We start from the raw sequence: 55,811 nt of genomic DNA on the forward strand, positions 1-55,811 counted from the left end.
CGCAAAGTCGCGCCCTTCACGGGCGCGTGGATCGAAACCTCACCGACATCAAGATGGCCGACTACCGCGGGATGTCGCGCCCTTCACGGGCGCGTGGATCGAAACATCGACTGGCTCTACGCGTTCGGCGCCGAGCAGAACGTCGCGCCCTTCACGGGCGCGTGGATCGAAACTTGAACAGGCCGATGGCGGCCAGCGCGAACGTCACAGTCGCGCCCTTCACGGGCGCGTGGATCGAAACGTCGCCGGCTACTGGGTCGGCAGCGGCAACGCGCCGGTCGCGCCCATCACGGGCGTGTGAATCGAAACAAGGATATCTCGCCCGGCAAGCGCGGCGTCAATGAAGGTGCGCCCCTACGGTTCGAACGAACGGGCTGTTGATCGATATTGAACCTGCGGCGGCGAATTGCATCCCGCGTAGTCCCGTGTCGGGGGGCAGAAATTAGTAATGCGTCAATAAAAAACCGCGCGAGGCCACAGGCGCTCGCGCGGTTTGCATGAAGCGGCCGTCTTACTTGCCGCGCAGTTCCTTGCGCAGCACCTTGCCGACGTTCGATTTCGGCAGTTCAGTCAGGAAGGTGATGTACTTCGGCATCTTGTAGCCGGTCAGGTTCTCGTGGCAGTAGGCGCGCAGTTCGGCTTCCGTGAGGGCGGGGTCCTTCTTCACGACGAAGACCTTCGGCACTTCGCCGGATTTCTCGTCGGGCACGCCGATGCATGCGACTTCGAGTACGCCCGGGTGCTGGGCAACCACGCCTTCGATCTCGTTCGGGTATACGTTGAAACCGGACACCAGGATCATGTCCTTCTTGCGGTCGACGATGCGCAGGTAGCCGTTCGGTTCGAACACGGCGACGTCGCCGGTCTTCAGCCAGCCGTCCTTGGTGAAGACCTTGGCCGACTCTTCCGGCTTCTGCCAGTAGCCCTGCATGACCTGCGGACCCTTCACGCAGAGCTCGCCGGGCTGGCCGGGCAGGACTTCGTTTTCTTCCTCGTCGCGCAGCGAGACCAGCGTCGACGGCAGCGGCACGCCGATCGTGCCGTTCCACTGCGGGACGCTGAGCGGCGAGAAGCTGACCACCGGCGAGCATTCGGTCAGGCCGTAGCCTTCGGTGAGGCCGACGCCAGTGACCTTCTGCCACTTCTCGGCGACCGCCTGCTGCACGGCGGTGCCTCCGCCGACGGCGAGCTTGAACCTGGAGAAGTCGAGTTCGGCGAATCCGGGCGCGTGCAGCAGGCCGTTGAACAGCGTGTTGACGCCGGTGATCGCGGTGAAGCCGCTGCGCTTGAGTTCCACGCAGAAGGCGGCCATGTCGCGCGGGTTGGTGATCAGCACGTTGCGACAGCCGTGGCGCAGGAACAGCAGGCAGTTCACGACCAGCGCGAAGATGTGGTACAGCGGCAGCGCGGTGATGATGACTTCCTTGCCTTCGTCGAGGAACGGCCCGATCCAGGCGCTGACCTGCTGCACGTTGGCGGTGACGTTGCCGTGCGTCAGCACTGCGCCTTTCGAAAGGCCGGTGGTGCCGCCGGTGTACTGCAGGAAGGCGATGTCATCGGGGCCGAGCTGGATGCGCGCGTACGGCTGCGCCCGGCCCTTGGCCAGCGCTTCGCGGAAGCTCGTAGTGCCGGGAATGCTCCAGGCCGGGACCATCTTCTTGACGCGCTTGACGACGAAATTGACGATCGCGCGCTTCGGGAACGGCGCCAGGTCGCCGATCTGCGTGGTGATGACGTGCTGGACCGGTGTGTTGGCGATGACCTGCTGCAGCGTCGTGCAGAAGTTCTCGACGATGACGATCGCCTTGGCGCCGCTGTCGCGCAGCTGGTGCTCGAGCTCGCGCGGGGTGTAGAGCGGGTTGACGTTGACGACGACCAGCCCGGCGCGCAACACGCCGAACAGCGAGACCGGGTACTGCAGCAGATTCGGCATCATCAGCGCGACGCGGTCGCCACGCTGCAGGCCGAGCACGTTCTGCAGGTATGACGCGAAGTCCTGCGTCAGGCGGTCGAGTTCGGCGAAGCTGAGCGTCTGGCCCATGCATTCGTAGGCGATCTGGTCGCCGAAACGCGCGCAGCTCTGCTCGAACATGGCGACCAGCGACGGTACCGCGCCGGTGTCGATCGTGCGCGGCACGGTCGGCGGGTATTCCTGAAACCAGACAAATTCGCCCGCCGCTGTCGACGTCGCCATGGGTCGTCCTCTGAAGTTGTGTGCGTGCGGCTGGGGCCGCCTTGTGTATGTATCTGTCAGGCCGCCGCGAACGGTCGCGGCGAAGCCGCGCGGATTATAGGCAGGACGTTCAATCCCGGCTTTGGCTCTTCAGCCAGCCCTTGACCGAGGTTCCGGCGTGGCGTTCGGCGAAGTCGGCCTCGGCCTCGTCGAGCAGCTTGCGCGCCGCGGTGGCCAGCGGATCGCTGGACGGCGGCAGGCCGTCGCCGGTGCGGGCCAGGGCCCAGAGACGGGCGAGCGGCACCGCATCGAGGTCGATCGCGGGCGTCAGCAGCGTGCGCGTGCGGCCGCTTTCGGTCAGCAGGCCCTTGTAGATCAGCTGTTCGACGACGCGGGCCACGTGCTCGGGCTCGGCGCCGAGTTCCAGCGCCAGTTCTTCCTGGGTGTAGCCGGACTCGCCGGCGACGAAGCGGCGGCCGCTGACGCCCATGATCATCAGCGCCAGGTATTCCATCTGCCGGCCGCTCAGCAGCGGCGGCATGCGCCGTGGCTTGAGGTGCTCCGGATGCTGGACGTAGAACGCCAGCTGGCAACCGAGCAGCAGGATCATCCAGCCGACATAGATCCAGATCAGCAGGAAGATCAGGATCGCGAAGCTCGAATAGATGGCGTTGTAGTTGGTCGCGCCGGCGACGAACGAGGCGAACACCACGCTGCCGGTCTGCCACAGCACGCCGGCGAAGGTGCCGCCGACCAGCGCCGCCAGCGGCTTGACGCGCGTGTTCGGCACGAAGCTGTAGACGAAGGTGAACAGGCCGATGATCAGCAGGTACGGCACCAGTTTGCCGAGCAGGTAGATCAGATAGCCGAAGGGCTCGTACTCGCCGAGCAGGGCGATCACCGAGGAATTGAAGATCGACGCGGTGATGCCGAGCGCCAGAAACACGAACAGCGGGCCGACCATCAGCACCGCGAAGTAGTCGCCGAGCCGCTGTGCCAGCGGCCGCGGCCGCTCGATGCGCCAGACGTAGTTGAAGCTGCTTTCCACTTTCTGGATCAGCGACAGCGCCGACCACAGCAGCGCGAGCACGCCGACGAAGCCGAGCACGCCGACCTTGATGTGCTCGATGAATTCGAGAAGCTGCTGGGTCAGCTCCGCGGCCTGCGGGCCGAGCGGCTCGAAGAACTGGGTGAGCAGGGGCTCGATCGCGTCGCGCGCGCCGAAGGCCTTGAGCACCGAGAACGCCAGCGCCAGCAGCGGCACGATCGACAGCAGCGTGGTGTAGACCAGGCTCATCGCGCGCATCGTCAGCTGGCCTTCGGCGATGTCGCGGGCGAGCACGAAGGCGTAGCGGCCGATGCGGATCGAGCGCCGGGGCTGCTCGCCGTGCCCCGCGTGCCAGAGACGGTCGCGCAGGCGCTGGAGGTGGCGTTTCATGCGCGGAGGATACACAAAGGCCGGTGCCGCTCCGGGCCGCGCCCGCCGTCGGCGCGGGCCTGCCGGGCGCCGTCGGAAGCGGCGGTCCGGGCCGGCCCCCGCCGTTGGTCGGATCGCCCTGTCAGGCCATTGACATCAAAAGCGGCGCGGATATGCTGTGCTGCAGCATTTGTTGCATTGCAACAAGGGCGGGGCGGAGCTCCTCGGGGCCGTTATCTTTGAGAACAGATTGGAGTGCAGCAGCAATGAGCGTTGAAGCGATCGTGAACGATGTGAAGACCCGTGCCGACGTCGTCGTCACCCGTGGCCAGGAAGCGCTTGAGGCCGGTGTGAAGACGCTGAAGACCGCGAACGGCATCGTCGTCGAGGGCGTGCAGGAGCTGGTGCAGACCAACGTCAGCGCCGGCAAGGAACTGTCGACGCTCGTGCAGGCCAGCGTGAGCAAGGCCAAGACCGACGGACTCAAGGCCGTTGCCAGCAATCCAGTCGCCTACCTGCCGGAAGGCAAGTCCACGGTGCTCGGCGCCTACAACGATTCGCTGAAGATCGTCAGCAAGACCGGCGACGAGCTGGCCAAGACGCTGAAGAGCGGCGTCGAGACGATCAGCGCCAAGATCCAGGGCCAGGCGCCGGTTGTCGCCAAGGCCAAGAAGACGGCGACCAAGACGGTCGCCAAGGCCAAGAAGGCGACCAAGAAGGTCGCTGCGGCCTGATGCACGGGCGGCGCCTGCGGGCGCCGCCGCCACGACTGCCGCGATCAGCGGCGGCGGGCTACGGAGGGGTCGGGGCAACCCGGCCCCTTTTGCGTTTCCGGCCGGCGCCGATGCCGGCCGCCCATCCAGCCTCACGGAGATCGAGCATGCATGCCTTCCTTGATCTCGACCGCGTGCTCGGCGGCGTCGCGCTGCTGGCGCTGCACGAGACCGACGCGCTGCACGGACACGCCAGCGCGCTGTGCGAGCGCGTGATCATCGCCCGGCAGGCGCGCAGCTGGCGGCAGCTGCTGCGCGAGCAGCGCGCGCTGCAGGCCCGCACGCGCCGCCGCTTCCGCGACGATCACGCGATCCGCATCGAGCTGTGGCAGGGCCTGCTGCGCGATCTGCAGCCGCGCCGTCGCCGCTGAGCCCTCAGGATGCCGCGCGGCGATCGAGCTGCGCCGGCGCGATGTGCTCCAGCAGGTATTCGGCGTCGCGGCCGACGTCGGCGAAGCGGCCCGAGCCCCAGGTGTTCTGCCACGGCAAGCCGAGGAAATAGAGGCCGTCGACGCCGGTCACGCCGCGCCGTTGCACCGGCCGGCCGCGGCCGTCGAACAGCGGCGCCTCGATCCAGCGATAGTCGGCGGCGAAGCCGATCGCCCAGATCACCGTCGTGATGCCGGCGGCCTGCAGGTCCAGCGATGTCGGCTCCGTGTCCGGCTCCCAGACCGGCACGTACGGCGCTTCGGCCGGCGCCTCGATGCCGCGCGCGGCGATGTACTGGTCGATGCTGGCGCGGATCGCCAGGTAGCTGGCGTCGGCCTGGTCGAGGTTGTGCTTGAGGTCGGCGATGAAGCGGACCTCGATCCGCTCGCCGTCGCGGTGGATCTCGTCGAAGCGGCCGTACAGCTGCATGCCCTCGCGCGCGAAGCGGCGCAGGTCGATCTCGCGGCCGCCGTCGCGGCCGGTGAGATAGTGATTGGTCTTCTCGCGCACCGTTTCCTTCTGCGGGTGCTGCTCGTAGGCGATGTCGTAGTAGCCGGACTCGGTCAGCCAGTCGGTGACTTCCTTGCCGCGGTAGACGCGCGGCGAGCGCGGTGCGGTGCCGACCGCCAGATGCACCTGGCGGCCGGCGAGGTGCAGGTCCTCGGCGATCTGGCAGCCCGACTGCCCGGTGCCGACGACCAGCACCGCGCCCGCGGGCAGCGAATGCGGATTGCGGTAGTTCGACGAATGCAGCTGCAGCACCGGGGCCGGCAGGCGCTCGGCGCTGCGCGGCACGATCGGCGTGTGATAGCCGCCGGTCGCGATCACGACCTGGCCGGCGATCCAGTCGCCGCTCGTGGTCTTCAGCTCGAAGCCGCCGTCGTCGAGCGGCCGCAGCCGCGTGACGCTGGTGCCCTCGCACAGCGGCGGCGCGAACGAGGCGGCGTAGCCTTCGAGGTAGGCGACGATCTCGTCCTTGAGCATGAAGCCGTGCGGATCGCGGCCGGCGTACGGCCAGCCGGGCAGGCGGCACTGCCAGTTCGGCGTCACCAGGCAGAACGAATCCCAGCGTGCCTCGCGCCATTCGTGCGCGACGCGATGGCGCTCGAAGACGATGTGCTCGATGCCGCGCCGCTGGAGCAGCCAGCTCATGGCGAGTCCGGCCTGGCCGCCGCCGACGATGGCGACCGGCACGCGGCGGGCGGTGACGGGATGCAGCGGGGTGGTCTTGCTCGGGATCATTCGTAGGACTCGACGGTGACGGTGGCGTGCGGGTCGCCGGCGTAGCGCGCGGCGGCCTGTTCGATTTCGCGGATCTGCAGCGCGGCGTGCGCGCAGCCGAAGCCGTACTTCTGCGCGACGCGCAGGCTGGCGTGTTCGAGTGCGGCGCGACTGCGCGCGACGAACTCCTGCAGCGGATAGGCGTGGCCGAGCACGAAGGCCTCGCGGATCGTGCTCGACGGCGAGTAGCAGAGCGTCGACGAGGCGTCGGGCCAGCGCACGCGGAACTGCACTTCAGGCATGAACGGTCTCCGGAACGGGGGATACGGCGGCGGCCGGGCCGCAGCCGGTCAGCGGCTGCGCGGCGAAGTCCCAGGCCAGGCGCGTCTCGCCGTACGCGCGCAGCTGCAGGCGGCGCGTGCCGTCGCAGGCGCCGACGGCGGCGCAGGCCAGATCGCGCGCGTGAAAGCGGGCGCTCACCGCGGCGACGTGTTCGGGCGCGACCGCGAGCACGTAGCCGTAGCTGGGAAAGGTCTGCAGCAGCCAGCGCGCGAGCGGCGCCTGCGGCGGTCGCGGTACGCGGCGCACGTCGAGCGTCGCGCCGACGCCGGAGCATTCGAGCAGCATCAGCAGCGTGCCGATCACGCCGGCCTGGCTGATGTCCTTGGCGGCGTGGCACAGGCCGTCCTCGGCGAGCGCGGGCAGCAGTTCGAGATCGGCGCGCAGCCGCGCCGGCGGCGCGGTGGTGGCCGCGTTCCAGTGCGGGAACGGCTCGCGGTACGCGCCGCGCAGGTCGACGGCGACCAGCAGGGCGTCGCCGGGCCGCGCGTCGAAGCTGGTCAGCAGCCGGTTCGCGCGACCGATGATGGCGACCGACAGCTGCTCCTGTGCGGCGCTCGCGCTGCTGTGGCCGCCGACTACCGGCACGCCGAACGCGCGCGCGGCCGCGGCCATGCCGTCGAGGATCTCGCGCAGATGGCCGCTGTCGCGGCCCCAGACGGCGTCGACGACGGCGAGCGGGCGGCCGCCCATCGCGGCGATGTCGGCGACGTTGACCATCACGCCGCACCAGCCGGCGAACCACGGATCGCGGGCGACGAAATCGTTGAGGAAGCCTTCGATCGCGAACAGCAGATGGCCGTCGCCGTCGGGCAGGGCCGCGCAGTCGTCGCCGACCGGCACCGCGGCGCGCGGATCGGCGATGCCGAGCGCGGCGACCGCGCCGGCGATGTCGCGCTTGGCGGCGACGCCGCGGCTCGCGTGCAGGCCGGCGACCAGCGCGTCGAGTGCGCTTTGCGGACGGGTGTCGTCGATCATGCCGCCGCCCTCGTCGCCGTGTAGAACGCCAGCTCGTCGCTATGGCGCGGCGGGTAGTGCGCGAGCTGGGCCTGCATCAGCACGTGCGGCCGGCCCTGTACTTCGATCGCTGCCAGCGCCGTCCAGTGCAGACGCTCGAACAGCCTGACGTTCTGAACCTGCACCTGGGCGAGAAAGCGCGTGCAGCCGCGCGCGTGCGCGGTGCCGACCGCGTGCGCGATCAGCTCGCTGCCGAGCCAGGCGCTGCGCCGGTACTCGGGCAGCACGGCGAGCCGCGAGCCCTGCCAGAGGCCGGGTTCGGCCTGCGCCGCCGGCTGGTGGATGCGCACCGTGCCGACCACGCATTCGCCGATGCCGGCGATGCAGGTGATCGCCGCGATCGGCAGCGCGCGCGCGTCGATCGCATCGCGGTCGTCGCCGTCGAAAAGACCCTGCTCGACGCAGAACACCTGGCGGCGCAGCGCCGCGCAGGCCTGCTGTTCCCACGACGCCTGCGCGTGCTTGAGGCGGAATTCGCCGGGCACGAAGGCACTGGCGACGGCGCCGGCCTCGCCGCTCTCCAGGGCGGTGCGCATGACGCGGCTCACGCGGCGCGCGCGGCCGGCGCCGCGTCCGTTTCGTAGGCGGCGAGCGAGGAGCAGGCGCCGCATTTGCCGCAGCCCGCCTTGATGTCGCGCGAGCGCAGGCCGGCGTCGACCAGCAGGCGGCCGAGCGGCGCCAGCAGCTCGCGCATGAACGCCGGATCGGGTGCCGGGTGACGTTCGAGCGGCGTGCCGGAGATCGGCACGAACGGCACCACGAACGGATAGACGCCGAGGCCGACCAGCGTCTCGCACATCGCCAGGATCGCCTCGCGCGTGTCGCCGAGGCCGGCGAGGATGTAGGTGCTGACCTGGCCGCGGCCGAACACGCGCACGGCTGCGGCGAAGGCTTCGAGGTACTGCGCGATGCCGACCTCGGTCTTGCCCGGCATGATGCGCGCGCGCACCGCCGGCGTGACCGCTTCGAGATGCATGCCGAGGCTGTCGACGCCGGCGTCGCGGAGCCGCGCGAACCAGGCCGGATCGTCCGGCGGCTCGCATTGCGCCTGGATCGGCAGCGTCGGCAGCGCCGCCCTGACGGCGCGCGCGCTGTCGACCAGCAGCGCGGCGCCGCGGTCGGTGAAGTTCGGCGTGCCGGTCGTCATCACCATGTGGCGGACGCCGTCGAGCGCCACCGCGGCGCGCGCGACTTCGGCGAGCTGTTCCGGCGTCTTGCGATTGATCGTGCGGCCGTGCGCGAGCGATTCGCCGATCGCGCAGAACTGGCACGAGGTCTCGCGCCGGCCGTAGCGGATGCAGGTCTGCAGCACGGTCGTCGCCAGCACGTCGCTGCCGTGCAGCTGCGCGATCTTCCAGTACGGCGTGCCGTCGGCGGTCTGCTGCTGATAGAAGCGCGGCTGTTTCGGAAAGCTGATCGTCGCCACGGCCAGGCCGTCGCGGCGCAGCGCGGCGGCGCCGTCGCCGGACGGGGCCTCGGCGACGTAGGGCGAGGCCGCGGCGCCGCCGGTATGCACCGGCACCATGAAGGTCCGGCCGTCGATCGTCACCGCTTTGTGGTCCGAGGGGCCGGCGCCGCCGCGGCGGCTCGGCGCGCCGGCCGATTCGTCAACCAGCCGCAAGCCGCGCGACTGCAGGTCGGTGATCAGCTGCTGGTTCGTCTGGGCGGGCGTCATCGCAGGCACTCCGGGACAGGTGCGGGAAGAGGGGCAGTGCGTCGCCGCGCGCGTGCAGCGGCTGCGCGGCGCGGTCGTCGAGTTGCAGCGACAGCAGTTCCGGTCGCGCGTAGTGGCCGACCGAATCCATCATGCGTTTGCGCTTGGTGATCAGCGCGAAATCGAGATCGGCGTAGACCAGGCCTTCGCCGTCGCGCAGCGGCTCGCACAGGTGCTTGCCTTCCGGCGAGACGATGGCGGTGTAGCAGCCGCCGCGCAGCGCCTTCTGCAGTGCCGGATCGGATGTGATCGACGCCACCTGCTCCTCGCTGAGCCAGGCCGTGGCGTTGATGCCGAAGCAGCCGGATTCGAGGGCGTGGTGACGCACCGTCAGCTCCATCTGCTCGGCGAAGATCGGGCCGACCAGCGAGCCCGGAAACTGGCTGCAGTGGATCTGTTCGTGCTGCGCCATCAGGCTGTAGCGCGCCAGCGGGTTGTAGTGCTCCCAGCAGGCCAGCGCGCCGATGCGGCCGACGGCGGAGTCGACCGCTTTCAGGCCGCTGCCGTCGCCCTGGCCCCAGACCATGCGCTCGTGATACGTCGGCGTGATCTTGCGGCGCTTGAGCAGCAGCGTGCCGTCGGCGTCGAAGATCAGCTGCGCGTTGTAGAGCGTGCCGTGGTCGCGCTCGTTGACGCCGAGCACGACCACGATCGCGTGCCGGCGCGCGGCGGCGGCGACCGCGTCGGTCGCCGCGCCCGGCACCGTCACCGCCTGCTCGTACAGCGCCAGGTGCGCGGGGCCCATCGCCACCGCCGGGGTGATGAACGAGAAGTAGGGGTAGTACGGCACCACCGTCTCGGGAAAGACGATCAGCCGCGCGCCCGCGCGCGCGGCGGCGGCGATCGCGTCGATCACCTTGGCGATCGTGCCGTCGCGGCTGCCCAGCACCGGCGAGAGCTGGGCGGCCGCGACTTTCACAAGGGTGTGGTTCATGGGGACTCTGTCGTCCGGATCGTCGATCCCGCGCGGGCGCGCGGGGCCCTCGGCGAATCGCTCAGACCGTCCAGGTGTGGATCATGAAGGCGTTCTCGTTGCGGTGGATCAGGATCAGGTCGAGCACGTCGAGCGGATTGATCGGCCGGATGCCCGGCTGCAGCGACGGCTCGCCGTGGCCGTACAGCGCCTGCAGCGCGAAGCGGCAGGCGTAGACCTTGCCGCCTTCGTCCATGAAGGCCTTGAGCTGGCCGTTGAAGTTCTGATGGCCCGGAAAGGCCTCGTCGCCGAGCGTCGGGAAGCCGCGCTGGATGCCGAGCGTGACGCCCGGCCCGTAGAGCAGGATCGAAGTCTCGAAGCCCTTGCGCAGCAGGCGCTTGGCCTGCAGCAGGTTGACCAGGCCGATCGAGCCCTCGAAGGCGACGGTGTGGAAGGTGACCAGCGCTTTCTCGCCGGGCTTGGCTTTGACGTCCTCGAATACCTTTTCTTCGTAGTCGACGAAGAAGTCGCCTTTCTTGTGCGCGGGCGTCGTGACTGCGGGCATAGCGGATCTCCTGAAGCGGCGGTTGGAACGATTCGTGGCGCCGCGCCGGTGCGGCGGGGCGTGCCGGGTTCAGCGCAACCGACGTGCCAGAAAGCGACATTGATCGACAATCACGATGCAATCAATGTGAGACATTTTTGTGCCGCCGCGAAATTTTTCCGGCGCCCGTGCGTCGCTGCGGGCCGGCCGCGGACAGCAGGACTTTCCGCGAGATGCCCGCGTGACTTATGATGGCGCTCGATGTGGCGCGACATGGTGCATCGCGCCTCCTTCTGGATCGGGTGATGGGCTCTAAAAACCAATCAAGTCGCTGGGTTCATGCAATCAATGCGAGCAGCCGGCCGGCGTACATCGCCATTGCCGACGCCATCGCCGACGACATCCAGGCCGGACACCTGACCGCCCATCAGCGCCTGCCGACGCTGCGCCAGCTGGCGCAGGACCTGAAGCTGAATTTCACGACCGTGGCGCGCGGCTATGCCGAAGCGCAGCGGCGCGGCCTGATCGACGCGCGGCCCGGCCACGGCACGGTGGTGCGCGAGATGGTCGGCAGCGGTCCGGTGCGCCGCCCGGTGACGGCCGGCCACCTCATCGACATGACCATGAACATGCCGCCGGAGCCGCGCGATCCGGCGCTGCTGGCGCGCTTCGCCGAGGGCTACGCGAGCCTGCGCGAGCATGATCCGTATGCGCTGCTGCGCTATCAGGAATTCGGCGGCACGCCGGAGGACCGCGAGGCCGGCGCGCGCTGGCTGAAGCTGCACGGCGTCGGCGGCCAGCGCGTGCTGGTCTGTCCGGGCGTGCAGAGCGCGCTGCTGGCGCTGTTCACGGTGCTGGCGCGGCCCGGCGACACGATCGCCTGCGAGGCGGTCACCTATCCGGGCATCAAGGGGCTCGCCGCGCAGCTCGGCATCCGCCTCGTCGGCCTGCCGGCCGACGGCCAGGGGCTCGATCCCGACGCCTTCGGCGCGCTGTGCGCCGCCGACCTGCCGAAGGCCCTGTACGTGAATCCGACGCTGCTCAACCCGACCACGGCGACGCTGCCGCTGGCGCGGCGCGAGGCGATCGCCGAGATCGCGCGCCGCTACGGCGTGCCGATCATCGAGGACGACGCCTACGCCTGTCTGCCGGAGCGGCCGCCGCCGGCGATCGCGACGCTGGCGCCGGAGCTGACGTTCTATCTGTCCGGCTTCTCGAAATGCCTCGGCGCCGGTTTGCGCGTCGCCTACATGACGACGCCGAACGTGCGCTACACCGCGCGCCTGTCGGCGGTGCTGCGCACGACAGCGGTGATGGCCTCGCCGATCCTCACGGCGCTGGCCACGCGCTGGATCGACGACGGCACCGCCGCGCTCGCCGCGCAGGCGGTGCGCGCCGAGTCGCGCGCGCGCCAGAAGCTCGCCGCCAGCATCCTGCGCCGCGCCGAGTTCGTCACCGATCCGGACGCGTTCCATCTCTGGCTGAAGACGCCGGAGCCGTGGACGCGCATCGAGTTCGCGACCCATCTGCGCGCGCACGGCGTCGGCGTGGTGGTCGCCGATACCTTCACCGTCAGCGGACCGGCGCCGGAGGCGGTGCGCGTCTGTCTCGGCGGCGCCGCCAGCCGCGACGAATGCGGCCATACACTGGAAATGATCGAAGACGCGATCGAGCAGCTGCCGGCGCTCGCGTCGCGCGTGATGTAGTCACGAGGAGAACCGTCGATGGAAAACCGTACGCTCAAGGTGCCGTCCGCCGCCAACGATGACGGGACGCCGCGCAAGCTCGGCCTGTTCGCCACCCTCGGCAGCGTGCTGATGGCGATGCTCGGTGTGCAGAGCTCGAAGGCGCGCGAGCGCGATTTCGCGCGCGGCAGTCCGGCGGCGTTCATCGCCATCGGCGTGCTGCTGACGATCGGCTTCATCGTCACGCTGGTGCTGATCGTGCGCCTGCTGCTGCGCAACGCGGGGCTTTGAGCGTGCGCGCCGCGGTCTGGCTGCGCGGCCTGCTGCCGCTGCTGCTGGCGTGGCCGGCGTTCGCCGCGCCCGCGGCGCAAACCCCGCCGCTCGACTCGATCGACCAGCGCGTGCAGCCGTGCATGGCCTGTCACGGCCGCGAGGGGCGGGCGACCAGCGACGGCTACTACCCGCGCATCGCCGGCAAGCCGGCCGGCTATCTCTACAACCAGCTGCTGAACTTCCGCGAGGCCCGCCGCGACTACGCGATGATGACCTACATGGTCGAGCGGCAGGGCGACGCCTACCTCGCCGAAATGGCGCAGTACTTCGCCGATCAGCATCTGCCGTATCCGCCGCCGCAGGCGCCGGCGGTCGGCACCGCAGTGCTCGAACGCGGCCGCCGGCTCGTCAACGACGGCGACGCGCCGCAGCGCATCCCGGCCTGCGTCGCCTGCCACGGCGCGCGCCTGACCGGCGCCCTGCCGGCGACGCCGGGCCTGCTCGGCCTGTCGCACGATTACCTGATGGCGCAGCTCGGCGCCTGGCGCGAGGGCAACCGCCGCGCGCACGCGCCGGACTGCATGGCCGAAGTCGCGCGCCGCCTGACGCCGGCCGACCTGTATGCCGCGAGCGCCTGGCTGGCGACCCAGCCGGTGCCGGACGACGCGTCGCCGGCCGCGCCGATCGCCGAACTGCCGCTCGAATGCGGCAGCGCCATGGTGCCGACGGAGGCGAAGCGATGAGCGCCGCGATCATGAAGCGCCGCGCGCTCGGCGCGCTGCTCGGGCTCGGCACGCTGGCGCTGCTGGCGGCGGCGGGCCTGTGGCTGTTCGGTCCGGTTGATCGCCAGGACGGCGACGCGCCGCCGCTGCCGGCCGGAACGCTGACGACCGATGCGCGCGCGCGCGGCGAACAGCTCGTGCGGCTCGGCGACTGCCGGGCCTGCCACACCGCGCGCGGCGGCGCCGCCTACGCCGGCGGTCGCGCCGTGCCGACGCCGTTCGGCACCTTCTATGCGCCGAACATCACGCCCGACGCCGAGACCGGCATCGGCCAGTGGAGCGCCGACGACTTCTGGCGCGCGCTGCACGAGGGCAAGGGCCGCGACGGCCGGCCGCTGTATCCGACCTTCCCGTACACCAACTTCACGCGCGTCAGCCGCGCCGACGCCGACGCGATGTACGCCTATCTGCGCGCGCAGCCGGCGGTGCGCCAGGCGAACCGACCGCACGAGCTGAAGTTCCCGTACCGCTTCCGGCCGCTGCTGCGCGGCTGGCGCCTGCTGTTCTTCCGGCCCGGCGTCTACCAGCCGGATCCGGCGCAAAGCGCCGAGTGGAATCGCGGCGCCTATCTGGTGCAGGGCCTCGGCCATTGCAGCGCCTGCCACGAGGCGCGCAATGCGCTCGGCGCGATTCGCGCACAGGACAACCCGTCCGGCGGTCTGGTGCTGAACTGGTACGCGCCGGCGCTGGCGAGCCGTGCCGAGGCCGGCGTGCAGGACTGGTCCGAGGACGAGATCGTCGCGCTGCTGAAGACCGGCGTCAGCGCCCGCGCCACGACGATGGGGCCGATGGCCGAGGTCGTCTACGAAAGCCTGCAGCATGTCGATCCGGCCGAGCTGCGCGCGATCGCCGTCTACCTGAAGTCGCTGCACGACATCGGCGCGCCGCCGGCATCCGGCCGGCAGGCCCCGCCGCCGAAGGTCGTCGCGGCGATGAAGCCGCGCGGCGAGCGCCTGTATCGCGAGCATTGCGCGCAGTGCCACGGCGACGACGGCGAAGGCCGCGCGCCGGCGGCGCCGGCGCTGGCCGGCAATCGCGCGGTGCTGATGAACTCGGCGGTCGATCCGATCCGCATCGTGCTGTTCGGCGGCTACGCGCCGGGCACCGCCGGCAATCCGCGCCCGTACGGCATGCCGCCGTTCGCGCCCACGCTCGGCGACGAGCAGATCGCCGAAGTGCTGAGCTATGTGCGCAGCGCCTGGGGCAACGACGCGCGGCCGATCGGCGGCGCCGAGGTGCGCGACAACCGCGGCGGGCCGCTGTGGTGAGCCGCGCCTGAGCGGCGCGGCCGCGGCCGTCAGTCTTCGCCGCCGCGATCCGTCGCCGCCGCGGCCGCCGGCTTTGCCGCGGCGCGCTTGCGGGCGCGCGGCTTGCGCTTGCGCGGCGGACGCGGTGGCTCGGGCGCGACGTCGTCGACTTCCGGCTCGCCGTCCTCGTTGATGCGCAGGCGCGCCGCGAACTTCTGCCAGGCCGGCGTGCGCCGCAGCGTGTCGAAATTGCTGCGCACGAATTGCGAGGCGTCGAAGCCGCTGGCGGCGCCGATCTTGTCGCGCAGGAAGGCGACGATGTCCTCCTGCAGGCCGGACACGTCGGGCAGGCCGAGGAAGCGGCGCAGTTCCTCGGGGCGGACGTCGATCTCGATCTTGATCTGCATCGGGCAGCTCCTTTACGACGCGCGCGCGGCGACGACGAAGAGGCCGATCACGCAGGCGATGGCGCCGAGCCAGACCAGCGAGCGCAGCGTCGCGCGGTTGGCGATGTAGCACAGGCCGTACGCGATGCGCAGCGCGACGAAGGCCAGCGCCAGCAGGTCGGCGGCGGCGCTCGGGCCGGCGACGACGTGGGCGATGAGCACCGCGGCGGCGAACGGCGGGAACGCTTCGAAGCTGTTGAGCTGCGCCCAGTGCGCGCGCTTGCGCCAGCCGGCTGCCTGTTCGAGATACTCGCGCGGCGCGGCATTGTCGAAGCGGCGGCTCCACTTGGCGGCCAGCGCGAACGGAAACGGCAACAGGGCCGCGGCCAGCACGCACCACAGGGCGATCGTCATCTTCGGTGTCCCCCGACGTTGTTGTGATGGGCCGAGCATAACAGCCGGCTCGCCGCCGGCTGAGCGGCCGCAGCGCGGCGCGCCTCTGGCGCAACGGCGGCGGTCGCCTTGCCGCCGAGAAGGCGCCGGCCACGCCCGGGCGGGCAGGTTCCGGGGAACACGGCCGGCGCGGGGCAGCCATCATGCCGCGCGGCAAGCGCCAGCCTGGCCGCTCCGGAAAGCCGTTTTCTGCGCTTCAGTTTCACGATGTCGCTCCGTGTTCGGCCCGCTTCGGGCCGGGAGCGAAATTCTGGCGGGGAGGGTGAAGGCTTTCCTCTGGCGGGGCGCTCAGACCCGATACGCGCCGAACTTCATCAGCCTGGCGACCTGGCGCATCAGGCCGCGCACCGGCGCCGGCAGCGGCTGGCCGCCGGCCTGTTCGGCTTCGTGGCCGTGGCGCTCTTCGTCGCGGCGCATGGTTTCGAGGATGGCGCGGCCGCGCGCGTCGGTTTCCGGCAGCTGCCGCAGGTGCTCGCCGAGGTGCTCGGACACCTGGCGCTCGGTCTCGTGGACGAAGCCGAGGCTCCAGGCGTCGCCGCGCAGGCCGGCGAGCGCGCCGATCGCGAACGAGCCGGCGTACCACAGCGGCTGCAGCTTGCTCGGCGCGTCGCCGAGCTCGTCGAGGCGTTCCTCGCACCAGCGCAGATGATCGTGTTCCTCGCGCGCCGCTTCGAGCAGGTGGCGGCGGGTTTGCGGATTGCGCGCGGTCAGCGCCTGGCCGTGGTACAGCGCCTGCGCGGCGATCTCGCCGGCGTGATTGACGCGCATCAGGCCGGCGACGTGGCGGCGCTCGGCTTCCGGCAGTTCGGCGTCGCGCTGGCGCGCCGCCGGGTTGGCGCGGCCGGCGCCGCGCTCGCGCTCGGCGAGCAGCGCCAGGCCGCGGCCGAGCAGCGACAGCAGCGGATCGACGGGACGTAACTCGCGGTCGGCGTGAACGGCAGGGGCTGCGGCGCTCGGTTTCATGGCGGCGATTCTAGGGCCTGCGTGCGGCGCCTGCGCAAGCCGGCCGGACCGGCGCGCGGCAGGCGGCGGCGCCGGTCTCGTAGAATGGGCGCTTTCCGACGCAGGACGCCTCGTCCTTCCACGCCGTGCAGCTCAAAGCCAGCCAGCTCGCCTCGCATCTCGCCAAGGGCCTCGCGCCGATCTACTTCGTCGCCGGCGAGGAGCCGCTGCTGATGCAGGAGGCGCTCGACGCGATCCGCGCCGCGGCGCGCAAGGCCGGCTACAGCGAGCGCGAGGTGTTCGACGTCGAGCGCGGCTTCGCCTGGCAGCGCGTGATCGAGGCCGGCGCCAGCCTGTCGCTGTTCGCCTCAAGGCGCATCGTCGAGGTGCGCATGGCCGCGGGGCCCGACGACGAGGGGCGCAAGACCCTGCAGGCGCTGGCCCAGCGGCCGCCGCAGGACGTGCTGCTGATCGTCGTCTGCGGCGCGCTCGACAAGCGCCAGCGCGAGGCGCCGTGGGCGCGGGCGCTCGACACCGCCGGCGCCAGTCTCTACCTGTGGCCGGTCAAGCCCGAGGAATTCGTGCCCTGGCTCGACGCGCGCCTCAAGGCGGCGGGCGTGCAGGCCGACGCCGAAGCGGTGAAGCTGCTCGCCGAGCGCACCGAGGGCAATCTGCTGGCCGCCGCGCAGGACGTCGAAAAGCTCAAGCTGCTGTTCCCGGGCGAGCGGATCGGCGTCGAGGCGCTGGCGCAGGCGGTCGCCGACAGCGCGCGCTTCGAAGCCTTCGATCTCAACGACCGCATCCTCGACGGCGACGCCGTCGGCAGCGTGCGCAGCCTGCAGCGCCTGCGCGAGGAAGGCCTCGGGCCGCTGGAAATCCTCGGCGCGCTGTCCTGGTGCCTGCGCTCGCTGGCCAAGGCTTCGATCCAGTACGCGCGCCTGCGCGATGCCGGCGCCGCCTGCGAGGCGGCCGGCATCTTCCGCGCGCAGCAGGCCAAGTACCTGCGCGCACTGCCGCGCGTGCGGCCGGCCGAGGCGCTGACCTGGATGCGCCGCGCCGCCAACGTCGACCAGATGGTCAAGTCCGGTCAGGAGGCGGCGGCCTGGGAAGAATTGCTAACATTGATCCTCGCCGCCAGTGGGGCGGCCCCGCGTCCACAACGTTCATGACTTCCGCTGCAAAACCGGTTCGGGCGAAGGCCGACAACATCGCCGCCTACATGCACGAGCGCGGCGCCAAGGCGCGCGCCGCCGCGCGCCTGCTGGCGCGTGCCGACACCGGCACCAAGAACGCGGCGCTGTTCGCGCTCGCGCAGGCCCTGCTCGACGACGCCGAGCGCATCCTCGAAGCCAACGCGCAGGACATGCGCGAAGGCCGCAACGCCAAGCTCGACGCGGCGCTGCTCGACCGTCTCGAACTGAACCCGAAGCGCATCGAGGCGATGGCCGACGGCGTGCGCCAGGTCGCCGCGCTGCCCGATCCGATCGGCGAGATCAGCGACATGAAGCTGCGCCCGTCCGGCATCCAGGTCGGCCACATGCGCGTGCCGCTCGGTGTGGTCGGCATCATTTACGAATCGCGGCCGAACGTGACGGCCGACGCCGCGGCGCTGTGCCTGAAGTCGGGCAACGCCGCGATCCTGCGCGGCGGCTCGGAAGCGCTGCGCTCGAATCTCGCGATCGGCCGCTGCATCGAGCGCGCGATGATCGAGGCCGGCCTGCCGAAGGACGCCGTGCAGATCCTCGACATCACCGACCGCCGTGCGGTCGGCGAGATGGTGGCGATGCCGCAGTACGTCGACGTCATCATTCCGCGCGGCGGCAAGGGCCTGGTCGCGGCGGTGTCGGAGTCGGCGCGCGTGCCGGTCATCAAACACCTCGACGGCATCTGCCACGTCTACATCGACGCCGACGCCGATCTCGAGAAAGCGGTCGCCGTCGCCGTCAACGCCAAGACGCAGCGCTACGGCACTTGCAACACGATGGAAACGCTGCTGGTCGACGTGCCGCTCGCCGCGCGCGTGCTGCCGACGCTCGCCGAGATCTACGTCGAGGCCGGCGTCGAGCTGCGCGGCTGTGAGCGCACGCGCGGCATCCTGGCCGAAGCCAAGGCGGCGACCGAGGAGGACTGGCGCACCGAGTATCTGGCGCCGATCCTGGCGATCCGCGTCGTCGACGGCCTCGACGCCGCGATCGAGCACATCAACACCTACGGCTCGCAGCACACCGACAGCATCGTCACCGAGAACCTGAGCAAGGCGCGCCGCTTCCTGCGCGAAGTCGATTCGAGCTCGGTGATGGTCAATGCCTCGACGCGCTTCGCCGACGGCTACGAGTACGGTCTCGGCGCCGAGATCGGCATCAGCACCGACAAGTTCCACGCCCGCGGTCCGGTCGGCCTCGAAGGCCTGACCTCGCTGAAGTGGATCGTGCTCGGCGACGGTTCGGTCCGCTAGTGCTCGATCACGTCGGCCTGGTCGTCGCGGACTACGAACGCAGCAAGGCGTTCTACCGCGCGGCGCTGGCGCCGCTCGGCTTCGAGCTGCTGATGGAGCTGGCGCCGCCGGTGGTCGATCACGCGCACGGCGGCTTCGGTGAAGCGCCGAAGCCGGAATTCTGGATCAGCGCCGGCGGCGGCGATGCGCGGCCGAACACGCCGCCGGTGCACGTCGCGTTTCGCGTGCGCACGCGCGCCGAGGTCGACGCTTTCCATCGCGCGGCGCTCGCCGCCGGCGGCCGCGACAACGGCGCGCCGGGCCTGCGCCCGCACTATCACCCGAACTACTACGGCGCCTTCGTGCTCGATCCCGACGGGCACAACATCGAGGCGGTCTGCCATGCGCCGGCCTGAGTGCTCCGCGTGAAGGCGATCGGCGTTTTCGGCGGCGCGTTCGCGCCGTTCCACAACGGCCATCTGCGCGTCGCGATCGAGGCGCGCGAGCGGCTCGATCTCAGCCAGGTGCGGCTGATCCCGACCGCGCACGCGCCGCATCGCCCGGATTCGCGCGTCTCGCCGCAGCGCCGGCTCGAATGGGTCCGCGCCGCGGTGCGCCGCGAAAAAGGGCTGATACCGGACGAGCGCGAGATCATGCGGGCCGGGCCGTCGTACACGGTCGACACGCTCGAGGAACTGCGCCGCGATTTCCCGCGCGCCTCGCTGATCCTGCTGATGGGCGGCGATGCCTTCCAGCACTTCCATCTGTGGCGGCACTGGCAGCGCATCGTCGAGCTCGCCCATGTCGCCGTCATCACGCGGCCCGGCAGCGAGCCGCAGCCGAGCATCGAATGCGCGGCGCTGCTCGGCGCGCGCCGCGCCGACGGCGCCGAGGCGCTGCACGCGCGCGAGGCGGGCCTGTGGCTGCCGCTCGAAATGCCGCCGCTCGATATTTCGTCGACCCGCATCCGGCGCCTGCTGGCGCAGCACCGCTCCGTGCGCGGCCTGGTCCCGGATGCGATACTGAACGCCATGACCGCCGCCGATCTCAAGGCGCTGACGCAGGACAACGATGCGACCCAACATTAAAAAACTCGACCCGCTGGCCCGCCTCGCCTACGAGGCGCTCGACGACCTCAAGGGGCAGGACATCACCGTGCTCGACGTGACCAAGCTGACGACGGTCACCGACACCATGATCATCTGCACCGGCACCTCGAACCGGCACGTGAAGTCGCTGGCGCAGAACGTCGCCGAGGAGGCCAAGCACGCCGGCTACCAGCCGCTCGGGCTCGAAGGCACCGAGCAGGGCGAGTGGGTGCTCGTCGATCTCGGCGGCGTGGTCGTGCACGTGATGCAGGTGCAGGCGCGCGCGTTCTACCAGCTCGAAAAGCTCTGGGCGGTCGCCGACGAGGCCGAGGCGCCGGTCGAGGCCAAGCCGAAGAAGAAGCCGGCCGCGAAGAAGGCGGCGACCGGGAAGTCGAAGCCGGCGGCCAAGCCGGCGACGAAGAAGGCGCCGGCCAGGACGGCGGCGAAGAAGCCGGCCGTCAGGAAGGCGGCGGTCAAGAAGGCCGCCAAGCCGGCCGCGAAGAAGGCGCCGGCCCGCAAGGCGACGCGCAAGTAGGCCGGACGCCGCTGGCGCGCCGATGCGCATCTGGCTGATCGCGGTCGGCACGCGCATGCCGGATTGGGTGCAGACCGCCTACGCCGACTACGCGGCGCGCCTGCCGCACGAGTGCCGGCTGGAGCTGGTCGAGATCGCCCCGGCGCAGCGCGGCAAGAACGCCGACATCGCCCGCGCCAAGCAGCAGGAAGGCGAGAAGATCCTCAAGGCTCTGCCGCGCGACGCGCTGGTGGTCGCGCTCGACGAGCACGGCCAGCAGCTGAGCAGCACCGACTGGTCGCGCGAGCTCCAGCAGTGGATGCAGTCCGGCCGCGACACCGCGCTGCTGATCGGCGGGCCCGACGGCCACGCCCCGGAGGTGCTGGCGCGCGCCGACCGCAAGTGGGGGCTGTCAAAGCTGACGCTGCCGCATGCGCTGGTTCGCGTGTTCGTCGCCGAGCAGCTGTTTCGGGCCTGGAGCCTGCTCGCCAACCACCCGTATCACCGCGGCTGAAGTCGGCGCGGCGAGCTCGCGCCCGGTCTCACGCCCGGTCTCAAGCCCAGTCGCCGCGCAAGGCACGCACGCGCTGTTCCAGATCGGCGGCGCTGACCTGCTCCGGCGCGACCGGCGCCTCGGCGACCAGCTCGACGCGCGACCAGAAGCGGCTCGGCAGGCGCATGCGGGCGAGGAAGTTGTTGCGGCTGAAGAAGCTGCCCCAGAGCCCGCGCAAGGCCATCGGCACGACCGGCGCCGGCGTGCGCGCGACGATCTTTTCGATGCCGCTGCGGAATTCGCCGATCGCGCCGTCGCGCGTCAGCTGGCCCTCCGGGAAGATGCCGATCACTTCGCCGGCCTGTAGCGCTGCGGCGATTTCGTCGAAGGCCTGGTGCATCAGCGCTTCGTCTTCGCGGGCCGGCGCGATCGGGATCGCGCGCGCGGTGCGGAAGATGAAGCTGAGCACCGGGATGCGGAAGATCTTGTGGTACATCACGAAGCGGATCGGCCGGCGCACGTTGCCGCCGATGATCAGCGCGTCGACGTAGCTGACGTGATTGGCGACGACGATCGCCGGCCCTTCGTCTGGGATGTGCTCGAGGCCGGTCTTGCGGATGCGGTAGAGCGTGTTGATCAGCAGCCACACCAGCAGCCGCATCAGGAACTCGGGCGCCAGCGTGTAGATGAAGACGGCGACGGCGGCGTTCATCAGCGCCGTGGTCAGCAGCAGCTGCGGAATCGTCAGGCCGAGCTTGAGGTAGACGATCGCCAGCAGCGCGGCGATGACCATGAACAGCGCATTGAGGATGTTGTTGCCGGCGATCACGCGCGAGCGGTGCGAGGCCTCGGTGCGCAACTGGATCAGCGCATACAGCGGCACGATGTAGAAACCGCCGAACACGCCGGTCAGCAGCAGATCCCAGGCGACGCGGTGGTTGGCGGCGGACGACAGGAACTGCAGCGCACTCTGGCCCGCGACCGCCGCCGGGCCCGGCGCCGCGAAGAACAGGTCGATGCCGAAGATCGTCAGGCCGATCGAGCCGAGCGGCACCAGGCCGATCTCGACCTTGCGACCGGACAGGCGCTCGCAGAGCAGCGAGCCGATGCCGACGCCGAGCGAGAAGATCGTCAGCAGCAGGGTGACGACCGATTCGTCGCCGCCGAGATACTGCTTGCTGTAGTTCGGCAGCTGCGACAGGAACATCGCGCCGTAGAACCAGAACCACGAGATGCCGAGCACCGACAGCAGCACGACGCGGTTGCCGCGCAGGAAGCGCAGGTTGTCGCGCGTCTCGGTGTACGGGTTCCAGTTGATGCGCAGCCCCGGGGCGGCCGGCGGCGCCGGCGGGATCGCGCGCGCGGCGAGGTAGCCGGCGACCGCGATCGCGACGATCGTCGCGCTGACCCAGGTGCTGCCGTGTCGCGCGATCAGCCAGCCGCCGGCCATGGTGCCGAGCAGGATCGCGAGAAAGGTCGCCGCCTCGATCATGGCGTTGCCGCCGACCAGCTCTTCGTCGCGCAGGTGCTGCGGCAGGATCGAGTACTTGACCGGCCCGAACAGCGCCGACTGCGTGCCCATCAGGAACAGCACCGCCAGCAGGAACGGCAGGGACTGCAGCGCGAAGCCGGCCGCGGCGAACAGCATGACGGCGATCTCGAACAGCTTGGTGAAGCGGATCAGGCGCGCCTTGTCATACTTCTCGGCGATCTGGCCGGCGCTCGCCGAGAACAGGAAGAACGGCAGGATGAACAGCCCGGCGGCGAGATTGACGTAGAAGTCGATCTGCGCGGGCGACAGGCCGACGATGCCGAAGCCGACCAGGATCACCAGCGCGTTCTTGTAGACGTTGTCGTTGAACGCGCCGAGCGCCTGCGTGACGAACAGCGGCGCGTAGCGCCGCCTGCCGAGCAGCGCGAACTGCGAACCGTTGTGGTCCGATGCCGGCATCGATACTCCCCGTTATCCTTGTCTGCGATGCGACAGCATATCGGTTCGTCCGCGCGCGTTTGTTAGGCTGTTCAACCATCACGAGCATGAAAGAGGAGCGTGAAAGCGGCATGGCGAAGAACGCGGCCTGGCTGCTCGGCGAACTGCCGGAACTCGAGCGCGCCGGCGTCATCGACGCGCCGACCGCGGCCCGGCTGCGCGCGCGCTATGCCGACGCGGCGCAGGGCGGCGGCGCGCTGGGCCTGTCGGCGATCCTCGGTGCGCTGCTGGTCGGGCTCGGCCTGATCCTGCTGGTCGCGCACAACTGGGATCAGTGGAGTCGCGGCCTGCGCCTGTTCATCACCGCGCTGCCGCTCGCCGGCGGACAGGCGGCCTGCGTCTACGCGCTGTGGCGGCGGCCGCTGTCGCAGGCCTGGCGCGAGGGCGCGGCCGCGTTCACGGCGCTGGCCTTCGCCGCGGCGCTGGCGCTGGTGGCGCAGATCTTCCAGTTCGGCGGCGATCTCGATCGTTACCTGCTGAGCTGCGCGCTGGTCGCGCTGCCGCTGGTCTACGCGCTCGACGCCAGCCTGCTCGCGGTGCTGGTCGGCGCCGCGCTGCTCGGCTGGGTCGGCGCGCAGGACGGCGCCGCGCGCGCGCCGCTGCTGGTACTGCTCGCCTACGCGACGCTGCTGCCGCACGCGATATCGGTGTGGCGTCGCGACCGCGGCTCGCTGCGCAGTGTGCTGCTGATCGGCTGGCTGGTGCCGCTATTGTTCGCGGCGCTGACGGTGGCGATGCCCTGGGTCCGCCACTACGGCTGGCTGTGGATCGGCGCGTGCGCGCTGCTGCTGATCCTGCTCGACGACGGCCTCGGCGGCGAACGGTCGCTGGTGCGCCGGCCGCTGCGCGCCTATGGCGAACTCGGCTGGGCATTGGTGGCGCTGGCCACGACGTTCCCGGAGTTCTGGCGCGAGCACTGGCTCGCGCGCTACGCCGATGGCGCGCTGCTGCAGGCCGGCGTCGTGCTCGGGCTGGTGCTCGCGGCGGCGGGCCTGCTCGCGCTGCATGCGCTGTGGCGGCGGCAGTGGCTGCTGGCGGCGCTGGCGGTGCCGGTCGCGGCACTGGCGCTGACGCAGGGGCACGCGCCGCCGGCGGTGCCGCTCGCGGTGTTCTTCAACGCGTATGTGCTGGCGATCGGCGTCGCCGTGATCCAGGCCGGTCTGCACACGCGCCTGCTGCGCCTGGTCAGCAGCGGTCTGACGCTGATCGCGGTGCTGGTCCTGCTGCGCTTCTTCGGCGGCGAGTGGTCGTTCGTGGCACGCGGCGTCGCCTTCGTCGCCACCGGCCTCGGCTTTCTGGCGGCGCATGCCTGGCTGCGCCGCAAGGTGCGTCCGTGAAGCGCCCGGCGTTCGCGTTCGCGCTGCTGGCGGCGGCTGCCGTGCTGCAGTGGGCGGGGCCGGTCTCGCTCGCCGTGCAGAGCGAGCGCACGCTGCGCGAGGGCACGCGCTATTACCTGCGGACCGCGCCGGTCGATCCGGTCGACGCCTTCCGTGGCCGCTACGTGGCGCTGTCGTTCGAGGGTCTGCGCGTCGCCGTGCCGGCCGGCGCCGGTCTGCAGGCCGGCGATCGCGTCTGCGTGCCGCTGACGACCGGTCCCGACCGTTTCGTCCGCTTCGGCCCGCCGCGGCGCGAGCCGCCGGCGCAGGGCGATTATCTGGTCGCCCGCATCGCCTGGATCGATGCCGCGCAGGTCGCGACGCTGCGCCTGCCGTTCGACCGTTACTACCTCGAGGAGCGCGCCGCGCCGGCGGCCGAGCGCGCCTATCGCGACGCCCATCGCGCCGGCGCGGAACGCGGCGACGCTTACGTGTCCGTGCGCGTGCGCGACGGTCACGCGGTGCTCGAAGAGCTGTTCATCGGCAACGTGCCGGTGCGCCGCCTGCTGGCGGCCGGCGGCGGCTGAAGGCCGACGCCGCAAAAAGCCGCGGGCCGGATCGCGGCGCCGCGGCTTGATCCGGGGGCGGACCCCGGAGCCTAGTACGCGAGTGCCGGCCAGGCGCCGACGTCGACGATGGTGACGTTGATCTCGCCCGGCGGCGAATGCACCTGGATCCAGCGCGTGCCGCTGCCGGCCGGCAGGCGCGCGACGGTATAACGCCAGTCGAGATAGACCATCTCGGCGCCGAGCGCCTGCAGGCCGCGGCGGTAGAACCAGTGGATTTCAGTGACCGGACGCGAAGCGTCCGCGCGCGCCGGCGTCCAGGTCTGGCGGCAGACCGCGCCGTGGACGCGTACGTCCTGCCAGCCGTCGTCCTCGGCGACGCGGATCTCGGCGATGCCGCTTGCGGACGGCGGCTGTGGCCGCGGCACGGCGACGTAGTGGGACGGTGCCGCCAGGCCGCAGTCCTGCGGGGTCGTCGCCGCCGGGCGGCCGACGGCGGCGAGCAGGGCGAACGCGATCAAACTCTTCATGTCCGGCTCGGGTCGGGACTTCAGAAGTCGTATTCGAACTGCAGCGTGTAGAGCTTCAGCGCGCCGGCGCTGCTCGAACGCAGCAGCTCGCCGTTGAGGCCGACGTGGAAGCGTTCGGCGAAGCGCAGGTCGAAGCCGAGCCCGGCGTCGAGGCCGAGACCGCTGTCGCGCGAGCGATAGCTGCGCTGCGCGGTGTGCAGCTCGGTCTCGCTCGTCCACCAGTAGCCGCCGAGGCGCGGCGTGAACGACAGCGGTCCGGCGATCGGAAAGCGCAGGCGCAGCGCGGCGAGCACGGCGTCGCCGCCGGCCGGCAGCTCGTCGGCGAGATCGTCGACCAGCGTGTGGCCGTTGCCGAGATCGCCGCTGACGTGCGCTTCGGTCTGGCCGAGGCGCAGGTAGCCGAGTTCGAGGTCGACGCTCGGCGTCCAGTGGTAGCCGCCATAGAGCACGCCGCCGAGATCGCGGCGGTCGTCGACATGGGCGGTGACGGCGTGGCCGTCGTTGCGCAGCGCGCGCGTCAGGCTGGCGCTGTCGATCCCGGCGTCGCTGAGACCGACGCGGGTGCCGAGGTACCAGTCGCCGGCCGCGGCGGCGCCCGGCAGCATCGCGGCGGCAAGGCCGAGCGCGGCCAGCCACGCGGTGCAACGCTGCGCCTTGCGGCGCAGCGTTGCGAACAGCCCGAGCACGGCGAGTAGCGGCAGGCCCAGCGCGCCACCGCCGCGCTCGACCTTGCCTTCCTCGCCCGGCAGCGACTGGCCGTCGTTGTCGACGATCGTCACCGTGGCGGTCGTGCGCTCGCCGAGCGTGGCGCCGCCGGTCGCGGCGCTGAGCTGCACCGAGAAGGTCTCGTTGTTCTCGTCGAGGCTGTCGTCGGTGATCGCGACCGTGAAGGTCTTGACCGCGGCGTCGCCGTCGGCCCAGGTGAGCGTGCCGTCGGTGGCGCCGTAGTCGCTGCCGGCCTGCGCCGTGCCGTTCGCCGTCGCGTAGCGGACGCTGACCGCGCCGCTGCTGCCGCCGTTGCGGGCGACACTGATCGTCACGGTGCCGGCGCCTTCGTTGACCGTGTAGGTCGCGGCGTTGAGCTGCAGGCTGCCGCTCGGCGGGGTTTCCGAGGCGAGCACGGTGAAGCCGTTCTGCAGCGTCGCGAACGGACCTTCGGCGGTCTGGCCGCCGCTGACGTCGCGCGCGCCCGGCGTCGCTGTCGCGTCGATCGTCACGCGCGCGGTGGCGCTGGTGGCGCTGGTGACCTGGATGTTCGACAGCGTCACGCCGTTGCCGATCTCGAAGCGGGAATCGAAGCTCATGAAGCCGATACCGGTCAGGGTGACGTCGAAGCTCTCGCCCTGGCGGCCGCTGTTCGGCTGGATGTCGGTGATGTTGAACTGCGCGATGTCGGGTACCTCGCCGAACGAGGTGCCGGTCTGCAGCACGGTGCTGGCGCCCGGCGCCAGCGTGCGGTTCCACTGCAGCGCCGCGCCGTTGTCGATGCACTCGTCGAGCACGACGTTGTCGAGCTGCCCCTGGCCGATCAGCTGCCAGATCTCGCTGTAGCCCTTCGCCGAGTAGGCGTCGGCCGGCGTCTGCGGGATCAGCAGGATGTAATAGTCCGAACCGCCGGCCGCCGCGGCGCCGAGCGTCTGCGCGGGCGGGCAGTTCTTGCCGCCGGGGCTCGACGAGTTGGTGTCGAAGTACGGGATGCCGCTGTCGTCGTTGGCGAGATAGATGTCGCCGCCGAGGAAGACCTTGAGGTCGCGGCTGACGGTGCCGGTGTTGCGGACCGTCCAGTTCATCGAATAGTAGTTGCGGCCGTTGACGTAGCTGAGCTGTACGGTCGCGCGCAGGCCGGTGGCGCCGACGTCGTTGACGACGGTGACGCGGTAGGGATCGTTGGCGCTGCCGGTGCCGGTGACGCCGCTCAGCGAGACCGGCGTCAGCACCTGGTACGGCTTGCCGAGCCCGCCGGCGAGGCTGCCGGTCGCCGTGCCGTTCGGATGCTCGCCGAAGTTCGGCGCATACAGCTCGCCGCCGGTGGCCAGGAACCAGCCGAAGTCGGCGGTATCTTCGCTCGTCTCCTCGCTGTCGCTCGGATAGAACTGCCCGACGCCGGGAACTTCGGCATTGAGGATCTGGAACGAGGCGTCGTCGCCGACGCGGATCGTCAGCGGGTTGCCGTTGATCGTCGTGACCTGCGGGGCGGCGGCGCGCGCGCCGAGCGCGAGCGAGGCCAGCAGGCCGAAAACACAGAATCGCCAGAACTGGCGCAAGACTACCGTGAACATTTGCATCATCCTCCTAACAAGGCCGTGAAGCCTTCGCGAAGCGCCGCGTCCGCGGAGAACGCGGCGGGTCCGGAAAGCCTCCCCAAACAGGGCCGCGAGGTTGACGGGCGGGGTCGCGGAAGTCCTGACAAAATCCTCACGCGGCGCTCACAGTGCGAAACAAGTCGCGGTTTTCAGAGCGATCGGGCGGCTTTCGCGTGATCGGGATCGCAGTGCAGCAGGCTGACCGGCGCCGGGGTCGCTGCCATACTCGCGACCCGCGCAAGGGGGATGGAGACGGTGACGGAGCTGGACAAGCCGATGGTCGAGCGCGTCGCGCTGCGCCGCTGGCGTTTCGGCGACTGGCTGCTCGACGAGCGCAGCCTGGAACTGCGTCACGGCGGTGAACCGGTGCGCCTGCACCGCAAGCCGATGCAGGTCCTGATGCATCTGCTGCAGCACGCGGGCGAAGTCGTCACCAAGGACGAACTGGCGGCCGCCTGCTGGCCCGGCCGCATCCTGTCCGACACGGTCCTGACGACGACCATCAACCGCCTGCGCGCCGTGCTCGGCGACGGCGGCGAGCTGGTCAGGACCGTCCACGGCTTCGGCTACCGGCTGACGGCGAACGTGACGGTCGAATGGGTCGGTGACGAGCTGCCGTCCGCCTTTGCGTTCGAACCGGGCGGCCGTCCGCCGCTGCGGCCGAACTGGACGCTGGTCGAGCGCCTCGGCGCCGGCGGCAGCGGCGAGGTCTGGCGGACGCGGCACGACAAGACCGGCGAGGAGCGCGTCTGCAAGTTCGCGCTCGACGGCGCCGCGCTGCGCGCGATCAAGCGCGAGATCACCCTGTTCCGGGTCCTGAAGGAAGGCCTCGGCGAGCGGCCGGATCTGGCCCGCCTGCTCGACTGGAATCTGCAGCAGGCGCCGTTCTTCCTCGAACTCGAATACGTGCCGGCCGGCAGCCTGCTGCAGTGGACCGAGGCGCGTGGCGGCGTGGCGGCGGTGCCGATCGCGCAGCGCCTGGCACTGATCGCGCAATGCGCCGACGCGCTCGCTGCCGCGCACGGCGTCGGCGTGCTGCACAAGGACCTCAAGCCATCGAACGTGCTGATCGCCGAAAGCGAGGGCGGGCCGCAGATCAAGCTGGTCGATTTCGGCAGCGGCGGGGTCGTCGATGCCGCGCGGCTGGCGGCGATCGGCATCACTCGTCTCGGCTTCACGGCGACGGTGGCGGCGGCCGACAGCACCAGCGGCACGCCGCTGTACCTCGCGCCGGAGGTGCAGGCCGGCCAGCCGGCGACCGTGCAGGGCGATCTCTACGCGCTCGGCGTGATGCTCTATCAGGCCGCGGTCGGCGACTGGCGCCGGCCGCTGGCGCCGGGCTGGGAGCGCGAGATCGACGATGAGGTGCTGCGCGACGACATCGCCGCGGCGGTCGACGGCGATCCGGCGCGGCGCCTGGCCGACGCCGCCGAACTGGCGCGGCGCCTGCGCCAGCTGCCCGGCCGGCGCGCGCAGCGCCAGGCCGAGCGGGCCGCCGCGGCGCGCGGGGCGGCACTGCAGCAGCGTCTGGCGCGCGTCGAGATCCACCGCCGCTGGATGGTCGCGCTGGCCGCCGTGCTGGTGCTCGGTCTGGCCTCGACGCTGCTGCTCTACTTCAAGCTGCTCGGCGCCAACGCCGGGCGCGAGCTGGCGCGCGACCGTGCCGAGCGCGAAGCCCTGGTCGCGCAGCAGGTCACCGGCTACATCGCCTCGCTGTTCGACGCCGCCGCGCCGGGCGAGAACGGCGGCAAGCCGATCGCGCCGCGTGCGCTGGTCGACCGCGGCCGCGACCGGCTCGGCGCGCGCTTCGCCGAGCAGCCGCTGGTGCGTGCCCGCGTGCAGGCGGCGCTCGGCGACCTGTACTGCAAGCTCGGCCTGCCGCTCGACTGCCGGCAGCAGGCCGAGCAGGCGCTGGCGCTGCAGCGTCAGACGCCGGGCGCCGATCCGCTGGTGACGGCGCAGCTGCTGCGCCAGCTCGCGCAAGCGCAGATCGACCAGGGGCTCTATGCCGAGGCCGAGCGCAGCCTGCGCGAGGCGGTCGCGCTGCTGGCGTCCGCTCTGCCGGCACGCGACGCGCAGCTCGCCGACGCACGGCGCGCGCTCGGCCAGGCGCTGTACTGGCAGCAGAAGCCGGCCGAGAGCGTCGCCGTGCTGAGCGCCGCGCGCGACGCGCTGCGCGACGCGCAGGGCCGCGACGGCGTCGAATCGGCCGCCGTGCTCGGCGCGTTGGCGACGAGCCTGTTCGACGCCGGCCGTCAGGACGAGGCGCTGGCGCTCGCCGCCCGGCAGCGGCACTTGCTGCAGCAGGCCTACGGCGCCGGCGATCTGCGCAGCGTCGAGGCGCTCGACGGCTACGCGAGCCTGCTCTGGCAGGCCGGGCGCAACGCCGAGGCCGAGGCCGCGCAGCGCGAGGTGCTCGGCGCCTACCAGCGCTACTACGGCGACGACAGCCAGCCGGTCATCACCGCCAAGAACAATCTCGGCGCGACGCTGAATTCGATGGGCCGCGTGCGCGAAGCGGCGCGCTGGATGGGCGAGGCGGTCGCCGCCGTGCGTGCGCGCGGCGACGACGACAGTCCGGACTTCGCCGTCGCGCTCGGCAATCTCGCGCAGATCCAGGAGCAGTCCGGCGACTACACCGCCGCGCTCGCCAACAGCCGCGAAGCCTATCGCCTGGTGCTGGCGCATTACGGCGAGGACCACCTGCAGACCCATCTGCAGCGCATCAATCTCGCCCGCACGCTGAGCTATGCCGGCCAGAGCGCGGCAGCGATCGCCCTGCTGCGGCGCGAGATCCCGGCCGGCCTGCAGGGCGAACAGGTGCAGTTCACGCGCGGCCGGCGCCTCAAGCAGCTCGCCGACGCCTACGTCGCGGCCGGCGACTTCGCGCGCGCCGAGGCCGCGCTGGCGCAGGCCGAGACGCAGTTCCGCAGCTACCTGCCGGCCGAGCACTGGATCTTCGACGTGCTCGCCGCCAGCCGCGCGCGCCTGCGGCTCGCGCAGCATCGCTATGCCGAGGCGCTGACGCTGCTGCAGAAGGTGGTGCCGGCCTACGAGCGGGACGAAAACCCGGAATCACCGGCGGTGCTGGTCGCCAAGATCGATCTGGCATCGGCGCTCGCCGGCGACGGACGCGGCGCCGAGGCGCGTGCGCTGCTCGAGATGATCCGCGTGCCGGTCGAGCGCGAACTGCTGCCCGTGCACCCCGCGCGCGTCGAGTTCGCGCGCCTGGCCGGCGCCGTTTCCTAGTTCATGTGGCGGTGTTTGCCGCGTGCGCCGCGGCGCACGCGAGGCTGGCGCGCCGCGACGGGCCGTCGGCGCGCCATGAGATCAGGCGTCGTCGTCGCCCGTCTGACCGCCGCCGAGCTGCAGCGCCAGCGCGTAAAGGTCCTTGCGCCGTGCGCCGCTGATTTCGGCGGCCAGGCGCGCGGCGCGCGAGGCCGGCAACTCGCCGAGCAGCAGTTTCAGCACGCGTTCGCCTTCACTCTGGCGACGGTCCGAGGCTTCGGCGGCGCCGCCGATGACGAGCACGAATTCGCCGCGCGTACGGTTGGCGTCGGCCGCGAGCCAGGCGGCGATGCCGGCCGCGCTGTCGCGGCGGCTTTCCTCGTAGAGCTTGGTCAGTTCGCGCGCCAGGCACAGCGGGCGTTCGGCGCCGAGCACGGCGACGATGTCGGCGAGCGCTTCGGCGATGCGGTGGCTCGATTCGTAGACGATCAGCGTGCGCGTCTCGGTGGCCAGCTCGGCGAGGCGTTCGCGGCGCGCGCCGGCCTTGGCCGGCAGAAAGCCCTCGAACACGAAACGGTCGCTGGCGATGCCCGACACCGACAGCGCCGCGATCGCGGCGCAGGGGCCGGGCACCGCCAGCACCGGCAGGTTCGCGTTGCGCGCCGCGCGCACGACGGCGAAGCCAGGATCGGAAATCAGCGGGGTGCCGGCGTCGGACACCAGCGCCAGCGCGTCGCCGGCCTGCAGGCGGGCGACGAGCCGGGCGCAGACCTCGTCCTCGTTGTGCTCGTGCACGGCGATCAGCGGCTTCTTGATGCCGAAGTGCGTGAGCAGATGGGCAGTGTTGCGCGTGTCCTCGGCGCAGATCGCGGCGACGCCGCCGAGCACTTCCTGGGCGCGCGGCGAGAAGTCGTCGAGATTGCCGATCGGCGTGGCGACCACGTAGAGATGGCCGGCGGCGATTCTCGCGGGAGCGCTCATGCGGTAGCAGCGTAGGGGCGTGTCATACTTCGCATTATGGTGCTGAAAGCTCTATTGCCCAAAACCCTCGCGGCGCTGTTGCCGGCGCTGATGTTCGCCTGCTCGGAGATCCCGGAGCGGCCGCCGAGCCCCGCGCCGCGCGCGCAGGTCTCTGTGCCACCGCCGTCCGCGCCGCGCCTGCCCGCGGCCAGTGCCGCGCCGGCGCCGCTGGCATCGCGTGGCGAGCCGGGTCTGGCCCTGCTGCTGCCGCTCAGCGGCAATTTTTCGGTGACCGCCGAGGCGGTACGAGACGGTTTCCTGAGCGCCTCGTTCGATGACGCCGCGCATCCGCGCGTGCGGATCTACGACATCGGCGCGACGTCCGACAGCCTGCGCGCCGCCTACCAGAAAGCGCTCGCCGACGGTGCGACCTTCCTGGTCGGGCCGCTGCGCAAGGAAGACGTCGCCGCCGTCGCCGGCTTCGTGCCGCCGGTGCCGGTGCTCGGCCTCAACTATCTCGACGCCGGCGTCAGCGCGCCGTTCAATTTCTTCCAGCTTGGTCTTGCGCCGGAAGACGAGGCACGTGCCGTCGCCCGGCAGGCCCAGGCGCTCGGCCAGCGCCGGGCGCTGGCGCTGGTGCCGGACGCGGACTGGGGGGCGCGCGCGCTCGACGCGCTCGACGAGACGCTGCGCGCCGGCGGCGGGCAGGTCGTGCGCGCGCAGCGCTATGCGCAGGGCACCATCGACCAGTCGAAGGCAATCGCCGAGCTGATGGGCATCAGCGCCAGCGAGGAACGCCATCGCGCGCTGACCGCAGTACTCGGCAGGAAGAGCGAGTTCGAGCCGCAGCGCCGCGGTGACGTCGATCTGATTTTCCTCGGCGCGCGAAGCCAGGACGCGCGGCTGCTGATTCCGCAGCTGCGCTTCAACCGCGCCGGCGACCTGCCGGTCTACGCGACCGCGCTGGTCTACGACGGCAAGCCGGCCGCCGATCTGAACGGTCTGCGTTTCTGCGACACGCCGTGGTGGATCGGCGAAGGTGAGGCGCTGGCCGCGCAGAAAGCCGCGGCGGCGTCGCTGCCATCCGGCGGCACGCGGCTGTTCGCGCTGGGCCGTGACGCCTACGCGCTGTCATCCGGTCTGGCGCGCGGCAGCCTGCACGTCGGCGACGTCGTCGACGGCGTCAGCGGCCGTCTCGAATGGCGCGGCGCGAGCGTGATCGGTCGCGAGCTCGCCTGCGTGCAGATCAGCGGCGACGGCCTGCGTCCGCTGACGCCGTGAACGGCGCCGCCGCCGAGGATGCCGCGCTGCGGCTGCTTGAGCGGCGGGGCCTGAAGCTGATCGCGCGCAACGCGCGCTTTCGCGGCGGCGAACTCGATCTGGTGATGCGCGAGGACGAGACGCTGGTCATCGTCGAAGTGCGCGCGCGTTCGGCGAGCCGCTACGCGAGCGCCGCCGAGTCGGTCGACGCACGCAAGCGTGCGAAGATCGTGCTCGCCGCACAACTGTTCCTTGCCGCCCATCCCGAACATGCCGAGCGCGCGGTGCGCTTCGACGTGGTCACGTTCGACGACGGCCGGCCGCAGTGGATCGCCGGCGCTTTCGAAGCCTGATGTTCCCGGCCACGCAGCCCTGGGGGCTTGCCTCGGATTGGAGCCGGCGCGCCGGCGCGCCACAATACGCGCCTTCACCATCGGAACGACCATGACCGAATCGGCTATCGAGCAGCGCCTGCGCGGACATTTCGAGGCCAGCATCGCGGCCCAGCAGGCGACGCTGGCGCGCGAGATGCCGGCGCTGCTGCGTGCCGCCGCAGCGCTGGCCGACGCGCTGCGTGCGGACCGCAAGATCCTGGCCTGCGGCAACGGCGGCTCGGCGGCGGACGCACAGCATTTCGCCGCCGAGCTGACCGGCCGTTTCGAGCGCGAGCGCCGCGGCCTGCCCGGCATCTCGCTGACGGTCGATACCTCGGCGCTGACTGCGATCGGCAACGACTACGGTTTCGAGCGCGTGTTTGCCAAGCAGGTCGAGGCGCTGGGCCGCGAAGGCGACTGGCTGCTCGCGATTTCGACCTCCGGCCATTCGCCGAACGTGGTGCGCGCGATCGAGGCCGCGCACGCGCAGGGGCTGCATGTGCTGGCGATGACCGGCAAGGACGGCGGGGCGATGGCGCAGATGCTCAAAGCCGGCGACGTCGAGCTGCGCGCGGCGGCGAACGTCACGGCGCGCATTCAGGAGGTGCACATCGTGCTGCTGCACTGCCTCTGCGATGCGATCGACGAACTGCTGTTTCCGACGCGCTGAGGAGCCATGAGCACGGCCGCCGCAGTTCCCGTTGCGCCGCCTGCGCTGCCGGCCGCGGCGATCGAGCGCCTGCGCGCGGCGCTGTCGCCCGAGCGGCTGCTGACCGATCCGGGCGAGTGCCTGGCGTACGGCTACGACAACTCCAAGCGCGTCGCGCTGCCGCAGGCGGTGGCGTTCGCGCTGACGCATGACGAAGTTCTTGCTGTCGTGCAGGCCTGCAATGCGTTCGGCGTCCCGCTCGTGGTGCGCGGCCGCGGCACCAACACGACCGGCGCGACGGTGCCGATCGCCGGCGGGGTGGTGCTGTCGCTGGAGCGCATGAACCGCATCCTGCGCGTGTCGCCGGGCGATCGCCTGCTCGAATGCGAGGCCGGTGCGCTCAACGGCGAGGTGCAGAAGGCGGCGGGCGAGCACGGCCTGTTCTGGGCGCCCGATCCGACCAGCCTCGCGTACTCGACGGTCGGCGGCAATCTCGGTTGCTGCGCCGGCGGCCCGCGCGCGGTGAAGTACGGGACCGCCCGCGACAACGTGCTCGGCCTGCGCGCGGTGACCGGCGCCGGCATCTCGATCAAGACCGGCTGCACGACGACCAAGGGCGTCGTCGGCTATGACCTCACGCGCCTGCTGGTCGGCAGCGAGGGCACGCTGGCGATCATCACCGAAGCGACGCTCAAGCTGCTGCCGAAGCCGCGGGCCGCCAAGACCTTGCGTGCCTGCTATGCCGACGTGAAGGCCGCCGCCGAGGCGGTGGCGCGCGTGATGAATCAGCCGGAAACGCCGAGCGCGCTGGAGTTCATGGATGGCGACGCGGTGCAGCTCGCCGAGGCGTATCAGCGTACCGGCGTGCCGGCCGGCACCGGCGCGCTGCTGCTGATGGAAGTCGACGGCAATCCGGAGTCGATCGACGTGGCGCTGCGCGCCGTCGTCGCCGCGGCCCAAGGGCCCGGCCTCGTCGAGCTGAAGACGGCCGCGAACGAGGCCGAGACCGAGGCTTTGTGGGCCTGTCGCAAGGCGCTGTCGCCGAGCTTGCGCAAGATCGCCCCGAAGAAGGTCAACGAGGATGTCGTCGTGCCGGTGACGCGTATCCCCGAGCTGGTCACGGGGCTCGCGGCGCTGTCATCGAGGCACGGCATCCGCATCGTCAACTTCGGCCATGCCGGCAACGGCAATATGCACACCAACCTGCTCGCCGATCCGGAGGATCCGCAGCAGATGCAGGCGGTGCAGGCCTGTCTGCACGAGGTCTTCCGCCTGGTGCTCGATCTCGAAGGCACGCTGTCCGGCGAGCATGGCGTCGGCATCGAGAAGCGCGACTTCGTGGGCTGGGAGATCGCCAGCGACACGCTCGACGTCATGCGCGCGCTGAAGAAAACGCTCGACCCGAACGGCATCCTCAATCCGGGCAAGGCGCTGCCGGGGATCTGAGTGCGGGTCGTTTGCCGCTGGGGCGTCGCGGTGTGCGCCGCGCGCGGCGTGCGTCGGCCGCCGCCGCTTCCGCGGTACAGGGCTTACTTCACCACGCGCAGATTCGGCCGGCCGGGCTTGGTCGGTTTCGGCGGCTCGGGTTCGGTATCCGGGGCGGCGCCGGAGGCTGCGCTCTTCGCATCGCCCGGCTCCGTCTCGCCGAAGATCACGCCTTCGCCGTTTTCCCGCGCGAAGATGGCGAGCACGGCGCCGCTCGGCACCTGCACGTCGAACGGACGTCCGCCGAAGCGGGCCGAGAACCACAGCGGTTCGCTGCTGAGGTCGAGGCTCTGCACGGCGATCGGGCTGATGTTGAGCGTGATGCGGCCGTCCTGCACGAACTCGCGCGGTACGACGACGCCAGGATAATCGGCAGCGACGAGCAGGTGCGGCGTGTAGCCGTTGTCGCTGGCCCATTCGTGAATGGCGCGGATCAGGTAAGGGCGGCGGGACTTGGACATCGTGGCGAACCGTGCACCGTGGTTTAGCGAAACGCCGATTGTACGGCGGGACGCGACAACAGTCGTTCCGCGTAGCGCTGGAATCCGGCGTCGGGCAGCTTGAGGCCGAGCGCCGGTAGCGTGCCGATCAGTGCGGCCCAGGCGCAGTCGGCGAGGTTGTAATCCATGCCGAGACACCAGCCTCGCGTCGAGAACAGCCGCGAAGCGCCGGCCAGCGCTTCCTGCAACTGCTTGCGCGCCGCCTTCGACTCGACGGCCTTCGGCGCAATGCGAATCGCTTCGGCGAGCGGCAACAGCTCATGGTCGAGGCGCAGCAGCAGCATGCGCACGAGTGCACGCGCCGACGGGTCGGGCGGCAGCAGGCGCGGGTGCGGATAGCGCTCGTCGAGGTACTCGACGACGATGCTGGCCGGATACAGCACGGCGTCGCGGTCGACCAGCGTCGGCAACTGTCCGGAAGGATTGAGCACGAGCAGATCATGGTGTGGTTTGCCGGCTTCGATCCACTCGATACGCGCGCCGTCGACATCCTTTTCGGCCAGCACGATGCGCGTCCAGCGGCTGTGCAGTTGCTCGCGCGAGCAGAACAGCGTCAGCCCCGCCCGCGGCGCCGGACGCGCATCCATGACGTAGCGGCTCTTGCCGGGAATGGCCATCAGCGCTGTGGCATCGGGTTCATGGGCAAAGATTAACCGCTAAAGCCCGCGCTCCCCAAATGCCGGCCGAGGCCGAAACGAAAACGGCGCCGCGCGGAAGAGCTTCCGGGCGGCGCCGCAAGGCCGGCGATGCGGACGGCTAGTGCACGTCCTTCCACCACTCGCGCTTCATGAAGTACGCGAGCACCGAGAACAGGATCAGGAACAGCACCACCTTGATGCCGACGCTGATGCGGTGCTCGCGCCCGGGTTCGGCGGCGTAGGTCATGAAGTTCACCGTATCGGCAACGAACTTCTCGTACTCCTTCGGCGCGAGCTTGCCCTTGGCGACGAGCTCGAACTGCGGGCCATGCGCCTCGCCGTGTGCCGCGGCGGCCTCGCCCTCGGCGGCGTGCGCCTCGGACTTGACCTGCAGGCCCTGCAACTCCCAGAGCACATGCGGCATCGAGGCGCCGGGCAGCACGAGGTTGTTGGTGCCGAGCGGACGGGTCGGATCGACGTAGAACGTCATCAGGTAGCTGTAAACCCAGTCCGGGCCGCGGTAACGCGATTCGAGCGTCAGATCCGGCGGCTGCTGGCCGAACCAGGTCTTCGCCGCTTCCGCCGGCATCGCCGACAGGATGTGGTCGCCGACCTTGTCCGACGTGAACATCAGGTTCGCCTTGAGCAGGTTCTCGGGAATGCCGAGATCCTGGCCGAGGCGGCTGTAGCGCAGGTGCCGCATCGAGTGGCAACCGGAGCAGTAGTTCATGAAGTTGGCGGCGCCGCGCCGCACCGAAGCCGTGTTGCCGGTGTCGGGCTCGAAGGCGTACGGCAGGGCGTGGCCGCCGGCGGCAAAAGCCTGGCCCGCGACCGCGAGCGTGGCGGCGGCCAGCAGCGAGTGCAGGCTGATCTTCAGCATGGCCTTAGTGAGCTTCATAGGTCACGCGCTCCGGGACGGGCTTGGTCTTGTCGATCTTCGTGTAGAACGGCATCAGCAGGAAGAACAGGAAGTACACGACGGTGCCGATCTGCGAAATCGTCGTGCCGAGGGCGCTCGGCGGCTGCATGCCGAAGTAGTTCAGCAGCACGAAGCTGACCGTGAACAGCGCCAGGGCGATCTTGAAGATCGGCCCCTTGTAGCGGATCGACTTCACCGGCGAGCGATCGAGCCAGGGCAGGAAGAAGATCAGCGCGACCGCGCCGAACATCACCAGCACGCCCCAGATCTGCGTGCCCGCGAACGACGGCGTTGCACGCAACATCGCGTAGAACGCGCCGAAGTACCAGGCCGGCGTGATGTGTTCCGGCGTCGACATCGGATTGGCGGGCGTGAAGTTGGGCTTCTCCAGCAGATAGCCGCCGCCGTCCGGCGCGAAGAACACGACGCCGAGGAAGATGATCAGGAACACGCCGACGCCGGCGATGTCCTTCACGGTGTAGTACGGGTGGAACGGAATGCCGTCGAGCGGAATGCCGGTGTTCGGATCCTTGTGCTTCTTGATCTCGACGCCGTCCGGATTGTTCGAGCCGACTTCGTGCAGCGCGATCAGATGCGCGACAACCAGGCCGACGAGCACGAACGGCAGCGCGACGACGTGTAGCGAGAACAGGCGGTTGAGCGTCGCGTCCGAGGGGATGTAGTCGCCCTGGATCCAGATCACGAGGTCAGGGCCGACGAACGGCACCGTGCCGAACAGGTTGATGATGACCTGCGCGCCCCAGTAGCTCATGTTGCCCCACGGCAGCACGTAGCCGCAGAACGCTTCGGCCATCAGCACCAGGAAGATCAGGCTGCCGAAGATCCAGATCAGCTCGCGCGGCTTGCGGTGCGAGCCGTAGAGGATGCCGCGGTACATGTGCAGGTAGACGACGATGAAGAACGCCGAGGCGCCCGTCGAATGCAGGTAACGCAGCACGTTGCCCCAAGGCACGTCGCGCATGATGTACTCGACCGAGTCCCAGGCCTGCGCCGCGTCCGGCTTGTAGTGCATCGCCAGCCAGATGCCGGTCAGCAGCTGGTTAACCAGCACCAGCAGCGCCAGCGAGCCGAAGAAGTACCAGAAGTTGAAGTTCTTCGGCGCGTAGTACTCGGAGAGGTGATCCTTCCACAGCTTGGTCAGCGGGAAGCGATCGTCGATCCAGCCGAGCAGGCCGGTCGTCTTGTACGGGTTCGGTGTGATCGCCATTTACGCCACTCCCTTCGGGTCTTCGCCAATGACGATCCGGGTGTCGCTCGCGAAGCGGTAGGGCGGCACGACCAGATTCAGCGGCGCGGGCACGCCCTTGTAGACGCGGCCCGAGAGATCGAACTTGGAGCCGTGGCACGGGCAGTAGAAGCCGCCCTGCCAGTTCGAGTCGATTTCCGGCGCCGGGTGGTCCGGGCGGAAGGTCGGCGAGCAGCCGAGGTGCGTGCACGAGCCGATCAGCACGAGCAGTTCGGGCTTGATCGCGCGGGCTTCGCCCTTGATGTAGTCGGGCTGCTGCTTCTGCTTGGATTCGGGATCGAGCAGGCTGCTGTCGACCTTCTTGAGCCCGTCGAGCATTTCGGACGTGCGGCGTACCACCCAGACCGGCTTGCCGCGCCACGCGACGGTGACGCGCTGGCCGGATTCAAGCGTGCTGATGTCGATTTCGACCGGCGCGCCGAGCGCCTTGGCTCGCTCGCTGGGCTTCCACGATGCGAGAAACGGCACGGTGGCTGCCACGACGCCTGCGCCACCGACGACGGCGGTGGAGAGCGTCAGGAACCGGCGCCGGCCGGGATCCACGCCTTGATTGCTCATTCCTTAGGGCCTCTCTACGTGTTCTAGTCAATAGCCGCAGGCTTGGGTCGGGCCCGCGCGAGACGCAGCGCCCGCCAAACCATCGCAGTATAGCGGCCGTTTGTCATCGAACGTAAGCATGGCCGCGCCCCAATCCGGGGCGTCTGTCGCAGGGCCTGAGAATCCGCTGAAGGCAAGCTCCGAACGCATGAGGAGCAACGCCGGACGCGCCGGCGATGGGCCTTCACGGGGCGTGCGTTTGCGCGCTTGCGGTGCGCGCGCGGCTTCAGGTCAACAGGCCTCGCAGCGCGGCGAAACGGACGACCTCGGCGGTGTTGCGCAGGCCCAGTTTCTCCATCATGCGGGCGCGATGGTTCTCGGCCGTCTTCACGCCGATATCGAGAATCTGCGCGATTTCCTTGGTCGTCTTGCCCTGGATGACGAGATGGAAGGCCTCGCGCTCGCGAGCGGTGAGGCTCGCATAGGGATCATCGCCATGATCGCGCGAGCGGTGCTGGCGCTCGGCCAGTGCCTTGGTCGCGCGCGGGCCGAAATAGGGCTTGCCGGCGTGAATCGACTTGATCGCCGTCATCAGTTCGGACACCGAGGTGTCCTTGTTGAGGAAGCCGTTGGCGCCGGCGCGCAGGATCGGCAGGATGTATTCGTCTTCCTCGTGCACGGTCAGCACCAGCGTACGGGTGCCGGGCAGCTCGGCGCGCACGCGCTTGACGACTTCAAGGCCGGACATGCGCGGCATCGAAATGTCGGTGACGACGATGTCGGGCTTGGTCTTGCCGGCCAGCGACACCGCTTCATAGCCATCGGCGGCTTGCGCGACGACCTGGCACTCCCCGGTTTCCTCGAGCATCGAGACCAGGCCCTCACGAACGATGGTGTGGTCGTCGGCGACCAGCAGGCGGATCGGATTCATAGCGTCGTCGTGGCGTCCGTATCGGGACCGTCGAGGGTGAGCGTCAGTTGCACCACTGTACCTTGGCCGGGTGCCGAGCGGATTTCGACGCGGCCGCCGAACAGCTCGGCGCGGTCGCGCATGCCGCGCAGCCCGGAGCTGGACGCGTTGCGCTCGGCATGCGCGACCTGGGCGGTATCGAAGCCGTGACCGTCGTCCTCGACGCGCAGGATCAGCAGCATCGGCGTGTGCTTGATCAGCACGCGCGCCGAGCGCCCGTCGCTGTGGCGGATGACGTTGGTCAGGGCTTCCTGCGTGATGCGGAACAGCAGGGTCTCGACGTCCGGGTGCAGACGCTGTTCGTCGAGTTCCGAATGAAAGCTGATGTGCAGCCCGGCGCGTTCCGAGAGCGTGCGTGCGAGCCAGGCGAGCGCCGCATCGAGGCCGAGGTCGTCGAGCAGCGTCGGTCGCAGCAGGCGCGACAGCTCGCGCGTGTCGTGCAGTGCGCCGCGGGTGATGTCGAGCGCGTCGGCGAGGCGGTGCTCGAGGCCCAGATTGCCGGCGCCACGCGCATCGTCGTAAATGCGCTGCAGCTGGTTGGCGAGCGCGGTCAGGGTCTGGCCGATGCCGTCGTGCAGATCGCGGGCGAGGCGGCGGCGCTCTTCCTCCTGCACATGCCAGACCGACTTGGCGAGCGTGCGAAAGCGCTTCTCGCTGCGAACCACCGATTGCAGCAGACGCTGGTTGTCGGCGGTCAGCTCCTGGACCTGGCGCAGGACCGCGAGGCGGAAGGTTTCCGGGTCGTCGGCGCGTGCATCTGCGGCGCGATCGTCCGCGCCTGTCGCCGATTGCCGCAGCACATCCATTTTCAGTGCGTCTGCGGCCCGATCGCGTTCAGGCTCGCCTCGAGGCGATTGAGCGCGCTGCGCTGACAGGCGGCGGCGAGCGCCAGCGCCGCCTGACCGGCGAGCGCGTCGAGGATTTCGAAGTCGAGTTCGTTGAGCGCGCGGCCGCTGTCCTCGCGCAACAGGCAGAACGCGCCCTGACGCTGTGCGCCGAACTCGAGCGGCAGGCTGATCACCGCCGGCGCGGCCTGCTGTGGAGCGGCGAGGAGTTCGCCGCCGGGGCAGGCCAGTCCGCGGCGCCCTTCGAGCAGCGCGCAATGCAGCGCGCGGGACGCCGTGCCGAGCACGGCGTCGAGCACGTCCTGCCCCGGCAGGGCATGCGCGCAGGCGATTTCGAGGACCGTGTCGTCGCGCAACTGCACGACGAAGCCGCCGCGCGCGCCGATCACGCCGCAGGCGGAGCGCAGCGTGTTGTCGAGAATCTGCTGAACCGTGTCATCCGCCGATGCCGGCGCCCATGCAATTCCGGCGGGCGCTTGCTCGACCGGCGCGGCGCGCCGCCGGCGCAGGGCGGATCGCGGGAACGCTCGTACGCCGCGCAGGCGCGCGACCATCGGGTGTCGGTTAAACAATGATTGTTCTCCTGGAGGCCTGCGTTATCGCAAGCTCCATGCCACAGCTTGCGACTCCTCTTCCGCAGCTTCTTCATCCTCGGGGTCATGAACGCCCCGTTATGGAGCGAGTGTAACAGAAGCTTCGCAAAGCCCCCCGCCGTTCGTCGGGGCTGCGGCGTCGGCCGGGCCAGTGTCGCGAAGCGCCACGACGCCGTCCAAGAAGTGCTCGTGATGTGCTTATTCGACGTCGAGGCCGAGCTTCTTGATGCGATAGCGCAGCGCCCGGAACGACATGCCGAGCAGCTCCGCGGCGCGTGTCTTGTTGTAGCGCGTCTTCTGCAGCGCCTCGCGGATCGCGCGCTTCTCGATCTCCTCGATCTGGTCGCCGAGGGCGGCGATCGCGGGGGCGGCGACCGTTGCCGCCACCGGCGTGGCGTCGCGCAGTTGCAGGTCCGCCGATGAGATCCGCTCGCCGTCGGACAGCGTGGCGGCGCGCTCGAGAATGTTCTCGAGCTCACGGACGTTGCCGGGAAACGGGTAAGCCTGCAAAGCGGCGAGCGCCGAATCGTCGAGCGCCGGCTGACGCTGCAGGCCGAGGTCGCGCGCAAGCTTGGCGAGCACGTGGCGCGCCAGCATCGGAATGTCGCTGGCGCGGGCGCGCAGCGGCGGCGTGCGGACCTCGATGACATTGAGCCGGTAATACAGGTCCTGGCGGAACTGTCCGGCGGCCACCAGATCGGCGAGGTTCTTGTGCGTCGCCGAGATCACGCGCACGTTGACCGGCACTTCCGCCTCGCTGCCGACCGGCCGCACCGCGCGCTCCTGCAGGGCGCGCAGCAGCTTGACCTGCATGTGCGCCGGCAGGTCGGCGACTTCGTCGAGAAACAGGGTGCCGTTCTCGGCGGCCTGGAACAGGCCGGCCTTGTCGCGGTGCGCGCCGGTGAAGCTGCCCTTCAGGTGGCCGAAGAACTCGCTCTCCATCAGCTCCGACGGGATCGCGCCGCAGTTGACCGGCACGAACGGGCCCGCCGCGCGCGGACCCTTGTGGTGGATCAGCTTGGCGACCAGTTCCTTGCCGGTGCCGGATTCGCCGGCGATGTGCACCGGCGCCTGACTGCGCGCCAGGCGCTCGATCAGCGCGCGCAGCTGGCGGATGCTTTCGTGCTCGCCGAGCAGGACCGGCTCGTCGCCGGCGCCGGCCGGCCCGGTCTCGGCGCGCAGCCGCAGCGCCGTGTCGACGAGCTTGCGCAGCACGGCAATGTCGACCGGCTTGGACACGAAGTCGAAGGCGCCGGCCTTCAGGCTCTCGACTGCGGCCTCGGCATTGCCATATGCGGTGATGACGGCGACCGGCGTCTGCGGGTACAGGCGGCCGATCTGCGCGACCAGTTCGATGCCGCTGCCGTCCGGCAGCCGCATGTCGGTGATGCACAGGTCGAAGTGCCGTTCGGCCAGTCGGGTCCGCGCCTCGGCGAGCGTCGCCGCCGCCGCCGTCTGCAGGTTCATGCGGCCCAGCGCGATCTCGACGAGTTCGCGGATATCCGGCTCGTCGTCGACGATCAGGACGGTGGCTTTGCTGGCGGTCATCGCGAGTCGGGACGCGGTTCGGGGGCGGAGAAGACGATGCGGAAACAGGCCCCGCGTGCGCGGCGCACATAGGCGAGGCGGGCCTGATTGTATTCGCAGAGCTCGCGCGACAGATAAAGGCCCAGGCCGGTGCCGGCGTGATGCGTCGTGAAGAACGGCTCGAAGATGCGATCGGCGAGCGCCGCCGGAACGCCCGGTCCGTCGTCGCTGATATCGAGGTAGGGCAGGCCGCTGGACGCCTCGACGCCGGCATCGAGGCGGACCCGCAGGGTCGCGCCGTCGCGCCGACCGTGCTCGAAGCTGTTGTCCCAGAGATTGCAGAGCACCTGCTGCAGCTGTTCGGGCGCGAAGGCGACGCTCAGCGCCGGCGGGATCTCGCCGAATTCGATCGGCCGCGGCTCCTGCGGATGGCTCTCGTGATACTGCGCGGCATAGCGGCGCAGCGCGTCGCGCAGAAGGAAGCTCTGCCGGCTGGCGCCGTCGCGACGGCTGATCTCCAGCACGTTGCGCACGATCTGCTCGATGCGGCCGGCATGCCGCTGGATCATTTCGAGCAGGCGGCGGTTGCCGGGATCGAGGTCCGGCTGTTCGGCGAGCAGCTGGCCGGCCTGGGTGATCGCCGACAGCGGATTGCGGATTTCGTGCGCGATGTTGGCCGACAGGCGGCCGAGCGCGGCGAGTTTCATCTGCTGCGCCTGAGCGTGCAGGGCGGCCGCGTCGTCGAGCATGATCAGCACCGGCGACTGCTCCGACCAGCCGAGCCGCGTGAAGCGCGGCAGCAGCGACAGCCCGCCCGGCGCCTCGACTGTGGCCGGCGGCTCCAGATCGAAGCCGTAGCGCCAGTCGTCGAGTGCGACCTGCAGCGCCGGCAGCGCGTCGGCGAGGCGCGCGTTGGCGTGGGTTGCGCCGGCGGTCAGGCGCAGCGCCGCGGCGTTGGCGGTACGCACGCGGCCGTCGGCATCGACCACCAGCACGCCGGACTGCATCGACGCGATGATGTTGTCGTTGAGACGCGTCAGATTGACGAATTCGCTGCCGACACGGGCGGCGACCGCTTCGCTGCGCCGTGCGCGCTGGCCGACCATCGCCGCCGTCAGGCTCGATGCGAAGAACATCAGTCCCAGCAACCCGGCCTGCGAGAAATCGCTGCTGTCGAAATAGAGCTGATGAAGCTGACGGAAGGTTTCCTCGCCGAAGATCGTCAGCGTCGCCGCGGCCGCGAGCACGGCCGCAAGCCGCGGCGCCAGCACCAGGCTGCAGCCGACCAGCGGCGGGACCAGCAGCACGCCGAGACCGCCGCCGACGCCGCCGGTGGTGTAGACGAGCAGGCCGATCGCCGCCAGATCGACGCCGAAGTGCAGCAGCGTCTGCGCGACCAGCGCGAAGCGTTCGTTCAGCGCCAGGAACTGCAGGGCCAGCGCCAGTCCGGCGTAGGCCAGGCAGCTGAAGCTGAACAGCTTCGGCGGTACCGACTCGAAGTAATCCGGCGCGTAGCCGAGCCGGAACAGGAACAGCAGCACCGCGACCAGCAGCAGCCGGTACGGGCCGAGAATGGCCAGGATGCGCCAGTCCTCGCTGCGACCGGCGGCGGCCTCGGGGCGGACCACCGCCTTATTCGCTGCAGCGACCGCAGAGGCCGGCGCGCGACAGCGAGCTGGCCGGCAGATAGGTGCTGCAGCGGGCGCAGCGCGCCATCGGTTCATAGTGCGCGGACGACGGCGCGCGCGGCGCCGGCGGCCGCTGTTGCGTGGTGGCGCGGCGCGCCACCGTCAGCAGACGCCAGACGATGTACAGGGCTGCGCCGAGCAGCAGGAGTCGGAAGAGATTCATCTACGCAAGAGCCGGAAGGCGGACACGGCATTCTATCGCCGCCGCGTCGCGGCCGGCGGCCGCCCGGCCGGGGGCCACCGGCCGGCCCGGCCAATGATTTTTGCGTCCCGCCCGCCCTCTGGGCGAGAATGCCGCGCGCTACGCACGCCCCAATCGGTTAACAACGCAATGAATCTCCACGAATATCAAGCAAAAGAACTGTTTGCGCGCTACGGCATCCCGGTCCCGCAAGGTCTGCTGGCGTCCAGCCCGGAGCAGGCGCGCGCTGCTGCCAAGCAGCTCGGCACCGAGAAAGTCGTCGTCAAGGCGCAGATCCACGCGGGCGCCCGCGGCAAGGCCGGCGGCGTCAAGCTGGTCGACGGCCCGGACGCCGCCGAGGAAGCCGCCAAGGCCATGCTCGGCAAGAACCTCGTCACCATCCAGACCGACGCCAAGGGTCTGCCGGTGAATTCGGTCTACGTCGAGAAGCCGTCGAACATCGCCCGCGAGCTGTACCTGTCGGCGCTCGTCGATCGCACCCAGGAACGGATCGTGTTCATGGCCTCGCCGGACGGCGGCATGGACATCGAAAAGGTCGCGCACGAGACGCCGGAACGCATCAAGCACGTGTTCGTCTCGCCGACCGCCGGCCTGCAGCCGTACCAGGCGCGCGAGCTGGGCTTCTTCCTGGACCTCAACAAGGAACAGGTCGAGCAGTTCACGAAGACCCTGACCGGGCTGTACAAGATCTTCACCGAGTGCGACGCCTCGCTGGTCGAGATCAATCCGCTGATCGTCACCGCCGAAGGCAACATCATGGCGCTCGACGGCAAGCTCAACTTCGACGACAACGCGCTGTTCCGCCAGAAGGAAATCGCCGCGCAGCGCGATCCTTCGCAGGAAGACGAGCGCGAGCGCCTGGCTTCGAAGTACGACCTCAACTACGTCACGCTGGAAGGCAACATCGGCTGCATGGTCAACGGCGCCGGCCTGGCGATGGCGACGATGGATATCGTCAAGCTGCACGGCGGCCAGCCGGCGAACTTCCTCGACGTCGGCGGCGGCACCACTGCCGAGAAGGTCACCGAGGCGTTCAAGCTGATCACCTCGTCGCCGGAAGTGAAGGCGATCTTCATCAACATCTTCGGCGGCATCGTGCGCTGCGATCTGATCGCCGAAGGCATCATCGCCGCGGTCAAGCAGACCGGCCTGAAGATTCCGGTCGTCGCCCGTCTGCAGGGCACCAATATGGAGAAGGGTCAGGCTCTGCTGCGCGAATCGGGTTTCGCGATCACGCCGGTTTCCGATCTCACCGAGGCGGCCCAGACCGTCGTCAAGCTCGCGCAGGGTAAGTAAGCCATGTCCATCCTCATCGACAAGAACACCAAGGTCATCTGCCAGGGCTTCACCGGCAAGCAGGGCACCTTCCACTCCGAACAGGCGATCGCCTACGGCACCAAGATGGTCGGCGGCGTCTCGCCGGGCAAGGGCGGCGGCACGCACCTGAACCTGCCGGTCTTCAACACCGCGCACGACGCGGTCAATGCCACCGGCGCCGACGCGACGATGATCTACGTGCCGGCGCCGGGCGCCGCGGACGCGATCCTCGAAGCCGCCGACGCCGGCATCAAGGTGATCATCTGCATCACCGAAGGCATCCCGGTCAACGACATGATCAAGGTCAAGGCTACGCTGCGTGCCGAGTATCCGGACGCCGTGCTGGTCGGCCCGAACTGCCCGGGCGTGATCACGCCGGGCCAGTGCAAGATCGGCATCATGCCGGGCCACATCCACAAGCCGGGCAAGATCGGCGTGGTCTCGCGCTCGGGCACGCTGACCTATGAAACCGTCTACCAGACCACGCAGAACGGTCTCGGCCAGTCGACCTGCGTCGGCATCGGCGGCGATCCGGTTCGCGGCATGGGCTTCATCGACGTGATCTCGCTGTTCGAGAAGGATCCGGAGACCGAAGGCATCATCATGGTCGGCGAAATCGGCGGCTCGTCCGAGGAAGAAGCGGCGGCCTACATCAAGACCAACGTCAAGAAGCCGGTCGTCGCCTACATCGCCGGCGTCACCGCGCCGCCGGGCAAGCGCATGGGCCACGCCGGCGCGATCATCGCCGGCGGCAAGGGCACGGCGGACGAGAAGTTCGCGGCGCTCGAAGCGGCCGGCGTCAAGACGGTGCGTTCGCCGGCCGACCTCGGCGCGGCGATGCTCTCGCTGCTCAAGTAGCCCGGCGAGCAGCGTGGAGGGCGACGGCTTCGGCGAGAACTGACGCGAGTCGGTCCGGGTCAGGCCACCGCCCATGCGACTGCATGGGGTTCCAGCGTCGCGAATCTGCGCGCGGCTCGCGGTGTACCAGCAAACGGCGGCCTTCGGGCCGCCGTTTCGTTTCCGCGCTAAAGTCCTGCCCCATGTCGAACACACTCAAACTCGCGCTCGCGCAACTGAACCTCTGGGTCGGCGACGTCGAAGGCAACGTCCAGAAGATCATCGACGCCGCGACGCATGCGCGCGACGTGCTCAAGGCCGATCTGGTCGCGACGCCCGAGCTGTCGCTGATCGGCTATCCGCCCGACGATCTCCTGCTGCGCTCGGCGATGCCGCGCGTGATCGCCGAGGGCGTGCAGCGCCTGCTCGACGAGGTGCACGGCATCACCGTCATCGTCGGGCTGCCGGAGTACGCCGACGAGGCCGGCGAGCGCGTCATCTACAACGCTGCCTACGTGATCCGCGACGGCCGCGTCCTGGCCCGCACGCGCAAGCAGCTGCTGCCGAACTACGGTGTGTTCGACGAACGTCGCCACTTCCGCGCCGGCCGCGGCGGCACGCTGGTGTTCGAGCAGAACGGCCTGCGCGTCGGGCTCTGCATCTGCGAGGATCTGTGGGGGCCGAATCCGGCGGCGCTGGCCGCCAAGGCCGGCGCACAGCTGCTGATCAACATCAACGCTTCGCCGTTCGACATCGGCAAGACCGCGGCGCGCCGCCGCGTGTTCGATTCGCGCGCCGCCGAATCGGGCCTGCCGATCGCCTACGTGAACAGCGTCGGTGGCCAGGACGAGGTGCTGTTCGATGGCGACTCGACGGCCGTCGACGGCGACGGCCGGCTGGCGTTTTCGGCGCCGCTGTTCGAGGAGGGCGTGTTCCCGCTGTGTTTCGCCGACGGCCGCTGGCAGGACGCGGCGCGGCGTGAGGAACAGCCGCTCGAGGCCGTCGTCTATCGCGCGCTGGTGCAGTCGGTACGCGACTACGTCAACCGCAACGGCTTTCCGGGCGCGCTGATCGGCCTGTCCGGCGGCATCGACTCGGCGCTGGTCGCAACGATCGCCGCCGACGCGCTCGGCGCCGGGCGCGTCTGGGGCGTGTCGCTGCCTTCGCGCTACACGGCGGGCATGTCGAACGACGACGCGCGCCTCGAGGCCGAGGCGCTCGGCATCCGCTACTCGCTGCTGCCGATCGAGCCGGCGTTCGAGGCCTTCACCGGTACGCTGGCCGAGGCCTTCGCCGGCAAGCCGGTCGACCTGACCGAGGAGAACATCCAGTCGCGCTCGCGCGGCGTGCTGCTGATGGCGCTGTCGAACAAGTTCGGCCACGTGGTGCTGACCACCGGCAACAAGTCGGAAATGGCCGTCGGCTATTCGACGCTGTACGGCGACATGTGCGGCGGCTTTGCGCCGATCAAGGACGTCTACAAGACGCTGGTCTACCGGCTCGCGGTCTATCGCAACACGCTGGCGCCGGCCGGCCGGCCGGTGATCCCGGAGCGCGTCATCACGCGTCCGCCGAGCGCCGAATTGCGGCCGGACCAGAAAGATTCGGACTCGCTGCCGCCGTACGAGGTGCTCGACCCGATCCTCGAACTGTATGTCGAGAACCAGCTGTCGATCCCGGAAATCGTCGCGCGCGGTTTCGACGAGGCGACCGTCAAGCGCGTCGCTGGCCTCGTGCGCCGCTCCGAGTACAAGCGCCGTCAGGCCCCGCCGGGCCCGAAGGTCACGCGCTGCGCGTTCGGTCGCGAGCGGCGCTATCCGATCACGGCCGTCTACGGCGACATCTGAACGGCCGGCGGGCAGGCACCTGCGACCGGCGCTGTCCCCACGTGCGGCCGCAAACGAAAATGCCCGCCGGAAGGCGGGCATTTTCTTGCTGTCCCTGCAGCCGGCCGGCGGCTTCAGGAGGACGACGGCAGGTTCTGCGAAGCCGGCGCCTGCGGGGCTTCCGGTTCCGGCGCGGGCGTCGGAGTGGCCGGGCGGGCCGGCGGCGCTTCGGCCGGCGGCGGCACCCAGTTCGGGTTCATGTAGGCCTGATACAGCTTGTGGGCGTCGTCGGCCTGATCGTTGAGACCGATGCTGCGATACGCCTTCTCGAGCGCGGTGAGCGCTTCGACGGTGATCGGCGAGCCCGGGTACTGCGCGACGATCTGCTCGGCGCGCTTGGCGGCGGCGATGTACGCGCCGCGGCGCATGTAGTAGCGCACCACGGTCATCTCGTGGTCGGCGATGCGGTTGCGCAGGTCGATCATGCGCAGGCGCGCATCGCCGACGTACTTGCTGCTCGGGTACTTCTGGGCGAGCAGCTGGAAGTCGTCGAACGCGCGGCGCAGATTGGTGACGTCGCGCTTGGAGATGTCGGCGCCGAGCATGGCCTCGAAGCCGCGGTCGCGGTCGAAGTTGACCAGCCCCTTCAGATACTGGACGTAGTCGGCGTTCTGGTGGCGCGGGTAGTCGCGCAGGAAGTGGTCGGCGTCGGTCAGCGCCTCGTCCGACTTGTACGAGCGGTACTCGGCGTAGACTTTCTCGAGCTGACCCTGCACCGCGTAGTCGGTGAACGGAAAGCGGGTCGCCAGCGTCGTGTAGCGCTGGATCGCGGTGTTGTAGTCGGCGGAATCCAGCGCTTCGCGCGCCGCCGCGTACAATTGGCCGGCCTGCAGACGCTGTTCGCGCTGCGACACCTCGTCAGGCTTAAAAGGATTCCGGGCCGGCGCCTTGTCCGGATTGGAACTGCACGCGACAAGGCCGACGGCGGCCAGCGCCACGGCAAAATATCTGAATTTCATTGATGGCCAAACATCGAGCGATGTCCCAGGAGTATAGCTTGAGCCCCGCATCCGCGGACGAAGAAGACCTGCATCTGAGCGCCGAGGTTCCCGAGGCGCTCGACGGCAGCCGGCTCGACGTCGCCTGCGCCAAGCTGTTCGATGCCTATTCGCGGGCCCGTCTGCAGGGCTGGATCGAGGCCGGGCGCGTGCGCGTCAACGGCGTCGCCCAGCAGAAGACGCGCCATCCGGTCGCCGGCGGCGACCACCTCGAAGTCGACGCCGAGCCCGAGCAGGAGACCGGCGTCGCGCCGCAGGACATCCCGATCGAGGTGGTGCACGCCGACAAGGCGATCGCCATCATCAACAAGCCGGCCGGCCTGACCGTGCACCCGGGCGCCGGCCAGCGCGCCGGGACCCTGCAGAACGCGCTGCTGCACCATTTTCCGCAGACCGCGGCGGTGCCGCGTGCCGGCATCGTCCATCGCCTCGACAAGGACACCTCGGGCCTGCTGGTCGTGGCGCTGACGCTGAAGGCGCATCACAAACTCGTCGACGAGCTGGCGCGGCGCGAATTCACGCGCGAGTACGACGCCATCGTGCAGGGCGAGATGATCGCCGGCGGCACGATCGACGCGCCGATCGGCCGCCATCCGCGCGACCGCTTGAAAATGGCGGTCGTCGACGACGGCCGGCCGGCGGTCACGCACTACCGGGTGCACGAGCGCTTCGCGCAGCACACGCACGTGCGTGTGCGCCTCGAAACCGGCCGTACGCACCAGATCCGCGTGCACATGGCCCATATCCGCAAGCCGATCGTCGGCGATTTCCTCTACGGCGGACCGATGCGCGGCGCCGGCCTGCCGCCGCTGCTGCGCGACACGCTCAAGGCTTTCCCGCGCCAGGCGCTGCACGCGCGCGAGCTCGAGGTCACGCATCCGAGCAGCGGCAAGCGCATCGGTGCGGTCGCCGAGCCGCCGGCCGACATGCAGGATCTGCTGGCGCTGCTGCGCGCGCATGCGCGCGGCGAGCTGAAGTAGCCGCCGCCGTGCCGGGCCCGCTCGACGTCGTCCGCGCCGACTGGCCGGCGCCGCCCGGCGTGCACGCGCTGCAGACGACGCGCGCCGGCGGCGATTCGGGCGGTCCCTGCGCGGCGCTCAATCTCGGCAGCAACACCGGCGACGATCCCGACCGCGTCGCCGCCAATCGCGCGCGGCTGCGTGCGGCGCTGGACCTGCCGGCCGAGCCGGCCTGGCTGCGCCAGGTGCACGGCACGGCCGTGGTCGATGCGGCGACGGTCGGCGGCGCGGCGCCGGAGGCCGACGCCAGCGCCACGACGCAGGCCGGCGTGGTCTGCGCGATTCTCACCGCCGACTGCCTTCCGGTGCTGTTCTGCGCCGACGACGGCTCTTGGATCGGCGCCGCACACGCCGGCTGGCGCGGTCTGGCCGGCGGCGTGCTGGAGGCCACCGTCGCCGTCGCGCCGCGCCCGCCGTCGCGGCTGCTGGCCTGGCTCGGCGCCGCGATCGGCCCGGAGCATTTCGAAGTCGGCCCGGAAGTGCGGGCCGTCTTCGTCGCTCGCCAGCCGCAGGCCGCCGCGGCGTTCCGGCCCGGACAGGGCGACCGCTGGATGGCCGATCTCTACCAGCTGGCGCGCCTGCGCCTGGCGGCGCTCGGCCTGACGCGCGTTTACGGCGGCGGGCTGTGCACTTACGCCGACGTCGCCCGCTTCTACTCGTTCCGCCGCGAGCCGCAGACCGGCCGCATGGCGACGCTGGTCTGGCGCGACTGAAGGCGGGCAGTGTTCGGCCGACCGCGCCGCTTGGCGTTTACGCGTGCGACGCCGATGCTTTGCCGGTCTGACGGCCGTTCGCTGCGCTCGGGCGATGGCCGTGGCGCCGGGTGCCGTCCTACACTCGGCAGATGGTCCGAATTCGAGGAGTGGACCGGGGCGTGACAAGAACAACAAGAAGGGCTCCGCCAACAGGGAGGTTCTGCGTCGCTGCCGTGCTCGGCGGCGTGCTGTCGGCTGCCTCGGCCTATGTCACGCCGGAGGACGCCGCCGTGCTCGGCGCGCGCCTGAGTCCGCTCGGCGCCGAGGTCGCCGGCAATGCCAGCGGCACGATCCCGGCGTGGACCGGTGGCCTGACGGCCCCGCCGCCCTGCTTCGAGGCCTCGCGCGGGCGCTACTGCGATCCGTATCCTGACGACCGTCCGCTGTACGTGGTCACCGCGGAGAACCTGACGCAATACGAGGATCTGCTGACGCCCGGACAGCGGGCGCTGTTCGCGGCGTTCCCGGACAGTTACCGCATGCGCGTGTTTCCGACCCGGCGCAGCTTCGCCAATCCGCCACCGGTCTACGCCGCCGCGCTCGCCAATGCGACGCACGCGGTGCTGGTCGACGGCACGCTCGACAAGGCGGCGACGGCGGTGCCGTTCCCGCTCCCGGCAAACGGTGTCGAGGCGATGTGGAATCACCGGCTGCGCTGGCGGCCGCTGGTCACCGAGCGCGTGTCGGCGCAGTTCGCGGTCGCCGCCAGCGGCGATTTCTCGCAGGCGCAGCTGCGCGAGCAGCTCCGATTCGATTACGGCGAGGAGGGTTACGACCTGCACGCCGCGCGCGGCGTGCTGTCGCAGCGTCTGCAATGGATCGAGGCGCCGGAACGACTGGCCGGCGCCGGCCTGCTGATCGAGGACGTCGCGCGCGCCGCCGATTTCGGCCGGCATCTGTGGCAGTTCGGGACCGGCGCCGAGCACACGCAGCGCGTGCCGAACCTCGGCTACGACACCTCCGGCATCGGCACCGACGACCTGCGCACCAACGACCAGATCGACACCTATTCCGGGCCGCTCGACCGCTACGACTTCAAGCTGGTCGGCAAGCAGGAGCTGCTGGTGCCGGCCAACAGCTACGCGCTGCACAGCGATGCCGTGCCGTACCGCGAGCTGGTCGGCCGCCATCACCTGAACCCGGATCTGGCGCGCTACGAGCGCCGCCGCGTGTGGGTGGTGGACGCCACGGTCAAGCGCGGCAGCAGCCATCTCTACCGGCATCGCCGCTTCTACCTCGATGAGGACGGCTGGCAGATTCGCGTGGTCGACAATTACGACAACCGCGATGTGCTGTGGCGTGTGCAGGAGACGCATAGCGTGATGGCCTACGACCGGCTGTACGAGCTGCCGGTCGCGGAGACGGTGTACGATCTTCCGGGCAGCCGCTATCTTGTCCAGTCACTGAACAACGAAGGTCCGGAGGTCGCGTATCCCGCGATCGAAGCCGGCGACTTCGGGCCGTCCGCTCTCGCGCGGCGCGGCAGAAAACTGAGCCGCGATGCGCAGCGCTGAGCGCCGCAACGGACGAGCGGTCAAGAATCGTAAGAATCGGGCGGCGCCAGCCGCGTGCGTTTTTGGGGGTTTCATGGACGTGAAGAGAGCTTGGAGATTCGCCGCAGCGGCCGCGCTCGGCGTGCTGGCCGGCAGCGCCGCCTGGGCGCAGGACGAAGCGGCCGGTGAATCGCCGGGAAAGCAGGGGGCGGTCAAGCCGATGCCGGCCGAGATCATGCCGCGCACGCCCGAGTCGCTGCTGCTCGACATCAAGAACACCGGCGAGCATCTGATCGCCGTCGGTGACCGCGGCGCGATCATCGTCTCCAACAACGGCAAGGACTGGGCGCAGGTCGAGGTGCCGGTGCGTGCGGCGCTGACCGCGGTCGCGTTCGCCGATCCGAAGCATGGCTGGGCCGCCGGCCACGACGCGGCGATCGTGCACACCGACGACGGCGGACGCACCTGGAAGCTGCAGAACTTCCAGCCCGAGCTTGAAAAGCCGGTGCTGAGCCTGCTCGCGCTCGACGCGCAGCACGCGCTGGCGGTCGGCGCCTACGGGCTGATGCTGGAGACCACGGATGCCGGCTCGACCTGGAACGAGGTCGACACGCACGGCTTCGACGAGGACGAGCTGCATCTGAATGCGATCGCCAAGCTCAACAACGGCGACCTGTTCATCGCCGGCGAGCAGGGCCTGCTGGCGATCTCGACCGACGCCGGCGCCAACTGGCAGAAGCAGGAATCGCCGTATGACGGCTCGTATTTCGGCGTGCTGCCGCACGGCGAGAAGGGCGCCATCATCTTCGGCCTGCGCGGCAACGTCTACCTCAGCGACGATGCGCGCTCGGGCAAGTGGACGCAGCTGCAGACCGGCACCGTCGCGTCGATGTTCGGCGGCGCCGCGGTGCCCGGCGACGGCGAGGTGCTGGTGGGGCTCAATGGCGTGATCGTGACGGTCTCGGCGGAGGGCAAGGTCGAGACGCTGCAGTCGCCGGCCGGCACACCGCTGTCCGGCGTGCTGCCGTACGGCGACGTGCTGCTCGCCGTCGGCGAATCCGGCGTGCAGCCGATCCCGCTGTCCCGTCCGCTGAAGTAACCGGGCCTGATATCCATGAGTGACAAGCACGAACTGACCCGCACGCAACGCATCCTGCGCGCGATCGAACCGCTGATCTACGCCAGGCGCGGCCTGACGATGGCGATCCTCGTCATCGCCACCGTGTTCCTGTTCTGGCAGATGATGCAGATCAAGCGCGACGCCGGCTTCGACAAGTCGATTCCGCTCGAGCATCCGTACATGCAGGTGCTCAAGCAGTACATGGCCGAGTTCGGCGGCGCCAACACGGTGCTGATCGCGCTGGTGCAGAAGCCGGGCAAGGGCGACATCTACAACGAGAAGTTCCTGACCTCGCTGAAGACGGCGACCGACGAGATCTTCTTCCTGCCGGGCGTCGACCGCTCGCGCGTGTCGTCGATCTTCACGCCGGACGTGCGCTACATCGAGGTCGTCGAAGGCGGCTTCGCCGGCGGCAACGTGATCCCGGCCGACTACCAGCCGACGCAGAAGTACTTCGACATGGTCCGCGCCAACGTCGGCAAGGGCGGCCACGTCGGCCGCTATGTCGCCAAGGACCAGAACGGCGCGATGATCTACTCGGAGCTGCTCGAGGTCGACCCGGTCAGCGGCGAGAAGCTCGACTACGAGAAGGTGGCGCAGGGGCTGGAGGAGAAGCTGCGTGGCCGCTTCGTCAATCCGAAGAAGATCCTCTACAAGCTCAAGAGCGACAAGGGACCGCTGAAGGCGGGAACCCAGGTCGGCGAGGGCTTCGTCGACTACGGCTGGAAGCTGGCGCTGCAGAACTTCGAGGTTGCGGACCCGCGCGATCCGAACGCCAAGCCGATCACCGTGCACGGCTACGAGGTGACGACGGAGACCGTCGACAATCCGCAGTACAACCCCGACATCGACGTCCATATCGTCGGCTTCGCCAAGGTTGTCGGCGACGTCATCGACGCCACCATGCAGGTCGTGCTGTTCTTCCTGCTGACGCTGGTGATGACGCTGATCCTGCTGTGGCTGTACGTCGGCAGCTTCAAGCTCGCGATCCTGCCGCTGATCTGCTCGGTCACCGCCGTGATCTGGGAGTTCGGCCTGCTGCGCCTGATGGGCAAGGGCCTCGATCCGTTCGCGATCCTGGTGCCGTTCCTGATCCTGGCGGTGTCGGTCAGCCATGGCGTGCAGTACGTCAACGCCTGGGTCGGCGAGATCACCATGAACCGCCGCAACAGCTTCGACGCCTCGCTCGAAACCTGGCGGCG

The 55,811-nt window shown here is 70.0% G+C and carries 55 protein-coding genes (1 of these 55 cut by a window edge); 27 read left to right on the forward strand and 28 right to left on the reverse strand.

Annotated elements, in window-relative coordinates:
- Positions 1-511 precede the first annotated feature (511 nt).
- Entirely contained in the window at positions 512-2,194 is a 1,683-nt protein-coding gene (locus K343_RS0119400; protein ID WP_028009472.1) for an AMP-binding protein, read from the reverse strand.
- A gap of 109 nt (positions 2,195-2,303) precedes the next feature.
- Positions 2,304-3,611: a YihY/virulence factor BrkB family protein gene (locus K343_RS0119405; RefSeq protein WP_028009473.1), complete on the reverse strand. Its 1,308-nt coding sequence runs from the start codon at positions 3,609-3,611 to the stop codon at positions 2,304-2,306.
- A gap of 245 nt (positions 3,612-3,856) precedes the next feature.
- Here K343_RS0119405 and K343_RS0119410 point away from each other — a divergent pair, with 245 nt between their 5' ends.
- Positions 3,857-4,324 carry a hypothetical protein gene (locus K343_RS0119410; RefSeq protein ID WP_028009474.1) on the forward strand — a complete coding sequence of 156 codons (468 nt, stop codon included), beginning with the start codon at positions 3,857-3,859 and terminating at the stop codon, positions 4,322-4,324.
- Between the two features lie 146 nt (positions 4,325-4,470).
- Positions 4,471-4,734, forward strand: a complete 264-nt coding sequence (locus tag K343_RS0119415) for a hypothetical protein (RefSeq protein WP_028009475.1) — start codon at positions 4,471-4,473, stop codon at positions 4,732-4,734.
- Between the two features lie 4 nt (positions 4,735-4,738).
- Here K343_RS0119415 and K343_RS22935 read toward each other — a convergent pair whose 3' ends face one another.
- From K343_RS22935 to K343_RS0119450, 7 genes are all read right to left on the reverse strand, one after another.
- A complete protein-coding gene (locus K343_RS22935) occupies positions 4,739-6,034 on the reverse strand; it encodes an MSMEG_0569 family flavin-dependent oxidoreductase (protein WP_051278735.1) in 1,296 nt (431 codons plus the stop codon).
- Positions 6,031-6,315: an MSMEG_0570 family nitrogen starvation response protein gene (locus K343_RS0119425; protein ID WP_028009476.1), complete on the reverse strand. Its 285-nt coding sequence runs from the start codon at positions 6,313-6,315 to the stop codon at positions 6,031-6,033. Before K343_RS0119425 ends, K343_RS22935 begins: the two co-directional genes overlap by 4 nt.
- Complete coding sequence (locus K343_RS0119430) at positions 6,308-7,330, reverse strand: sll0787 family AIR synthase-like protein (protein WP_028009477.1); 1,023 nt, start codon at positions 7,328-7,330, stop codon at positions 6,308-6,310. Before K343_RS0119430 ends, K343_RS0119425 begins: the two co-directional genes overlap by 8 nt.
- Entirely contained in the window at positions 7,327-7,905 is a 579-nt protein-coding gene (locus tag K343_RS0119435) for an MSMEG_0567/Sll0786 family nitrogen starvation N-acetyltransferase (RefSeq protein WP_051278761.1), read from the reverse strand. The genes K343_RS0119430 and K343_RS0119435 overlap by 4 nt, the downstream gene beginning before the upstream one ends.
- 8 nt (positions 7,906-7,913) lie before the next feature.
- A complete protein-coding gene (locus tag K343_RS0119440) occupies positions 7,914-9,044 on the reverse strand; it encodes an MSMEG_0568 family radical SAM protein (protein ID WP_028009479.1) in 1,131 nt (376 codons plus the stop codon).
- The gene (locus tag K343_RS0119445; RefSeq protein ID WP_043113174.1) at positions 8,977-10,017 is read right to left on the reverse strand and encodes a Nit6803 family nitrilase; all 1,041 of its coding nucleotides are present in this window, start codon (positions 10,015-10,017) and stop codon (positions 8,977-8,979) included. The genes K343_RS0119440 and K343_RS0119445 overlap by 68 nt, the downstream gene beginning before the upstream one ends.
- Before the next feature lie 61 nt (positions 10,018-10,078).
- Entirely contained in the window at positions 10,079-10,561 is a 483-nt protein-coding gene (locus K343_RS0119450) for an MSMEG_0572/Sll0783 family nitrogen starvation response protein (RefSeq protein ID WP_028009481.1), read from the reverse strand.
- Between the two features lie 284 nt (positions 10,562-10,845).
- Here K343_RS0119450 and K343_RS0119455 point away from each other — a divergent pair, with 284 nt between their 5' ends.
- From K343_RS0119455 to K343_RS0119470, 4 genes are read left to right on the forward strand one after another with little or no spacing between them, the layout of a single operon-like run.
- Positions 10,846-12,246, forward strand: a complete 1,401-nt coding sequence (locus K343_RS0119455; protein WP_028009482.1) for an aminotransferase-like domain-containing protein — start codon at positions 10,846-10,848, stop codon at positions 12,244-12,246.
- A gap of 18 nt (positions 12,247-12,264) precedes the next feature.
- Complete coding sequence (locus K343_RS22940) at positions 12,265-12,516, forward strand: DUF2970 domain-containing protein (protein WP_043113176.1); 252 nt, start codon at positions 12,265-12,267, stop codon at positions 12,514-12,516.
- The gene (locus tag K343_RS22945; RefSeq protein WP_043113178.1) at positions 12,513-13,241 is read left to right on the forward strand and encodes a c-type cytochrome; all 729 of its coding nucleotides are present in this window, start codon (positions 12,513-12,515) and stop codon (positions 13,239-13,241) included. Before K343_RS22940 ends, K343_RS22945 begins: the two co-directional genes overlap by 4 nt.
- Positions 13,238-14,548, forward strand: coding sequence for a c-type cytochrome (locus K343_RS0119470; RefSeq protein WP_043113242.1), 1,311 nt, complete (start codon positions 13,238-13,240; stop codon positions 14,546-14,548). The genes K343_RS22945 and K343_RS0119470 overlap by 4 nt, the downstream gene beginning before the upstream one ends.
- A 29-nt stretch (positions 14,549-14,577) precedes the next feature.
- Here K343_RS0119470 and K343_RS22950 read toward each other — a convergent pair whose 3' ends face one another.
- The 3 genes from K343_RS22950 to coq7 form a co-directional block, all read right to left on the reverse strand.
- Positions 14,578-14,934: a DUF6489 family protein gene (locus K343_RS22950; RefSeq protein ID WP_043113179.1), complete on the reverse strand. Its 357-nt coding sequence runs from the start codon at positions 14,932-14,934 to the stop codon at positions 14,578-14,580.
- 12 nt (positions 14,935-14,946) lie between these two features.
- Positions 14,947-15,327: an MAPEG family protein gene (locus tag K343_RS0119480; protein ID WP_028009484.1), complete on the reverse strand. Its 381-nt coding sequence runs from the start codon at positions 15,325-15,327 to the stop codon at positions 14,947-14,949.
- A 327-nt stretch (positions 15,328-15,654) separates the two neighbouring features.
- Positions 15,655-16,329 carry a 2-polyprenyl-3-methyl-6-methoxy-1,4-benzoquinone monooxygenase gene (coq7, locus tag K343_RS0119485; RefSeq protein ID WP_211226345.1) on the reverse strand — a complete coding sequence of 225 codons (675 nt, stop codon included), beginning with the start codon at positions 16,327-16,329 and terminating at the stop codon, positions 15,655-15,657.
- A gap of 125 nt (positions 16,330-16,454) precedes the next feature.
- On the opposite strand from coq7, the gene holA reads away from it, so the two are divergent.
- Genes holA through rlmH form a run of 6 tightly spaced genes read left to right on the forward strand, consistent with a single transcriptional unit; the run spans position 16,455 to position 20,858 of the window.
- Positions 16,455-17,477 (forward strand): DNA polymerase III subunit delta, encoded by a 1,023-nt coding sequence (holA, locus tag K343_RS0119490; RefSeq protein ID WP_028009486.1) that lies wholly within the window; start codon positions 16,455-16,457, stop codon positions 17,475-17,477.
- The gene (locus tag K343_RS0119495; RefSeq protein ID WP_051278736.1) at positions 17,474-18,763 is read left to right on the forward strand and encodes a glutamate-5-semialdehyde dehydrogenase; all 1,290 of its coding nucleotides are present in this window, start codon (positions 17,474-17,476) and stop codon (positions 18,761-18,763) included. The genes holA and K343_RS0119495 overlap by 4 nt, the downstream gene beginning before the upstream one ends.
- On the forward strand, positions 18,763-19,158 hold the full coding sequence (locus K343_RS0119500) for a VOC family protein (RefSeq protein ID WP_028009488.1): 396 nt from the start codon (positions 18,763-18,765) through the stop codon (positions 19,156-19,158). The genes K343_RS0119495 and K343_RS0119500 overlap by 1 nt, the downstream gene beginning before the upstream one ends.
- Positions 19,159-19,167: 9 nt before the next feature.
- Positions 19,168-19,830, forward strand: a complete 663-nt coding sequence (nadD, locus tag K343_RS0119505; RefSeq protein WP_245585254.1) for a nicotinate-nucleotide adenylyltransferase — start codon at positions 19,168-19,170, stop codon at positions 19,828-19,830.
- Positions 19,814-20,365 carry a ribosome silencing factor gene (gene rsfS, locus K343_RS25365; RefSeq protein ID WP_043113181.1) on the forward strand — a complete coding sequence of 184 codons (552 nt, stop codon included), beginning with the start codon at positions 19,814-19,816 and terminating at the stop codon, positions 20,363-20,365. Before nadD ends, rsfS begins: the two co-directional genes overlap by 17 nt.
- Before the next feature lie 22 nt (positions 20,366-20,387).
- Complete coding sequence (gene rlmH, locus K343_RS0119515) at positions 20,388-20,858, forward strand: 23S rRNA (pseudouridine(1915)-N(3))-methyltransferase RlmH (RefSeq protein WP_020649563.1); 471 nt, start codon at positions 20,388-20,390, stop codon at positions 20,856-20,858.
- Between the two features lie 40 nt (positions 20,859-20,898).
- Here rlmH and K343_RS0119520 read toward each other — a convergent pair whose 3' ends face one another.
- A complete protein-coding gene (locus K343_RS0119520; protein ID WP_028009490.1) occupies positions 20,899-22,788 on the reverse strand; it encodes an MFS transporter in 1,890 nt (629 codons plus the stop codon).
- A 110-nt stretch (positions 22,789-22,898) separates the two neighbouring features.
- On the opposite strand from K343_RS0119520, the gene K343_RS0119525 reads away from it, so the two are divergent.
- Together K343_RS0119525 and K343_RS24835 are read left to right on the forward strand one after the other, a co-directional pair.
- Entirely contained in the window at positions 22,899-24,164 is a 1,266-nt protein-coding gene (locus tag K343_RS0119525) for a DUF2157 domain-containing protein (protein WP_028009491.1), read from the forward strand.
- Positions 24,161-24,730 carry a GDYXXLXY domain-containing protein gene (locus K343_RS24835; RefSeq protein WP_028009492.1) on the forward strand — a complete coding sequence of 190 codons (570 nt, stop codon included), beginning with the start codon at positions 24,161-24,163 and terminating at the stop codon, positions 24,728-24,730. The genes K343_RS0119525 and K343_RS24835 overlap by 4 nt, the downstream gene beginning before the upstream one ends.
- Positions 24,731-24,801: 71 nt before the next feature.
- On the opposite strand, the gene K343_RS0119535 is transcribed toward K343_RS24835, so the two are convergent.
- A complete protein-coding gene (locus K343_RS0119535; protein WP_028009493.1) occupies positions 24,802-25,239 on the reverse strand; it encodes a hypothetical protein in 438 nt (145 codons plus the stop codon).
- Between the two features lie 20 nt (positions 25,240-25,259).
- Positions 25,260-27,518 (reverse strand): Calx-beta domain-containing protein, encoded by a 2,259-nt coding sequence (locus tag K343_RS0119540; RefSeq protein ID WP_161628926.1) that lies wholly within the window; start codon positions 27,516-27,518, stop codon positions 25,260-25,262.
- A gap of 279 nt (positions 27,519-27,797) precedes the next feature.
- Here K343_RS0119540 and K343_RS23735 point away from each other — a divergent pair, with 279 nt between their 5' ends.
- Complete coding sequence (locus K343_RS23735) at positions 27,798-30,791, forward strand: tetratricopeptide repeat protein (protein ID WP_161628927.1); 2,994 nt, start codon at positions 27,798-27,800, stop codon at positions 30,789-30,791.
- Between the two features lie 81 nt (positions 30,792-30,872).
- Here the strand turns inward: K343_RS23735 and rsmI are convergent, their stop codons facing one another.
- Positions 30,873-31,751, reverse strand: a complete 879-nt coding sequence (rsmI, locus tag K343_RS0119550) for a 16S rRNA (cytidine(1402)-2'-O)-methyltransferase (protein ID WP_028009495.1) — start codon at positions 31,749-31,751, stop codon at positions 30,873-30,875.
- 54 nt (positions 31,752-31,805) lie between these two features.
- On the opposite strand from rsmI, the gene K343_RS22970 reads away from it, so the two are divergent.
- The 4 genes from K343_RS22970 to K343_RS0119570 all read left to right on the forward strand — a co-directional run bounded on the left by K343_RS22970 (position 31,806) and on the right by K343_RS0119570 (position 35,459).
- Complete coding sequence (locus tag K343_RS22970) at positions 31,806-33,011, forward strand: penicillin-binding protein activator (protein ID WP_051278738.1); 1,206 nt, start codon at positions 31,806-31,808, stop codon at positions 33,009-33,011.
- Positions 33,008-33,343 carry a YraN family protein gene (locus K343_RS0119560; RefSeq protein ID WP_028009496.1) on the forward strand — a complete coding sequence of 112 codons (336 nt, stop codon included), beginning with the start codon at positions 33,008-33,010 and terminating at the stop codon, positions 33,341-33,343. Before K343_RS22970 ends, K343_RS0119560 begins: the two co-directional genes overlap by 4 nt.
- 91 nt (positions 33,344-33,434) lie before the next feature.
- Positions 33,435-34,034 carry a phosphoheptose isomerase gene (locus tag K343_RS0119565; RefSeq protein WP_028009497.1) on the forward strand — a complete coding sequence of 200 codons (600 nt, stop codon included), beginning with the start codon at positions 33,435-33,437 and terminating at the stop codon, positions 34,032-34,034.
- Between the two features lie 6 nt (positions 34,035-34,040).
- Entirely contained in the window at positions 34,041-35,459 is a 1,419-nt protein-coding gene (locus tag K343_RS0119570) for an FAD-binding oxidoreductase (RefSeq protein ID WP_028009498.1), read from the forward strand.
- 83 nt (positions 35,460-35,542) lie between these two features.
- On the opposite strand, the gene K343_RS0119575 is transcribed toward K343_RS0119570, so the two are convergent.
- The 11 genes from K343_RS0119575 to K343_RS22980 form a co-directional block, all read right to left on the reverse strand.
- A complete protein-coding gene (locus K343_RS0119575) occupies positions 35,543-35,959 on the reverse strand; it encodes a ClpXP protease specificity-enhancing factor (RefSeq protein WP_028009499.1) in 417 nt (138 codons plus the stop codon).
- 23 nt (positions 35,960-35,982) lie between these two features.
- A complete protein-coding gene (locus K343_RS0119580; RefSeq protein WP_051278739.1) occupies positions 35,983-36,615 on the reverse strand; it encodes a glutathione S-transferase N-terminal domain-containing protein in 633 nt (210 codons plus the stop codon).
- 139 nt (positions 36,616-36,754) lie between these two features.
- Entirely contained in the window at positions 36,755-37,516 is a 762-nt protein-coding gene (locus K343_RS0119585) for a cytochrome c1 (RefSeq protein ID WP_084616008.1), read from the reverse strand.
- 4 nt (positions 37,517-37,520) lie between these two features.
- A complete protein-coding gene (locus K343_RS0119590) occupies positions 37,521-38,783 on the reverse strand; it encodes a cytochrome b (protein WP_043113184.1) in 1,263 nt (420 codons plus the stop codon).
- Complete coding sequence (petA, locus tag K343_RS0119595) at positions 38,784-39,380, reverse strand: ubiquinol-cytochrome c reductase iron-sulfur subunit (protein ID WP_028009503.1); 597 nt, start codon at positions 39,378-39,380, stop codon at positions 38,784-38,786.
- Positions 39,381-39,645: 265 nt separating this feature from the next.
- Positions 39,646-40,290: a response regulator gene (locus tag K343_RS0119600; RefSeq protein ID WP_020649545.1), complete on the reverse strand. Its 645-nt coding sequence runs from the start codon at positions 40,288-40,290 to the stop codon at positions 39,646-39,648.
- Positions 40,287-41,135, reverse strand: a complete 849-nt coding sequence (locus K343_RS0119605) for a sensor histidine kinase (RefSeq protein WP_028009504.1) — start codon at positions 41,133-41,135, stop codon at positions 40,287-40,289. The genes K343_RS0119600 and K343_RS0119605 overlap by 4 nt, the downstream gene beginning before the upstream one ends.
- Before the next feature lie 2 nt (positions 41,136-41,137).
- Positions 41,138-41,746 carry a GAF domain-containing protein gene (locus K343_RS0119610; RefSeq protein ID WP_154662662.1) on the reverse strand — a complete coding sequence of 203 codons (609 nt, stop codon included), beginning with the start codon at positions 41,744-41,746 and terminating at the stop codon, positions 41,138-41,140.
- 219 nt (positions 41,747-41,965) lie between these two features.
- Positions 41,966-43,408 carry a sigma-54-dependent transcriptional regulator gene (locus tag K343_RS0119615; RefSeq protein ID WP_436278820.1) on the reverse strand — a complete coding sequence of 481 codons (1,443 nt, stop codon included), beginning with the start codon at positions 43,406-43,408 and terminating at the stop codon, positions 41,966-41,968.
- Positions 43,312-44,922 carry a sensor histidine kinase gene (locus K343_RS22975; protein ID WP_051278740.1) on the reverse strand — a complete coding sequence of 537 codons (1,611 nt, stop codon included), beginning with the start codon at positions 44,920-44,922 and terminating at the stop codon, positions 43,312-43,314. Before K343_RS22975 ends, K343_RS0119615 begins: the two co-directional genes overlap by 97 nt.
- Before the next feature lie 4 nt (positions 44,923-44,926).
- Positions 44,927-45,145 carry a hypothetical protein gene (locus K343_RS22980; RefSeq protein WP_043113185.1) on the reverse strand — a complete coding sequence of 73 codons (219 nt, stop codon included), beginning with the start codon at positions 45,143-45,145 and terminating at the stop codon, positions 44,927-44,929.
- Between the two features lie 168 nt (positions 45,146-45,313).
- Between K343_RS22980 and sucC the strand changes: the two genes are divergently transcribed.
- The 3 genes from sucC to K343_RS0119640 all read left to right on the forward strand — a co-directional run bounded on the left by sucC (position 45,314) and on the right by K343_RS0119640 (position 49,185).
- Entirely contained in the window at positions 45,314-46,480 is a 1,167-nt protein-coding gene (gene sucC / locus K343_RS0119630; RefSeq protein WP_028009507.1) for an ADP-forming succinate--CoA ligase subunit beta, read from the forward strand.
- A 3-nt stretch (positions 46,481-46,483) separates the two neighbouring features.
- Positions 46,484-47,359: a succinate--CoA ligase subunit alpha gene (gene sucD, locus K343_RS0119635; protein ID WP_028009508.1), complete on the forward strand. Its 876-nt coding sequence runs from the start codon at positions 46,484-46,486 to the stop codon at positions 47,357-47,359.
- 182 nt (positions 47,360-47,541) lie between these two features.
- Positions 47,542-49,185, forward strand: coding sequence for an NAD+ synthase (locus K343_RS0119640; RefSeq protein ID WP_028009509.1), 1,644 nt, complete (start codon positions 47,542-47,544; stop codon positions 49,183-49,185).
- A gap of 113 nt (positions 49,186-49,298) precedes the next feature.
- Here K343_RS0119640 and K343_RS22985 read toward each other — a convergent pair whose 3' ends face one another.
- On the reverse strand, positions 49,299-50,183 hold the full coding sequence (locus K343_RS22985) for an outer membrane protein assembly factor BamD (protein ID WP_161628928.1): 885 nt from the start codon (positions 50,181-50,183) through the stop codon (positions 49,299-49,301).
- A gap of 38 nt (positions 50,184-50,221) precedes the next feature.
- Here K343_RS22985 and rluD point away from each other — a divergent pair, with 38 nt between their 5' ends.
- The 5 genes from rluD to K343_RS0119670 all read left to right on the forward strand — a co-directional run.
- Positions 50,222-51,202 carry a 23S rRNA pseudouridine(1911/1915/1917) synthase RluD gene (gene rluD / locus K343_RS0119650; protein ID WP_084616011.1) on the forward strand — a complete coding sequence of 327 codons (981 nt, stop codon included), beginning with the start codon at positions 50,222-50,224 and terminating at the stop codon, positions 51,200-51,202.
- An 8-nt stretch (positions 51,203-51,210) separates the two neighbouring features.
- Complete coding sequence (pgeF, locus tag K343_RS0119655; protein ID WP_028009511.1) at positions 51,211-51,954, forward strand: peptidoglycan editing factor PgeF; 744 nt, start codon at positions 51,211-51,213, stop codon at positions 51,952-51,954.
- 215 nt (positions 51,955-52,169) lie between these two features.
- Positions 52,170-53,510 (forward strand): DUF1329 domain-containing protein, encoded by a 1,341-nt coding sequence (locus tag K343_RS0119660; RefSeq protein WP_028009512.1) that lies wholly within the window; start codon positions 52,170-52,172, stop codon positions 53,508-53,510.
- A gap of 73 nt (positions 53,511-53,583) precedes the next feature.
- Entirely contained in the window at positions 53,584-54,588 is a 1,005-nt protein-coding gene (locus K343_RS0119665) for a WD40/YVTN/BNR-like repeat-containing protein (RefSeq protein WP_161628929.1), read from the forward strand.
- Between the two features lie 15 nt (positions 54,589-54,603).
- Positions 54,604-55,811 carry the beginning of an efflux RND transporter permease subunit gene (locus tag K343_RS0119670; protein WP_028009514.1) on the forward strand. It continues 1,618 nt past the right edge of the window, so the window shows 1,208 of its 2,826 coding nt (coding positions 1-1,208); the start codon lies at positions 54,604-54,606; its stop codon lies off the right edge, out of view.

It is taken from the genome of Solimonas flava DSM 18980, assembly GCF_000426685.1.
Lineage (GTDB): Bacteria > Pseudomonadota > Gammaproteobacteria > Nevskiales > Nevskiaceae > Solimonas > Solimonas flava.

Bases quoted from the DNA above. Each gene is read 5' to 3' on its own strand.
- K343_RS0119425 (WP_028009476.1), bottom strand. From the start codon at position 6,315: ATGCCTGAAGTGCAGTTCCGCGTGCGCTGGCCCGACGCCTCGTCGACG.
- K343_RS22950 (WP_043113179.1), bottom strand. From the start codon at position 14,934: ATGCAGATCAAGATCGAGATCGACGTCCGCCCCGAGGAACTGCGCCGC.
- K343_RS0119470 (WP_043113242.1), top strand. From the start codon at position 13,238: ATGAGCGCCGCGATCATGAAGCGCCGCGCGCTCGGCGCGCTGCTCGGG.
- K343_RS0119400 (WP_028009472.1), bottom strand. From the start codon at position 2,194: ATGGCGACGTCGACAGCGGCGGGCGAATTTGTCTGGTTTCAGGAATAC.
- K343_RS0119570 (WP_028009498.1), top strand. From the start codon at position 34,041: ATGAGCACGGCCGCCGCAGTTCCCGTTGCGCCGCCTGCGCTGCCGGCC.
- rsmI (WP_028009495.1), bottom strand. From the start codon at position 31,751: ATGAGCGCTCCCGCGAGAATCGCCGCCGGCCATCTCTACGTGGTCGCC.
- K343_RS0119410 (WP_028009474.1), top strand. From the start codon at position 3,857: ATGAGCGTTGAAGCGATCGTGAACGATGTGAAGACCCGTGCCGACGTC.
- K343_RS0119600 (WP_020649545.1), bottom strand. From the start codon at position 40,290: ATGAATCCGATCCGCCTGCTGGTCGCCGACGACCACACCATCGTTCGT.
- K343_RS0119605 (WP_028009504.1), bottom strand. From the start codon at position 41,135: ATGGATGTGCTGCGGCAATCGGCGACAGGCGCGGACGATCGCGCCGCA.
- K343_RS0119565 (WP_028009497.1), top strand. From the start codon at position 33,435: ATGACCGAATCGGCTATCGAGCAGCGCCTGCGCGGACATTTCGAGGCC.
- K343_RS0119665 (WP_161628929.1), top strand. From the start codon at position 53,584: ATGGACGTGAAGAGAGCTTGGAGATTCGCCGCAGCGGCCGCGCTCGGC.
- K343_RS0119405 (WP_028009473.1), bottom strand. From the start codon at position 3,611: ATGAAACGCCACCTCCAGCGCCTGCGCGACCGTCTCTGGCACGCGGGG.
- K343_RS22935 (WP_051278735.1), bottom strand. From the start codon at position 6,034: ATGATCCCGAGCAAGACCACCCCGCTGCATCCCGTCACCGCCCGCCGC.
- coq7 (WP_211226345.1), bottom strand. From the start codon at position 16,329: ATGAAACCGAGCGCCGCAGCCCCTGCCGTTCACGCCGACCGCGAGTTA.
- rlmH (WP_020649563.1), top strand. From the start codon at position 20,388: ATGCGCATCTGGCTGATCGCGGTCGGCACGCGCATGCCGGATTGGGTG.
- petA (WP_028009503.1), bottom strand. From the start codon at position 39,380: ATGAGCAATCAAGGCGTGGATCCCGGCCGGCGCCGGTTCCTGACGCTC.
- K343_RS0119450 (WP_028009481.1), bottom strand. From the start codon at position 10,561: ATGCCCGCAGTCACGACGCCCGCGCACAAGAAAGGCGACTTCTTCGTC.
- K343_RS0119430 (WP_028009477.1), bottom strand. From the start codon at position 7,330: ATGATCGACGACACCCGTCCGCAAAGCGCACTCGACGCGCTGGTCGCC.
- K343_RS22980 (WP_043113185.1), bottom strand. From the start codon at position 45,145: ATGAATCTCTTCCGACTCCTGCTGCTCGGCGCAGCCCTGTACATCGTC.
- K343_RS0119575 (WP_028009499.1), bottom strand. From the start codon at position 35,959: ATGTCCAAGTCCCGCCGCCCTTACCTGATCCGCGCCATTCACGAATGG.
- K343_RS0119540 (WP_161628926.1), bottom strand. From the start codon at position 27,518: ATGTTCACGGTAGTCTTGCGCCAGTTCTGGCGATTCTGTGTTTTCGGC.
- sucD (WP_028009508.1), top strand. From the start codon at position 46,484: ATGTCCATCCTCATCGACAAGAACACCAAGGTCATCTGCCAGGGCTTC.
- K343_RS0119525 (WP_028009491.1), top strand. From the start codon at position 22,899: ATGGCGAAGAACGCGGCCTGGCTGCTCGGCGAACTGCCGGAACTCGAG.
- K343_RS0119590 (WP_043113184.1), bottom strand. From the start codon at position 38,783: ATGGCGATCACACCGAACCCGTACAAGACGACCGGCCTGCTCGGCTGG.
- K343_RS22940 (WP_043113176.1), top strand. From the start codon at position 12,265: ATGGAAAACCGTACGCTCAAGGTGCCGTCCGCCGCCAACGATGACGGG.
- K343_RS0119640 (WP_028009509.1), top strand. From the start codon at position 47,542: ATGTCGAACACACTCAAACTCGCGCTCGCGCAACTGAACCTCTGGGTC.
- K343_RS0119480 (WP_028009484.1), bottom strand. From the start codon at position 15,327: ATGACGATCGCCCTGTGGTGCGTGCTGGCCGCGGCCCTGTTGCCGTTT.
- K343_RS22985 (WP_161628928.1), bottom strand. From the start codon at position 50,183: ATGAAATTCAGATATTTTGCCGTGGCGCTGGCCGCCGTCGGCCTTGTC.
- K343_RS0119455 (WP_028009482.1), top strand. From the start codon at position 10,846: ATGGGCTCTAAAAACCAATCAAGTCGCTGGGTTCATGCAATCAATGCG.
- K343_RS0119585 (WP_084616008.1), bottom strand. From the start codon at position 37,516: ATGCTGAAGATCAGCCTGCACTCGCTGCTGGCCGCCGCCACGCTCGCG.
- K343_RS0119520 (WP_028009490.1), bottom strand. From the start codon at position 22,788: ATGCCGGCATCGGACCACAACGGTTCGCAGTTCGCGCTGCTCGGCAGG.
- K343_RS0119535 (WP_028009493.1), bottom strand. From the start codon at position 25,239: ATGAAGAGTTTGATCGCGTTCGCCCTGCTCGCCGCCGTCGGCCGCCCG.
- K343_RS0119445 (WP_043113174.1), bottom strand. From the start codon at position 10,017: ATGAACCACACCCTTGTGAAAGTCGCGGCCGCCCAGCTCTCGCCGGTG.
- K343_RS0119495 (WP_051278736.1), top strand. From the start codon at position 17,474: ATGACTTCCGCTGCAAAACCGGTTCGGGCGAAGGCCGACAACATCGCC.
- K343_RS0119440 (WP_028009479.1), bottom strand. From the start codon at position 9,044: ATGACGCCCGCCCAGACGAACCAGCAGCTGATCACCGACCTGCAGTCG.
- K343_RS0119435 (WP_051278761.1), bottom strand. From the start codon at position 7,905: ATGCGCACCGCCCTGGAGAGCGGCGAGGCCGGCGCCGTCGCCAGTGCC.
- rsfS (WP_043113181.1), top strand. From the start codon at position 19,814: ATGCGACCCAACATTAAAAAACTCGACCCGCTGGCCCGCCTCGCCTAC.
- K343_RS0119580 (WP_051278739.1), bottom strand. From the start codon at position 36,615: ATGGCCATTCCCGGCAAGAGCCGCTACGTCATGGATGCGCGTCCGGCG.
- sucC (WP_028009507.1), top strand. From the start codon at position 45,314: ATGAATCTCCACGAATATCAAGCAAAAGAACTGTTTGCGCGCTACGGC.
- K343_RS0119415 (WP_028009475.1), top strand. From the start codon at position 4,471: ATGCATGCCTTCCTTGATCTCGACCGCGTGCTCGGCGGCGTCGCGCTG.